Annotated in this window: 47 protein-coding genes and 4 pseudogenes (1 of these 51 running past the window's edge); 25 read left to right on the plus strand and 26 right to left on the minus strand. The window is 57.9% G+C overall.

Annotated elements, in window-relative coordinates; genetic code table 11:
- Positions 1-76: helix-turn-helix domain-containing protein (locus A9513_RS36355; protein WP_141678553.1), on the minus strand; the 76-nt coding region annotated here is incomplete at its 3' end.
- 74 nt (positions 77-150) lie between these two features.
- On the opposite strand from A9513_RS36355, the gene A9513_RS29570 reads away from it, so the two are divergent.
- From A9513_RS29570 to A9513_RS29605, 9 genes and pseudogenes are all read left to right on the plus strand, one after another.
- The gene (locus A9513_RS29570; protein ID WP_049874851.1) at positions 151-1,143 is read left to right on the plus strand and encodes an ABC transporter substrate-binding protein; all 993 of its coding nucleotides are present in this window, start codon (positions 151-153) and stop codon (positions 1,141-1,143) included.
- Between the two features lies 1 nt (position 1,144).
- Positions 1,145-1,936, plus strand: a complete 792-nt coding sequence (locus A9513_RS29575) for an ABC transporter permease (RefSeq protein WP_031637295.1) — start codon at positions 1,145-1,147, stop codon at positions 1,934-1,936.
- Positions 1,933-2,700: an ABC transporter ATP-binding protein gene (locus A9513_RS29580; protein ID WP_023113851.1), complete on the plus strand. Its 768-nt coding sequence runs from the start codon at positions 1,933-1,935 to the stop codon at positions 2,698-2,700. The genes A9513_RS29575 and A9513_RS29580 overlap by 4 nt, the downstream gene beginning before the upstream one ends.
- A gap of 9 nt (positions 2,701-2,709) precedes the next feature.
- Entirely contained in the window at positions 2,710-3,414 is a 705-nt protein-coding gene (gene nthB / locus A9513_RS35270; protein WP_023113850.1) for a nitrile hydratase subunit beta, read from the plus strand.
- Complete coding sequence (gene nthA / locus A9513_RS29590) at positions 3,404-4,015, plus strand: nitrile hydratase subunit alpha (protein WP_065086279.1); 612 nt, start codon at positions 3,404-3,406, stop codon at positions 4,013-4,015. The genes nthB and nthA overlap by 11 nt, the downstream gene beginning before the upstream one ends.
- 2 nt (positions 4,016-4,017) lie before the next feature.
- Positions 4,018-4,419, plus strand: coding sequence for a nitrile hydratase accessory protein (locus tag A9513_RS35275; RefSeq protein WP_073647888.1), 402 nt, complete (start codon positions 4,018-4,020; stop codon positions 4,417-4,419).
- Complete coding sequence (locus A9513_RS29600) at positions 4,416-5,135, plus strand: cysteine hydrolase family protein (RefSeq protein ID WP_023113848.1); 720 nt, start codon at positions 4,416-4,418, stop codon at positions 5,133-5,135. Before A9513_RS35275 ends, A9513_RS29600 begins: the two co-directional genes overlap by 4 nt.
- Positions 5,132-5,740, plus strand: coding sequence for a HupE/UreJ family protein (locus A9513_RS35280; RefSeq protein WP_083196252.1), 609 nt, complete (start codon positions 5,132-5,134; stop codon positions 5,738-5,740). The genes A9513_RS29600 and A9513_RS35280 overlap by 4 nt, the downstream gene beginning before the upstream one ends.
- Positions 5,741-5,847: 107 nt before the next feature.
- Positions 5,848-7,126 (plus strand): annotated as a pseudogene (locus A9513_RS29605) (IS4-like element ISPa45 family transposase).
- A 345-nt stretch (positions 7,127-7,471) separates the two neighbouring features.
- Here the strand turns inward: A9513_RS29605 and A9513_RS35285 are convergent.
- From A9513_RS35285 to A9513_RS29640, 7 genes are all read right to left on the minus strand, one after another.
- Positions 7,472-8,677 carry a restriction endonuclease subunit S gene (locus tag A9513_RS35285; RefSeq protein WP_218060709.1) on the minus strand — a complete coding sequence of 402 codons (1,206 nt, stop codon included), beginning with the start codon at positions 8,675-8,677 and terminating at the stop codon, positions 7,472-7,474.
- Positions 8,674-10,257, minus strand: coding sequence for a class I SAM-dependent DNA methyltransferase (locus A9513_RS29615; RefSeq protein ID WP_065086281.1), 1,584 nt, complete (start codon positions 10,255-10,257; stop codon positions 8,674-8,676). Before A9513_RS29615 ends, A9513_RS35285 begins: the two co-directional genes overlap by 4 nt.
- Before the next feature lie 32 nt (positions 10,258-10,289).
- A complete protein-coding gene (locus A9513_RS29620; protein ID WP_065086282.1) occupies positions 10,290-13,673 on the minus strand; it encodes a DEAD/DEAH box helicase family protein in 3,384 nt (1,127 codons plus the stop codon).
- A 48-nt stretch (positions 13,674-13,721) separates the two neighbouring features.
- A complete protein-coding gene (locus A9513_RS29625) occupies positions 13,722-15,203 on the minus strand; it encodes a sigma-54-dependent Fis family transcriptional regulator (RefSeq protein ID WP_083196254.1) in 1,482 nt (493 codons plus the stop codon).
- A gap of 226 nt (positions 15,204-15,429) precedes the next feature.
- Positions 15,430-15,714: a hypothetical protein gene (locus A9513_RS29630; RefSeq protein ID WP_003160962.1), complete on the minus strand. Its 285-nt coding sequence runs from the start codon at positions 15,712-15,714 to the stop codon at positions 15,430-15,432.
- Positions 15,715-15,725: 11 nt separating this feature from the next.
- Positions 15,726-16,886: a site-specific integrase gene (locus A9513_RS29635; RefSeq protein WP_003160963.1), complete on the minus strand. Its 1,161-nt coding sequence runs from the start codon at positions 16,884-16,886 to the stop codon at positions 15,726-15,728.
- On the minus strand, positions 16,879-17,112 hold the full coding sequence (locus tag A9513_RS29640; protein ID WP_019341962.1) for a hypothetical protein: 234 nt from the start codon (positions 17,110-17,112) through the stop codon (positions 16,879-16,881). The genes A9513_RS29635 and A9513_RS29640 overlap by 8 nt, the downstream gene beginning before the upstream one ends.
- Positions 17,113-17,259: 147 nt before the next feature.
- Here A9513_RS29640 and A9513_RS29645 point away from each other — a divergent pair, with 147 nt between their 5' ends.
- On the plus strand, positions 17,260-17,472 hold the full coding sequence (locus A9513_RS29645; RefSeq protein ID WP_003292745.1) for a helix-turn-helix transcriptional regulator: 213 nt from the start codon (positions 17,260-17,262) through the stop codon (positions 17,470-17,472).
- 18 nt (positions 17,473-17,490) lie between these two features.
- Here the strand turns inward: A9513_RS29645 and A9513_RS29650 are convergent, their stop codons facing one another.
- Together A9513_RS29650 and A9513_RS35885 are read right to left on the minus strand one after the other, a co-directional pair.
- Positions 17,491-20,604, minus strand: coding sequence for a hypothetical protein (locus tag A9513_RS29650; RefSeq protein ID WP_141678548.1), 3,114 nt, complete (start codon positions 20,602-20,604; stop codon positions 17,491-17,493).
- Positions 20,601-23,114: a site-specific integrase gene (locus tag A9513_RS35885; RefSeq protein WP_141678549.1), complete on the minus strand. Its 2,514-nt coding sequence runs from the start codon at positions 23,112-23,114 to the stop codon at positions 20,601-20,603. Before A9513_RS35885 ends, A9513_RS29650 begins: the two co-directional genes overlap by 4 nt.
- A 369-nt stretch (positions 23,115-23,483) precedes the next feature.
- On the opposite strand from A9513_RS35885, the pseudogene istA reads away from it, so the two are divergent.
- A pseudogene (istA, locus tag A9513_RS29670) lies at positions 23,484-24,572 on the plus strand (IS21 family transposase); the annotation flags it as partial.
- On the opposite strand, the pseudogene A9513_RS29675 reads toward istA, so the two are convergent.
- Positions 24,569-25,381, minus strand: a pseudogene (locus tag A9513_RS29675) (IS5 family transposase); the annotation flags it as partial. The pseudogenes istA and A9513_RS29675 overlap by 4 nt on opposite strands.
- An 80-nt stretch (positions 25,382-25,461) precedes the next feature.
- Between A9513_RS29675 and A9513_RS29680 the strand changes: the two are divergent.
- Positions 25,462-26,295 (plus strand): annotated as a pseudogene (locus A9513_RS29680) (IS66 family transposase); the annotation flags it as partial.
- Between the two features lie 34 nt (positions 26,296-26,329).
- Here A9513_RS29680 and A9513_RS29685 read toward each other — a convergent pair.
- Both A9513_RS29685 and A9513_RS29690 read right to left on the minus strand, forming a co-directional pair.
- Positions 26,330-27,772 carry an NAD-dependent succinate-semialdehyde dehydrogenase gene (locus tag A9513_RS29685; RefSeq protein WP_033982769.1) on the minus strand — a complete coding sequence of 481 codons (1,443 nt, stop codon included), beginning with the start codon at positions 27,770-27,772 and terminating at the stop codon, positions 26,330-26,332.
- Positions 27,773-27,777: 5 nt separating this feature from the next.
- Complete coding sequence (locus A9513_RS29690; protein WP_033982767.1) at positions 27,778-28,545, minus strand: FadR/GntR family transcriptional regulator; 768 nt, start codon at positions 28,543-28,545, stop codon at positions 27,778-27,780.
- Positions 28,546-28,729: 184 nt separating this feature from the next.
- On the opposite strand from A9513_RS29690, the gene A9513_RS29695 reads away from it, so the two are divergent.
- The 7 genes from A9513_RS29695 to ggt all read left to right on the plus strand — a co-directional run bounded on the left by A9513_RS29695 (position 28,730) and on the right by ggt (position 37,126).
- Positions 28,730-29,839, plus strand: a complete 1,110-nt coding sequence (locus A9513_RS29695) for an ABC transporter substrate-binding protein (protein ID WP_033982765.1) — start codon at positions 28,730-28,732, stop codon at positions 29,837-29,839.
- A 75-nt stretch (positions 29,840-29,914) separates the two neighbouring features.
- A complete protein-coding gene (locus tag A9513_RS29700; protein WP_033982764.1) occupies positions 29,915-31,900 on the plus strand; it encodes an ABC transporter permease in 1,986 nt (661 codons plus the stop codon).
- Positions 31,897-32,682, plus strand: coding sequence for an ABC transporter ATP-binding protein (locus A9513_RS29705; protein ID WP_033982762.1), 786 nt, complete (start codon positions 31,897-31,899; stop codon positions 32,680-32,682). The genes A9513_RS29700 and A9513_RS29705 overlap by 4 nt, the downstream gene beginning before the upstream one ends.
- On the plus strand, positions 32,679-33,422 hold the full coding sequence (locus A9513_RS29710) for an ABC transporter ATP-binding protein (protein ID WP_033982761.1): 744 nt from the start codon (positions 32,679-32,681) through the stop codon (positions 33,420-33,422). Before A9513_RS29705 ends, A9513_RS29710 begins: the two co-directional genes overlap by 4 nt.
- Positions 33,419-34,549 carry an aromatic ring-hydroxylating dioxygenase subunit alpha gene (locus tag A9513_RS29715; RefSeq protein ID WP_049878502.1) on the plus strand — a complete coding sequence of 377 codons (1,131 nt, stop codon included), beginning with the start codon at positions 33,419-33,421 and terminating at the stop codon, positions 34,547-34,549. Before A9513_RS29710 ends, A9513_RS29715 begins: the two co-directional genes overlap by 4 nt.
- Before the next feature lie 2 nt (positions 34,550-34,551).
- A complete protein-coding gene (locus tag A9513_RS29720; RefSeq protein ID WP_023083522.1) occupies positions 34,552-35,547 on the plus strand; it encodes a D-isomer specific 2-hydroxyacid dehydrogenase family protein in 996 nt (331 codons plus the stop codon).
- Positions 35,540-37,126 carry a gamma-glutamyltransferase gene (gene ggt / locus A9513_RS29725; RefSeq protein WP_023083523.1) on the plus strand — a complete coding sequence of 529 codons (1,587 nt, stop codon included), beginning with the start codon at positions 35,540-35,542 and terminating at the stop codon, positions 37,124-37,126. The genes A9513_RS29720 and ggt overlap by 8 nt, the downstream gene beginning before the upstream one ends.
- A 59-nt stretch (positions 37,127-37,185) precedes the next feature.
- On the opposite strand, the gene A9513_RS29730 is transcribed toward ggt, so the two are convergent.
- From A9513_RS29730 to A9513_RS29775, 10 genes are all read right to left on the minus strand, one after another.
- Positions 37,186-38,223 carry an IS630-like element ISPa47 family transposase gene (locus A9513_RS29730; RefSeq protein ID WP_023083524.1) on the minus strand — a complete coding sequence of 346 codons (1,038 nt, stop codon included), beginning with the start codon at positions 38,221-38,223 and terminating at the stop codon, positions 37,186-37,188.
- A gap of 373 nt (positions 38,224-38,596) precedes the next feature.
- Complete coding sequence (locus A9513_RS29735) at positions 38,597-39,202, minus strand: DUF6088 family protein (protein ID WP_023083525.1); 606 nt, start codon at positions 39,200-39,202, stop codon at positions 38,597-38,599.
- Positions 39,203-39,204: 2 nt separating this feature from the next.
- Entirely contained in the window at positions 39,205-39,468 is a 264-nt protein-coding gene (locus tag A9513_RS29740; RefSeq protein ID WP_023083526.1) for a BPSL0761 family protein, read from the minus strand.
- A 118-nt stretch (positions 39,469-39,586) separates the two neighbouring features.
- Positions 39,587-39,769 (minus strand): hypothetical protein, encoded by a 183-nt coding sequence (locus A9513_RS29745; protein WP_023083527.1) that lies wholly within the window; start codon positions 39,767-39,769, stop codon positions 39,587-39,589.
- Between the two features lie 940 nt (positions 39,770-40,709).
- Positions 40,710-41,900 (minus strand): Wadjet anti-phage system protein JetD domain-containing protein, encoded by a 1,191-nt coding sequence (locus tag A9513_RS29750; RefSeq protein WP_255302905.1) that lies wholly within the window; start codon positions 41,898-41,900, stop codon positions 40,710-40,712.
- Entirely contained in the window at positions 41,851-45,156 is a 3,306-nt protein-coding gene (locus A9513_RS29755) for an ATP-binding protein (protein ID WP_083196256.1), read from the minus strand. Before A9513_RS29755 ends, A9513_RS29750 begins: the two co-directional genes overlap by 50 nt.
- Positions 45,153-45,902, minus strand: a complete 750-nt coding sequence (locus tag A9513_RS29760) for a DUF4194 domain-containing protein (RefSeq protein WP_169917819.1) — start codon at positions 45,900-45,902, stop codon at positions 45,153-45,155. The genes A9513_RS29755 and A9513_RS29760 overlap by 4 nt, the downstream gene beginning before the upstream one ends.
- A gap of 2 nt (positions 45,903-45,904) precedes the next feature.
- Positions 45,905-47,404, minus strand: a complete 1,500-nt coding sequence (locus A9513_RS29765; RefSeq protein WP_083196257.1) for a DUF3375 domain-containing protein — start codon at positions 47,402-47,404, stop codon at positions 45,905-45,907.
- A gap of 650 nt (positions 47,405-48,054) precedes the next feature.
- Entirely contained in the window at positions 48,055-48,546 is a 492-nt protein-coding gene (locus A9513_RS29770) for an RES family NAD+ phosphorylase (protein WP_003294183.1), read from the minus strand.
- The gene (locus tag A9513_RS29775; RefSeq protein WP_003294185.1) at positions 48,543-49,019 is read right to left on the minus strand and encodes an antitoxin Xre/MbcA/ParS toxin-binding domain-containing protein; all 477 of its coding nucleotides are present in this window, start codon (positions 49,017-49,019) and stop codon (positions 48,543-48,545) included. Before A9513_RS29775 ends, A9513_RS29770 begins: the two co-directional genes overlap by 4 nt.
- Before the next feature lie 342 nt (positions 49,020-49,361).
- On the opposite strand from A9513_RS29775, the gene A9513_RS29780 reads away from it, so the two are divergent.
- Positions 49,362-49,607 carry an AbrB/MazE/SpoVT family DNA-binding domain-containing protein gene (locus A9513_RS29780; protein ID WP_003294186.1) on the plus strand — a complete coding sequence of 82 codons (246 nt, stop codon included), beginning with the start codon at positions 49,362-49,364 and terminating at the stop codon, positions 49,605-49,607.
- A gap of 772 nt (positions 49,608-50,379) precedes the next feature.
- Positions 50,380-50,973 carry a hypothetical protein gene (locus A9513_RS29785; protein ID WP_065086289.1) on the plus strand — a complete coding sequence of 198 codons (594 nt, stop codon included), beginning with the start codon at positions 50,380-50,382 and terminating at the stop codon, positions 50,971-50,973.
- Between the two features lie 35 nt (positions 50,974-51,008).
- Here A9513_RS29785 and A9513_RS29790 read toward each other — a convergent pair whose 3' ends face one another.
- On the minus strand, positions 51,009-51,722 hold the full coding sequence (locus A9513_RS29790; RefSeq protein ID WP_037014652.1) for a hypothetical protein: 714 nt from the start codon (positions 51,720-51,722) through the stop codon (positions 51,009-51,011).
- Positions 51,723-51,799: 77 nt separating this feature from the next.
- Positions 51,800-51,982 carry a hypothetical protein gene (locus tag A9513_RS29795; protein WP_024766386.1) on the minus strand — a complete coding sequence of 61 codons (183 nt, stop codon included), beginning with the start codon at positions 51,980-51,982 and terminating at the stop codon, positions 51,800-51,802.
- 175 nt (positions 51,983-52,157) lie between these two features.
- Between A9513_RS29795 and A9513_RS29800 the strand changes: the two genes are divergently transcribed.
- A complete protein-coding gene (locus A9513_RS29800; RefSeq protein ID WP_024766385.1) occupies positions 52,158-52,592 on the plus strand; it encodes a CBS domain-containing protein in 435 nt (144 codons plus the stop codon).
- A gap of 15 nt (positions 52,593-52,607) precedes the next feature.
- Here the strand turns inward: A9513_RS29800 and A9513_RS29805 are convergent, their stop codons facing one another.
- Complete coding sequence (locus tag A9513_RS29805) at positions 52,608-53,345, minus strand: metallophosphoesterase (RefSeq protein WP_065086290.1); 738 nt, start codon at positions 53,343-53,345, stop codon at positions 52,608-52,610.
- A 354-nt stretch (positions 53,346-53,699) separates the two neighbouring features.
- Here A9513_RS29805 and A9513_RS29810 point away from each other — a divergent pair, with 354 nt between their 5' ends.
- From A9513_RS29810 to A9513_RS29820, 3 genes are all read left to right on the plus strand, one after another.
- Positions 53,700-55,916 carry a TonB-dependent receptor gene (locus tag A9513_RS29810; RefSeq protein WP_024766383.1) on the plus strand — a complete coding sequence of 739 codons (2,217 nt, stop codon included), beginning with the start codon at positions 53,700-53,702 and terminating at the stop codon, positions 55,914-55,916.
- A 14-nt stretch (positions 55,917-55,930) separates the two neighbouring features.
- The gene (locus A9513_RS29815) at positions 55,931-57,004 is read left to right on the plus strand and encodes an ABC transporter substrate-binding protein (RefSeq protein ID WP_065086291.1); all 1,074 of its coding nucleotides are present in this window, start codon (positions 55,931-55,933) and stop codon (positions 57,002-57,004) included.
- A gap of 360 nt (positions 57,005-57,364) precedes the next feature.
- Positions 57,365-57,671: the 5' portion of a TonB-dependent receptor gene (locus A9513_RS29820; RefSeq protein ID WP_255302906.1), read on the plus strand. Its footprint extends 1,856 nt past the window's final position; only the first 307 of its 2,163 coding nucleotides appear in the window; its start codon is at positions 57,365-57,367; its stop codon lies off the right edge, out of view.

Below are 57,671 nucleotides of genomic sequence, written 5' to 3' on the forward strand. Positions count from 1 at the left end.
TGCGCTGGCTGAAGCCATTGCACAGGCCGATCTGGATCGTGACGCGCTCTGTGGCGCTGAGTTCGTGATAGGACATGGGGCAACACCTTACCGAAATGGTCGGGTGTTGCACTCAGTTTTTGCGGCCGCCACTGTTAAGGGAATCTGATCATGAAAAAATCGACGTTGAGTGTTCTGGCGCCCTGTGCGCTTTTGATTGCAATTGCGCAGCCGCTTGTGGCTGCGGAAAAACTGGTCAAGGTGACTGCTGGTCACCTTATTGCACTTGATATGGCACCGCTGTTTGTCGGTGTAGAAAGTGGCTGCTTCAAACAGCAGGGTCTCGAAGTAGATACCCGCTTTTTTGCTAATCCTGGAGACAATAACGCGGCCCTGGCAGGCGGCGCGATTGATTTCAGCACCAACCCGTTTACGTTGCCTTTTTTTGCAGCCAACAGTGGCGTGCCGATCAAAGTGATCAGCGCAGCAGGCGGCTGGGGTGTCATGGAGGTGATTGCAGATGGCAAGCTGGGGTTGGATTCGATGGAGGCGTTGGCTGATCACATCAATGCGGGCAAACCGAAACTGACGGCTGCAGTTTTGCAGGGAGACACCCTGGAACTGATATTGGTTACCGAGTTGGCGAACCGCGGTCTGGCGCCTGATGCCATCGAGTTTGTTTACTTCGACGACCTGTTGGCCATGGTTGAAGCTTTCCGTAGCGGCAATGTGGACATTCTCAGCCACATCAAACCCTATACCTCTGAGATGGTCAGCTCGCGTGGTGCTACTCAACTGACCAATAACGCCAGTACCTGGTCGCTCAATACGCCAAATACGGTTGTGAGTGTGCTGGAGAAAACCTTGAACGAGCGGCCTGAGGTGGTTGAAGGCTATCTGAAAGGGCTGATCTGTGCGGCAGAGATCATCAACAGTGATCCTGACAAGGCGATAGATTTGCTCGCACAAGGCAATTATTTCCGCGTTTCCAACGATGTTTTGAAAGACGCCTTTACTTCAGCACCACAGCCCATCTCCTTCACGCCAGATGTGGCGGCAGTGCAACAGGTTGTCGATGACCTGGTGAAGATGCAGTACGTTCGTCCGGGAGTAAGCGCAGAAAGCATCTTCGCGATTGACCTGATTCAGTCACTGGAGCAATAGGGTGCGGTTGCCTGAATGGGAAAGCTTGGCGCCCTGGGTGGTGGGGTTGTCCTCAATGGCTCTACTTGTCCTGATATGGGAGCTAGCGGGGACGCGTGATGTAGCCCTTACAACTGTCATGCCGCCGCCAAGTCAGTTTTTGTCGATGGTGATTGAGAGTGACTTTCGTATCGGCTTGGGCTCCCAATCCGCCACGCTGGATGAAGCCATATTTGCCACCTTCAGTCGTGTTTTCACCGGCATGTTTCTGGCTTTTGTAGCGGCTATTGCCACGGGTGCACTGATCAGTCTGTCACGCTTTGCCACCTGGTCGTTGAGTCCTTTGCTGTATGTGCTGGCCCCCATTGCCCCCATTGCCTGGATTCCTACTGCCATTGTGGTGTTTGGTATCAGCAATGTGACGGCCGTATTCATCGTGTTTATGGGCGTGTACTTCATTCTGACCATCGGCACCCTGGCGGAAATTCGCCGGGTACCGCAGGAATATCTGACCATTTCGGGCAATCTGGGAGCCAATCGTTGGCAGCAGTGGGTGTATGTCGTACTGCCAAGTATTTTCCCCGGGGTGTTCACATTGCTGCGGACCAATTTCATCGCAGCCTGGATGGCGGTGCTGGTGGCGGAAATGGTCGGTCTGCGTGATGGCTTGGGGGCAATCATCATGATGGGGCGCAACCTGTTCAATAACGAGCTGATTATGTTTGGCATGCTGGTCATTGGGCTGTCTGGTTTTGTTGTGGACAGGACCCTCGCTTTCATCGGTAACAAGGTCTTGTGGTGGAGGGTCAAATGAGCACCGTTGAAACCGACCAGGCCGTATTCAGGATTGAGAATCTGAGCATCAACTTTCCAGGGAAACGGCAGCCAGTACCGAGCCCGTTGCAGGGTTTGAACCTGAGTATCTATGAAAACCAGATCACTACCATTCTGGGTCAGTCTGGTTGCGGAAAGAGCACGCTGCTGAATGCCCTGGGTGGCTTTGTCATTGGAGAGGATAGTGGTGGCGTGTTGTATCGCCAGCGTTATATGAACGGGCCGCTGGAAGAGATCGTGATGATTTTCCAGGAAAACAATCTCTACCCATGGCTCAGTGTTGCCGGCAACGTCAAGTTTGGTCTCAGGTTTCGCAAGCATGACGCGGTGGATATCAAGACAACAGTCAGCAACATGCTCGAAAGTGTCGGGCTGAATGATGCTGCTGGGGCTTACCCCCACCAGCTGTCAGGGGGCATGCGGCAGCGGACGGCAATAGCGAGGGCATTGATTACCAAGCCTAAGGTATTGCTGTTGGATGAGCCTTTCAGCGCACTGGACATAAGTCTGAAACGCCGAATGCATGGATTGCTGCGCAGTCTGCAGGAAGAGACGGGCACATCCATGGTTATGGTGACTCACGATGTGGAAGAAGCCATTACTGTGGGCGACCGGGTGCTGGTGTTGGGTGGTAATCCGGCCAAAGTGCTGGTGGATGCTGATACCAGCGCTGGCGATATGCGAGACCGCTATTCCAACGCCTATTTGCAACTGCAGAAGCAGATAGAAGACGTTATCTATTGAGGAGGCCTGATGAACGGCATTCACGATATGGGTGGCTTACACGGCTTTGGGCCGGTCAAGGTAGACCCAGATGAGCCTGTGTTCGTTACGCGCTGGGGCAGCCGAATTTTTTGCATGACCCAAGTGATTGATCGTCTGGGTGTATGGAATCTCGACGAACACCGACACGAAATTGAGCTGATGCGCCCTCAGGATTACCTGGAGTGGAGTTACTACGGTCGTTGGATGTTTGCGATGGAGCGCATCCTCGATCGTCGCAATATTTTGTCGACAGCTGAAATAAATCGACGCGTTGATGAACTGAGCGCCGGGCTCAAGCACCTTACACCGCCAGAGCACCCGCAGCGTAACTGGCCGCTTAAAGACCAAGACAAAGTGCCCTGGGGCGCCTGGCGCAAGGACGTCGAAGTTACGCCCGTATTCCATGTCGGACAGCAGGTGCGTGTGCGCAATATTCATCCGCCGGGCCACACCCGGGTAACAAGCTACACCCGAGGGAAAGTGGGAACGGTCGAGCGGGTTAACGCTCAGGCGTGGGTATTCCCTGATACGCGTGCGCATTATCGCGGGGAAAATCTTCAACCGGTTTATACCGTGCGTTTCAGCGCTCAGACACTGTGGGGCGATGAACATGCGGAAGCCAACCTGTTTATTTATATCGACCTGAGTGAGAACCACATTGAGGCCGCAGGAGATCAGCAAAATGAGTCATGACCACAAGATTGAAAAAGCCTGGCAGGCTCTGCGCACCGAAGCCATAGAAAGCCTGCTTAACGACATAGGCGTACTGGATTCGGCAGAAGTAGACGCAGTGGTTCACCACTATGAAGAAAATGTTGGGCCTCGCACAGGCGCGAGAGTCGTGGCCAAAGCCTGGGTCGATCCAGACTTCAAGGCACGGTTAATGGCTGATGGGCTGGCAGCTTGCGCGGAGCTAGGGATCGGCGGGCCTGAGACAGAGTTGTTACATGTACTGGAAAACACGGCACAAGTACACAACGTAGTCGTGTGCACATTGTGCTCATGCTATCCGTGGCCAATTCTGGGCTTGCCGCCAGTCTGGTACAAGTCCAGTGCTTATCGTTCCCGGTTGGTGCGCGAGCCACGCAAGGTACTTCACGAAATGGGTTTGAGTCTGGAGGATGAGGTAGAGATTCGGGTTTGGGATAGCGTGTCGGAAATACGCTATCTGGTGCTACCGCAACGACCGGAGGGAACGGAGGGTCTTGATGAGGCTCAGCTCGCCGAGCTGGTATCACGTGACTCGATGATCGGTGTTGCCCATCTGCAGCCATATACCGGTAAAGGAGCTTGAACATGCAGCCACATGAACTCTTGGATCAGGTGCATGGTGCTGGTCTGGCTCATTTGAGCTTTACATCACCATGGGCTGCACGGCTCTTTGGTATGACGCTGACGGCTGCCCAAAAAGAGATTTTCTCACTGCAGGACTTCCAGCAGGCTTTGATTGCATCTATACAGCGTCATGAACAGGGCAGTTGTATTGAAAGTGATGAGCAATACTACAGTTGCTGGTTGGTGGCTTTGCAGGGTTTGCTTGAGCAGCATGAACTCATCCAGTCCGAGCGCATTGCAGTGGTTGAGGCAGAAATTATGGCCAAGGCGCAGCAGCGCCACGACCATCAGCGCACTGGTCACCATCACCACGATCATCACGTCAGTCACGTCCACCATGCAGAACCGGAGCAACAAGCATGATTGTTAGTGGAGATCCTTATGACTTCCCCATCACGGGTTTGCTGGATCCGCAGCGAACAGCATTGGTGGTTATTGATATGCAGCGGGATTTTTGTGATCCGCTGGGCTACATGCATTCACGAGGCGACGATGTAGGGGCTGCACGCGCCATAGTGCCCCGAATTCTGGCGGTGCTGGAAATGGCGCGCCGCACCGGGATGCTAGTGATCTATACCCGGGAAGGGCATCGCGCCAACCTATCTGATCTACCTCACAGTAAGCGGCTTAAAACTGCGCGAGCTGGAGCTCAAATTGGCGCTCAGGGCCCTCTGGGCCGCTTGTTGATTCGCGGCGAGGCGGGCTGGGACTTTATCGATGAAATGCAGCCGCTGGCAGGTGAAGTGATTGTCGATAAGGTTGGAACCGGTGCTTTTCATGCGACCGAGTTGCACGATGTGTTGCGCAATCGTCAGATTGACAATGTTGTTTTAACCGGTGTGACGACAGGGGTATGCGTGACCTCAACGGCAAGGGAGGCAACCGACCGCGGTTACAGCGTTCTGGTGTTGGAGGATTGTTGTGCCGAGCCAGATCCGCGTAACCACGATATGGCTATTGAGCTGTTGAAAATCGAGGATGGATATCTAGCCACGGTATCCTCAGCCCAGCACTTCATCAGCGCTTTACAAGGCCAGGCCGCTGATACTGTGACAGATACCCGGGGAGTAAACCCATGATCACCAGATGTCTTATGTTGGCGTTTGTTTCTATCGCGAGTCTTACCGCACTTCCAGCTTACGCTCACCATCCTCTCGGCGGAGATACCCCTGAGACAATGCTGCATGGTCTTTTGTCGGGTATTGGACATCCATTACTAGGCCTGACACATGTGCTGTTCATGGCCGCGATAGGCCTGCTCTTTGCTTTACAGCCAGGCGCTACAACTGGTCGAGTCGTGTTATTTCTTGGAGCCACTTGCGTCGGCGCATTAGTCCATGTGTTGGGCCTTGATATACCTGCAGTCGAACAGATGATGGCTCTTGGAGTAGCCATAGCAGGGCTGATGCTGGCGTGGCGCAAGTTAGCAATTCTGCCTGGTGTTTTAGCGCTGGCGTGTATTGCTGGTTTACTCCATGGTTTTGCCTATGCTGAAGACATCATTGGTGCCCGTACAGGGCCACTAGTCAGCTATTTCGTGGGTTTTGTCCTGATCCAGGGCGTTATTTTGTCGGGTATCGTATGGGCTGCGCGCAAACAATTGACCGTTCGGACTGCTCGTCTGATACGTCGCTGGGAGCTTGGTGTTGGCGGACTGGTGGCAGGGTCAATGTCATCAACTTAAGGAATTTTCCTATAAATATCATATAATTAGCGCTAAATTCAGCGCATAGGAGAAACCCTTTTGGCCCCTCATTCCACACCGTTTGACACCGCCCAGCAAACCCTGGCTTGAAAATTGTACAAAAAATAACCAGCCAGCTCGATTGTCCCGACTTCATCGATACCCACCGCCAGCGCCCTCACGACTTTACCCGCCGACGCCAACTGACCTTCAAGAACCTCGTCCTGTTTTTGCTCAATCAGCCACGCACTGCCCTGCAAACCGAGCTCGATCAGTTCTATCGCGTGCTCAACCAGGCCTCGGCCGAGACCCAGGTGGTCACCACGCAGGCCTTCAGCAAGGCGCGCGGCAAGCTCAAGCCCGAGGTCTTCGAGAGCCTCAACCAAACCCTTCAGCAACAGCTCGACAGCCTCGGGCTGCGCCAGACGTGGCGCGGGTTACGGGTACTCGCCGTGGACGGCTCGACCGTCCATTTACCGCTGGAGTCGGTCATGACGCGCTTTTTCGGCTGCCATAGCGAGTTTCCCGTTGCCCGTCTGTCCATGCTCTACGACGTCGCCGACGGCCAGACGCTACACAGCCTGATCGTGCCATCCACCATCCGCAGTCGGCGAGCGCGATTGCGCCCATCTGCACCTCGCGCATCTGCCCGCTGACAGCCTGACGTTGTTTGATCGCGGCTACCCCGGACACTGGCTGTTTGCGCTGCTCGAGCAGCACCGGCGACATTTCCTGATGCGCCTGCCGTGTGGCTACAACGCGCAGGTCAAACAGTTTCTCCGCTCGGGGCAGACAGAAGACACGCAGTTCTTCTCTGCCAGTCATCCCGAGGCGCGCCTGTTCTGTACCGAGGCCGGCGTCGATCCCGCGGGCCGGGTCGAATTGCGCCTGATCCGGGTCGAGCTAGCCAGCGGTGAAAGCGAAGTGCTGCTGACCTCCCTGCTGGATCGACAGGCCTTCCCGGCCGAGGTGTTCGCRGATCTTTACCACCGCCGCTGGGGCATCGAAACGGACTACCGCCGCCTCAAGCAGACCCTCTGCCTCGACAACTTTAGCGGCCGTAGCGTGACGGCCGTGAAGCAGGACTTTCATGCCGGGCAACTGCTGAAAAACCTAGCGCTGCTGATACAACATCTGCTGCAACCGGTCATCGAGCAGCGCCACAAAGGCCGCAAGCTGCGCTGGAAGGTCAACTTCACCCAAGGGGTGTCACGCCTCAAGAACACCCTGGTCGACCTGCTGGTACGCCCCGGTGTGCAGGGGCTGGCCAACGTGATGGAGTTGATGGCCAACAGCCTCAGCGCTGTGCGCCCGGGCCGCAGCTTCCCGCGCCAGCGTAAGCGCCTGGCCAGTCGCGGCTGCGAGGGCTACAAACCGACGCGCTAAGAACAAGCAGCAGCCGAACTACACCGCAAAAAAGCTGGCCAGACAGCGGCCGGCACGCGCTCGCCCGGAAAACGAGAAATCCCGCCCGCCGAGGCGAACCGGCATCCATTAAGCTGGCGTCTGGGTCGCACATGCGCTGAACTGGGGAGCAAAACCAGTGAACACACTGCTGCAACCGCGCGTCCAAGCCCCGGGATTTCTTGCCCCGGCCAGGGCTGGGGGCTTAAGTTGATGACATTGGGAGGCAGCCCAGGACAACTTTCGGCTGGGCCATAACCGTTGTAGTACGGTAGCCGCGAAATTGGGTGAGCTTGACGGACTTAAGGCGCATGGTGATTTCCTTATCTACAGCTGGCCAGAGAAGGCTTTTTGGCTAATAGCTTCAAAAATCAGCTCATCGCAAAATTTGGAGTGCATAGCCTTAGCGCCCAAAGCTTTTTCTTTAATTTTTGCAAATTGCTCCAGTACAAGCTCACTTGGCACAGGAACTTTAATACTTCCAACAATTGCCTTGTTCAGGTTCGGCATGGTCGCACCCAGCGACTCTGACTCCAAATGACTTTTTATCGCGTCACTTGAAAGGAATTTATTCAAATACTCAGAAAATATGCCAGCCTTGTTCGGCCTAACAAACAGACTCCCCGTACCACACAACCAACCGCTTTCCTTTTCGGTTACAACTGCACAGCGCCCCATTTCACCTCTTCGCCCCATAATAATATCCCCTACCTTAAGGTGATACTCGGGCAACTCTGCATGCTTCTGCGCCGAAATAGTCAGATCATTTTTTGGAGCAATCTGCCCTTTGACAATATGAGTAGGATTAACAAGAGGAATCCCACCTTCAATGTAATCTTCTTTATGCAATTGAGTACCAAATGGGCCAATTTGGATTCTAGATATATCCTTCAGCGCCTTAGTCCCCCATCCCTTCGGGTTAGTCACCGGGTCGCCGAACATGTCCAGAAACACGGCGCGGAGGAAGTCGTCGGCGAGCTGGATGGCTTGCTGGCGTTTGCGGCGGATGGCGTCGGCCTTGTCGAGGATGGTGGCGATGCGCTTTTGTTCGGGCAGGGGTGGGAGAGGAATCTCTAACTCCCGAATATTACCGAGCGAAACAAATTTTTGCGTCCCACCACGAGACTTACTTTCAAATTGCCGAACAGCAAGATCACTATTCAGAAAATGATATATGTATCGATTAAAAGCATCGCCGCCATTAAATTTAAACAAGGCAACGTTTTTAATAGAAAACTCACGCGCCACGTTGACTATGACGGGATTACCAATTGTTCCAATCATAGCGTAAAGAATATCACCATGATCAACGCGAGACCGTCTTGAAATTTCCAAGTGGTCTTCTGCACTTATAAATGTACACGTAGAGAAATCGATCTCCCCTGCAACCAAATTTTTTGACGTAACTAGGGGGATGCCTGCAGTCACCGGTTTGGGTGAATCATGGGTGCCATCTCTTACATCCATACACTCCTGAGCTTTTACCCAGCGCCAGCCATTTGGCAATGATTGATCATTTCCCAAGCAGATCACAGCATCCCCTCCAGCTCATCCAGATCCGCCAGAATCTCCTGCTCCAACCCTTTTAGCCGTTGCAGAATCATCTTCGGGTCTTCGTACTGCTCCTGCTGGTACTCAACTTCCTTGTAGCGGTTGATGGAGAGGTCGTACTTGTTAGCGGTGATATCCTCGGCGGGCACGACAAAGGCCTTTTTGCGCTTGTCGCCGAACAGGGTGTTGATGGTGCTGGCGCTGATATTGCCCTCGACCATCTGCCGGTATTTGTGCCATTGGGCGATGGCATCGGGCAGGTCGTTGCTGCCCTCACCTTTCAGCTCGGTGCGCTTGTCGTCCAGCGAGTAGCCGTCGGCCTGCAGGTCGTAGAACCACACACGTTCGGTGGTGCCGCCCTTGGTGAAAATCAGGATAGCGGTGCTGACGCCGGCGTAGGGTTTGAATACGCCGCTGGGCAGGCTGACGACGCCTTCCAACTGGTTGTTGTCAAGCAGCTCCTGGCGCAGTTGCTGGTGGGCCTTGGACGAGCCGAACAGCACGCCATCCGGCACGATCACGGCGGCGCGGCCACCGAGCTTGAGCGAACGCAGGATATGGGCGACGAACAGCAGCTCGGTCTTTTTGGTTTTCACCAGGCCAAGCACGTCGGGGTTGGTGTTGGTTTCGTCCAGGCTGCCTTTGAACGGCGGGTTGGCCAGCACCACGTCGAAGAAGTTCTGTTCCTGACGCGGGTAGTGCTCCTTGATGGATTTGCTCAGGGAGTCCTGGTAGCGGATGTTCGCGCCGTTCACCCCGTGCAGCATCATGTTCATGCTGGAGACGCGCAGCATGGTGGTGTCGAAGTCGAAGCCCCAGAACATCTGGCTGTTGATGTGCTGGCGGTAGGGTTCGAGCAGGTCGCCGGAGTAATGCAGGTTGCCGTCTTCGTCGGTGAAGGTGCCTTCGGGGCTTGAGTGCACGCGGTTAAGGTATTCCATGGTGCGAGCGAGGAAGCCGGCGGTACCGCAGGCCGGGTCGCAGATCACCTCGGTGGGCTGCGGTGCAATCAGCTCGATCATGGCGTCGATGATGTGGCGCGGGGTGCGGAACTGGCCGTTGATACCGGCGGTGGTGAGCTTGCTCAGCAGGTATTCGTAGATATCGCCCTTCACGTCGCTCTGGGTCAGCGGCAGGTCGTTAACCATTTCCACGGCGGAGGTGAGCACGGACTCGTTCTTGATCTCCAGATCGGCGTCCTGCATGTACTCGCTGATATGGCCAAGGCCTTCGCGCTCACCGCCCTCGCCTTCAGCACCGCCGAGTTGGGCGAAGAAGGGGTAGACCTTCTGCTTGAGATGGCTGTGCAGCTCCTTGCCGCTCATGTTGCGGAAGTTCTTCCAGCGCAGCAGCTGGCCGTCCGGGGTATTGGGAAAGAGGCGGTCGAAGGGCTTGCCGGTGCGATTGGCTTTGCGCTCGGCGACGTCTTCTTGCATGTCGAGCATGCGGGCGAACATCAGGTAGCTGATCTGCTCGATCACGGTCAGCGGGTTGGTGATGCCGCCAGTCCAGAATTTTTCCCAGAGCTTGTCGATATCGTTGCGGATTTTGCCGGTGAGCATTCAGTGGTCTCGATCTGTAGGTTGTGCGGCCATCAGGCGGGGGGGCCGGGCTGGCCGGGGTTCTTCAAAAAGGGTTTGAGCACGGCCACCAGCTCGGTGACATCGGCGGGGGCGAACACGCCGTCGATGCCCTCGTGGGAGATGCTGGAAAACGGCGCGTCGTAGAGCGTTTCAATCACGATGCTGCCGTGCTGGGCGATGTAGTTTTTCAGCAGGTTCATAAAGCGCACCTGCTGGGCGGTGAGACTGGGATGGGCATGGAGGAACTGTTTGAAGTGTTCCTCAATGGCGTGTGCATCCAGGCCAATAATCTCGCGTACGGTGAGGTGCAGTTGATCGGCTGTGCGACCGTAGAACTCGTTGAGCACCTCCAGGCTGACGCCGGGGTGGCTGGTGAGGATGGTCGAGGTCAGGGTTTTCAGCTCGCTCTCGGCAATGGGTTCGCCCTTGTGGATTTTCTGCAGGGTCGGGTTGGCGGCGAGCATGCCGGCAAGGATGTCCTTGAGGCGGCGGCGGTAGATCATCGCTTCGCTGGCACCGGCAATCACCACCTTGCGCTCACTCTCTTGAACGCCATCGTCGCCGGTACGGGTACTGGGCATGGCATAGCCGCCTGTGCTGCCGGTTTGCCGGTATTTCATGATGCCGCGCAGCTCCTTGCGGGCGTTCTCCAGCTTGTCGATGCCCGGCTGCAGCCAGAAGTCGGCGCTGCGTACTTCGGCGATCAGGGCATCCTTCTGGCGTACGGCCTGGATATTCACGGCGAGCTTGTCCAACTCGGCCAGCAGGGCAATTTTGCCGTCCTCGAAGCAGGTGGCCTGCTCGACCAGGCAGCACTGAATACCGGCGATCAGCTTATCCAGCGCGGTGGCGTGTTTGTCGCGCAGCACGCGGGCGGACATCAGCGGGGCAATGGTGTTGGCCAGCAGGTGCTGGGTTTTGCCATCGAACTGTTGCAGCTGCTGGGTTTGTTGCAACTGGTGCACGGCGCGCAGTTCACGCTTTACCGCCACGCTGGTGTCGGGCAAGTCGTTAATGTCAGCACGCAACAGGGCAATGGCGGCATCAAAGGCGGCGGCATGGTTATGACGCAGGGCGGCCTGGGCCAGCGCCAGGCGGGCTTCGAAGGTGGTTTGCAGCAGGGATTTGCTGCCGGTGTCTTCCGGCTCCTGATACTCCTGCTCGAAGAAATCGAAGTTGCCGTAGTGGTCGAAAATCAGAAACTCGCTTTTGTGTTTACCGGGGCCAAACAGATTGGGGCGCAGGCGCGTACCGCGGCCAATCATCTGCCAGAACTTGACCCAGGATTTGACCGGCTTGGCGAACACCAGATTGACCACTTCGGGTACGTCGATGCCGGTGTCGAGCATGTCCACCGAGATGGCGATGCGGAAGTCGTTATCCGGCTTTTTGAATTCCTTGATCAGGGTGTCCACGTGCGGGATGGCGTTGTGGATGACCTTGCAGACCTTGGTGCCGTATTGCGGGTAGAGCTTGCAGAAGAGCTTTTCCAGGTGCTCGGCGTGGTCCTGACGCTGGGCGAAGACGATGGTTTTGCCGACCAGTGAGCCGGTCTCATCCTTGATGCCGTTGTTGATCAGGTTTTCCAGGATGATGCGGTCGGTGTCTTCGCTGAAGATTTTGCGACCGATGTCCTTGCCGGCGATGGTGGTGCGCTTGGCTTCTTCTTCGCCGAGGTCCTCTTCGAGCTGACGCTTCTGCTCGTCGCTGAGGTCGTTGTAGTGGATGCCGTCGCGTAGGAAGTCCGTGGTGAGGTCCTTCACGCGGAATGGCACCAGATACGGCGGCTCATTATTGATGGCAGCATCGAGGCCGAACTCGAAAGTCGGGTCTGTGGTTTCGCAGTCGAAAATATCGAAGGTGTTGCGGCTGATGAACTTCACCGGCGTGGCGGTGAGGCCGACCTGCAGCGCGTCGAAGTAGTCGAACAGGTCGCGGTACTTGTTGTAGATGCTGCGGTGGCTTTCGTCGGCGATGATCAGGTCGAAGAAGCCCACATCAAGCTGGGCGAAGCGGTTCATCATGCCCGGGTAGGTGGCGATGTAGATGCGCGCGGTCTGGTCGACCTTGCCGGTTTCGCCGATCACACAGCGCGGCTCGCTGGGCAGGTTTTGCTTGAAGGCGTCATCGGCCTGCACGCGCAGCTCTTTGCGGTCGCAGAGGAACAGCACGCGTTTGGCCCAGCCGGTACGCAGCAGCAACTCAGCCAAGGCGATGGCCACGCGGGTTTTGCCGGTGCCGGTGGCCTGGATGATCAGGGCTTTGCGGCGCTGCTGCTGGAAGTGCGCGGCGACAGTTTTGATCGCTTCGATCTGGTAAGGCCGGTCGGCAATGCTCAGCTCTGGGTTGTGTTTCTCCAGGGTGGGGACGCGGTACTGGCGCTGATAGGCGAGGTATTCCAGGCTGTCCTTGCTGTAGATGCCGTACACCGGGCGATAGGTGTTGTACTGCTTGTCGTCCCAGATAAAGGTTTCGTAGCCGTTGCTGTAGAAAATCACCGGGCGCTGCATGCCCATGCGCTCGAAACCGTCGGCGTACATGCGCGCCTGTTCGCGCCCGGCTTGCAGGCTGACATTGCCGGATTTCTTGGCCTCGATCACGGCCAGGGGCTGGCCGTTATCGCCCCATAGCACGTAGTCCGCACGGCCCTTGCCGGAGACGTTGCCGGGGAAGTCGACGTCCACTTCCTGGCCGACCTGCGCGGGGTTGCTGACATCCCAACCGGCTTGCAGGAGCATGGCGTCGATCAGCAATGCGCGGGTTTTGGCTTCGTTCCACTGCAGGCTGTCGGCCACCTGCTGGCTCTGCTGCTGACGCTTTTGCTGGTCAGGCTTGGCAGGCGGGTCGACCTTGTCGAGGTGGCGGGTGCGCTCCTGCTCCAGCTTGTCCATCACGCTCTGCAGCGCTTCCTGCTGCTGGTTGAGTTCCTTCTCATAGCTGGAGACGGTTTTCTGCAGACTGGCCAGCATCGCCGCTGGGTCTTTGACCTCGGTAAATGCGGGGATCGAAGCTTGCGCGGTGCCGTAGTACTTGATGGCCATGTACATGGCCAGTTGGTAGGCCGTTTTCAGAGCCAGCTGGGCATTGCGCAAATCACCTTCGGCACCGTGGGCGGTGTCGTTGCCCTGGATGCGCAGGAAGTTGATCTGGTGCACCAGGGGCTTGCTGACGCAATCAACAAACACCGGGTTTTTCACCAGGTCGTAGAAGCTCGACTGCGGCATGCGCGGCAGCAGTTCTTCCTTGTAGATGGCTTTGGTCAGTTCTTCGGCAAAGCTGCGCAGACGGGTGAGCGCGCTGCCCGGATCGATGTGCAGCACAGCCTCGGCAAGACCGGCGAGGTTGGCCAGCAGCTCGTTGCCGGGGCGGAGGAACTCGAAGTTGACTGATTTCATAAAGGCGATTCTGTCCATGTCGGTCCTATAGCGAGGACCGTGCCAGTTTTATTCGATGCCGTATTTGTCCATCCAATTGCTCAGCGTTTGCTGGCTTTTAAGGCCTAGCAGGCTGGCTGCCCGGGTCTTGTTATTGCCGGTAAGCGTCAGCGCCTTGCGCAGATAATGCCCTGCCACCTCGGCAATTACCTGTTGTAGATCAATACCTTGGGTAACATCCATGGCCAATACATCGGCCTGCGCTTGCGGCAGCTTGAACAGCGCCTGCTCGATATCGTGGGCAGTAATCAAATCACCCTGACACCAGAGCGCTGCGCGCAACAAGGTGGATTGCAGCTCACGAACGTTGCCACGCCAGGGATGCTGAAGGATAAGATTTTTTGCTTCTGCGGAAATTTTCTTATCACCGAGACTGGTGTCCTGGCTGGCAATGCCTGCCAGCAGCGCTTCGGACAGCAACAGCAGGTCACCTTCGCGCTCTCTGAGCGGCGGCAAGTGCAGTACACCCACAGCGATGCGATAGAACAGGTCTTCACGGAAGCGCCCCTGGGCGACTTCCTGCATCAGATTCCGGTGGGTGGCGGTGATCAGCCGCACATCGACCTTGAGTTCCTGGTTTGAACCTACCGGGGTGAAGGTGCCTTCCTGCAGTACACGCAGCAGCCGCACCTGTACATCTGGCGTCAGCTCACCGAACTCATCGAGAAACAGCGTGCCGCCGTGAGCCTGCTGGAACACTCCTGGGCGATCCGCAATCGCGCCGGTGAATGCGCCCTTCTTGTGGCCAAACAGGGTGGAGTCGATCAGCTCCGGCACAATGGCACCGCAGTTCACCGCCACAAAGGGCGCAGCAGAACGTGGGCCGGCATTGTGAATGGCGCGGGCAAACAACTCTTTGCCGGTACCGGTTTCGCCGTAAATCAGTACCGGCACCTGCTTGGCCGCCAGTATTTGTGCCTGCGCCTTGAGTGTCAGCATGCGCTCGCTCTGCGTCACGATGCTGTCGAAGGCTGCATCCACAGGCGCATCCAGCCCGGCGAGCTGAACCAGCTTGCCGGTGCTGATGGCAGTGGCGGCTGGCACATACTCGGCGGCGATTTCAAACGGCACCTCAACCTGCTGAACGCCTTGCTCAAGTGAGGACTGGTAGAAGGTCGCCGGGTATCGGGTTTTGCCCAGCAGAATCCACACCGCTTGCATGGCCGGCGTGCCGGGGCTGAGCAGAATGGAGAGCTGGTTTGCGGGAGTATTGAGGCGCTTTAAATGCTGACTGGCGGCCTGGTAGATCTCGCCGAAATGAACGGGCGAGGACAGGGAAACGTAATGTGCGGTGATGGGTAAATCGACCTGCTGGCGTAGCCAGGCCAGGTAGGGCTCAACGCGCTCGGCAGGGTATGAGCACAGAAGCTCGACGCTATCAACGGAAACCGTGTTAAGGGTCGCCAGAATCGGGCCTGCCTCAGTGCCTGCGACTGCCTTGAGATCATTCCCGCCAACCCAACTGGCCAATACGCGTTGCTTGTTTACCACTGTCCCTGTTCTCCCGGCCTCCCTCTTGCCCATCTGCGGGCAAGAGAAAAATGTGCTCTGGTTCGCGCCTTGGATAGTAAACCAATACGCTGAACCGGGTCTTTAACTGCCTGACTGGATGTTCAAGTTGAGCTGTAGCAACAGCGCGGCTTTTGCTCCCAGCAAATATTGTTATGAGCTGCAGCCGGGGTAGAACGATGAAGGGGCCTTACGGCCCCTTGTGAACTTAGTTAGCCAACAGGCTTTCAAGCTTCTCGATCAGGTAATCCAGCGGGCTACGCCCCTCCAGGCGTTTTTCGAAAACTTCGTTGCGGTGGTAGGCGACCCAGGTTTCGAGGGCATGCCGGTTATCCTTCTCGTAGCCAGAGCCCAGGATGCAAACAAGCTCAGTGCCATGGGGGTTCTCGAGGTAGTGACTCATGGCTGAAGCCAGATGCTTGAGGTACTTATGCTCGCGAGCCTCCATCGATGGATACAGAGGGGTTACGTTGTCACGTTTGATCAGTTTCATTTGGAAGCTCCTCAGGCCTTGAGATTGGCTTTGATCAGGTTGTCGAAGGCACTGCCATCACGCCGCGTCAGGTTGGGGACATAGCGCGAATAGACACGGAACAGCATCTCGGTGGTGGTGTGTCCCATCTGCCGGGCGATCCACTCTGGGTTTTCACCAGCCGCCAGCCAGAGGGTCGCGGCTGTATGGCGGGTTTGGTAGGGGCGCCGCCTGCGCAAACCCAGGTGGCGCAGCAGCGGGTACCAAACCCGGTCGTTAATGTTGCGGTATGCGTGCGGCGTACCTTCGCGGGTGCAGAAGACGAACTGGCCGCTGCCGGTTTTCTCCCGCTGGCCGATGAGGGCCTGGTAAACCGGCTCGGACATGTCGATTTCACGCTGTGAGCCGTCGTTCTTGGTGTAGTCGAGCTTGCCGCCCACCCAGGTTTCACGGATCAGAATCTGCCGCCGCTGAAAGTCGACGTACTTCCACTGCAAACCATCAACTTCGGCTGTGCGCATGCCGGTGAAGAAACGCACCGTGTAGTAATTGCGGAAATCTTCACGCACTGTGCTGAGGATCTGCAGCACTTCATCCAGGGTGAAGGGCTCCACGTCTGTCTTCGGGACTTTCAGTGATTTGATGTTGAGGTATGGCGAGGTAAACTCGAAGCGGTCAGCTGCCTCACTAAGGATCATGCGCAATGGCGTCATGATGTGGTTGATTCGCGTCGCTGTCAGACTCTGACCTTTCTGCCCGGGGACTTTGCCGAGTGCCGAGCGGAAGGACAAAAGTTCTGCTTTGGTGATGGCGCTGACCTCTTTTTTGCCGAACTCAGGCAGCAAATGCTTATCGAGAGTAAGCCGTACGGTTTTGGCGTGCGTTTCACGCCACTCGACCCTCATCTCCTCAAACCACAGTTCGGCAAAATCCCTGAACAGCGGTGTTTTCAGCGATGCACAGCCAGCCTGCAGCCTACTGATCTCCAGTACTTTGCTGCTTTGAGGAAAGTAGGTGGCATAGTCGAAGCTCCCAAGGGTGATTTCTGCTTCGATGCGCTCCAGGATCTTCTGCAGTTTTTTCCGGTTTGCGGGCGTATCAGGCAGCGTGGTCTGCTCGCGGCAGCGCTGATCCAGGTAGGTGAAGTCAAAGAACAACTTTTCGTTGTCTGCACGCGCTCGAATCTTACCCATGGCAGATACCCCCGCCGGCCATCGGCACCAGCCCGGAAGTTCGCGAGAATTTCTGCATGTCTTCTTCAACTGCTTCCCAGATGAAAAGAATCTTGCGGCCGCCAAAGGGGCGGAAGTAGTGAATCCCTTCCAGGAGGACTGAATCTTTCAAGCGATTACGGATGGTGCGCGCGTCGTACTTCATGCGCGTGGCCAGTTCCTCGGTAGTCAGGTATGTGTGAGACATGGTTATGCCCTCTCTGCTAAATTGAACGACAGCGGATTCTTATGAGCTTGTGAGTGCTCATAATGATCTCCTACAGATCAATATAACGCTCATTTTGAGCTTTGCAAGGACAAAATGATCTTCTGCGGATCATTTTTGGAGATTGGGATGGTCAAGTGCCATTTATCTCGCTTACTCGGCGAGCGGAAACTGAAGATCAGCGACGTGGTCAGGGACACGGGGATCAACCGCGGAACCCTCACGCGGCTCTATCACGAGACCGCGCAGAGGGTGGAGCTCAAGGACCTGGAAACGATCTGCCAGTACCTGAACTGCCAGGTGGGGGATTTGCTGGAATTGCAGGATGATCCGGAGGGCTGAATGCCCTCCGGGACTTGGTCAGGCACGGAAATGCCAGTCGATGGAGGCCATCAGCATCAGGTAGCGCAAGGCGGCGCCGGAGTGATGGTTCTGCTCCTGAGCAGTGGGCTTGGCACCTGGCAAACGCAGCATCACTCGAATGCCTATGTGACTGTTCTGGCTGCTTCGATTCTCCGGGACTTGTTCAATGATCCTCAAACGAGGTTTTCCCAGAACCGTGCGCCAACGACTTTTGGTTTGCCTGGGCGTGCGTTCATCGTAAATGATGAACTCAATATCAGCCCAAGGGACGCCCAGCTCAGATAACAGCCACAGGTACTCACGAGCACTCTGATCATCCCTACCGGGGTAGAAGCGCAGTGTCGTCTCGCTCGCCCAGCAGCGTTCCACGAAATCGTCCAGCACTCGACCAGCTTTGGCTTTATGCCGGCTGCTTAGCAGGCGATAGAGCTGATCCGCATAGGCCACCACCCCGGCCAGACCTCCGTGTTTAGGCGGTCTTGGGACAAGCTCAATTCTATGATCTGAGTCAGAAATTGCTGGACTCTGCAGGCGATGCTTGCCGAGGTGGCTAATGTACCTCGCCCGTTCCAGCATGGCCGACCGATCAGCTTCGGTAAACTCAACCCAGTCCATGTTGACCGACTGCCCCGATGCCTCCGCGTATGCCTCATAGGAGAGCATGGATGAGATTTCATTCATTCTCGTCAGTGCCCATCCACCCTCACTCGTCTGATGGGAAATCAGCGGACGCTTAATTTTTCCTTGGTTGCTGCGCCTATAGACCCGCATACGGCCGATGATTCTCCGCATGTGCCGAATCTCTGCAGGCAGGCCAGGTGCAGGTAGGTCGTCCGGCTTGTTTGGCAAACTGACCTGGGCAATTTTCGCAATGACGTGGCCAGGCGGCCAAAATTCAGGATTCCACTGCCAGCACAGCGCTGATAACCATGGCATGCAATGGATGTAGTAGAGCAAGGATGTTTTGGGACTCGCATGCCCGAGCACAGCGCTGGTGATATGGATCACACGTCGAGTTGCGGACTCCGGGGAGTGAAGAAAGGCTCGATTGAACCGTTCTGTGTCCAGCAGCCATTTCATGGTTTGCGGATGCTCACCGAACAGCAACCCAGCCTCCTGACTAATACCGAATGCTGACGCGGCTAACTTAAACGTCAGCCAAGTCGCGGCCGAATGCCTCAGGTGGTGATAGTGCATATCGCTGCACCCAGTCACCCGGCGTAGTGCGTCATGAATAGCTGGCATCAGTGTTGACTCAGATACCCATCGAGTCTGGAATTCCGGGATACAGAACAAGAATTCCGAATATGGACTCTTCAGCTCTTCGTCATCGCGTAGCTGGGCCAGGCGCTCAATGAGCTGCAACTCATCTGGCTCAAGCAACACGTGAAGTTGCAGCATCCGTGTCGAGTTGCGTGTTTTTAACGCGCGCTGAGCATGTGGTCGAATAAGCAAGTTGATCGGTCGCTCAAGAACAGTAAATCGCTCAGGCGATAGCCGCTTGAGGTTCTGATGTCGACGCCTTACTGCAGCGGCTCGCGCATCAGGCAGCGAAGGCAATTGCAGGTCTCGACGCAGCAATTTCAGCGCCTCATTGCGGCGCAATCCCAGACGAAATCCGAAGATCATCATGGCTTGAGCAACGATGGCGAGACGTGGTGAGCGCTGGCTCAAAGGGCCTGTGGCTAAGTCCCGGAGGACCAGACGATATTGGTCCTCATTGAGGATCTGAGCATCGACGAACTGAGGTGTTTTCCCAATGCCCAGCGTGCTATAGGGGCTGATTGGCGGATACGCAAAAGTTTTCTGCAGGTGACCATGGAACTCCAACAATCCCTTAGCGAGATTCCTCCTCATAGACGAGGTGGGCTGAGCCTCTAGCATCAGCTCATAGAGCTCCTCAAGCGCATCCGGTGAAACTTCCAAGATCGAGTCGGCACATAGCAGATTGTCCAAACCTACACCGACATCCCGAACATAGTTGGCAACTGTTTTGGGCTGTAACATGTTGCCGTAAAACGAGCGGCCGTGAAGCAGGAGTGCCGCCCAGCCATTGATCAAAGCTTCAAGCGTCTGAGGTGGAGGTATATTCTCGACTGGTGAAATTTGCCGCTTGCGGACTTTTCGGCACAATACAGTCAACCATTCGGGAACATTTTGTCGGGGTCTGCGAAACCGGTGCTTTTTCCGTTTCTGCTTCTCTTCGCTACTTGGTACCGGTGCATTCCTGTTCAAATGCTGCCAAGAGTCCGACAAAACAGAATGCGACACAAAGTTTGACCTTGCAGCATAATTTATTGACAACTGTGACAACTGTGTTTGACGCTCAATACGCAGTAACTCAAACACTCGCTCTAGAGAGGCTGGCTGGTTATCAGGGCAAATTTCTCCTTTGGCCAGCGCCGCTTGAATACACCTTAACTTCCCGCCCTTTCGATCCAAGTAAGACCGGCTCTCGGCTAGATCTGCAGCGCAGCGCGACAGAAGCGAGAGCGTTATTGGGTCTGGAAACCACTGCCGGTTCTCAGCCTCAGGTTGACCTCGGATTGAGAGTTGCAACCGGAACTCTGGTATTCCGGATATCCAAATGACCTGCCCAGGATCAAGCTGAGTCAGCGCGTTCAGTTGGGGAATGTCCATCACAGCGCCATAATAGGCAGCACTCAGTAGAAGCAGCCCAATCCGCGCATGGGGTGTGAGCTCATCTAGATCACGCCTGATGGCGCGCCTCATCGAATCAACCAAGTCTTGACTGGCCGACAGATTCTCTGGGTTGTACAGGTCTGGGTTAATCGGATTAGGGCGGCGCGGCGTTTCGATCGCTATCCGAGCCAGCGGCAAGCTCGGATTAAAACGCTGTGCCCGACGCGTCACATCTAGCAGTGTGTTGCGCAATGTCGAGCTTTCGAGCTGGTTCTCGAGATTTTGCATTTCCTTGATGGGAAAGGTACGCAGCGAACGCTGTCCGCAGAGCCATTCACCGATGCTGTTGCCGGAGTTTTGGCAACGCTCCCGGAGTGTTATCAGATATCCGCTCTTCCACTCTGGATCATGTTTATCCGGGCTCCAGACAACAGACAGCATTTCATCCGAAAGTCGTGAGCTATTCATGCATCAGCCTCCCCAACCAGGTGGCTGTTGCGAACCGTCCAACCGAGCTCCCGCATGAGTGACAACAAGTAGGTATGAAGGCCCTGGACATAGGTACGCGGACAAAAGCTCGAGTAAATATCTTGTGGTTCTTCGCCGCTCAGCCAATGGCCCATCAGAGCCGACAGTGTCTCAGGCGGACATCCGCGCTCGGCGAGCTCAGTTCTCAAGAACTTACGGAAGCCATTTACTGCATGAGGTGTGAAACCCTCAATCTGGCGCATTACAGCTTTGATATGGAGCGGTCGAATTTCCTCGTAGCAAAGACAACCATCATCGGTTAAGCGCAGGAAAAATCCGTTGGTAGGAGCCGGTGCATGTAACTCGAGTTGTGCGGTAATTGCTCTGCAGTGAGCCTTATAGGCTTTTAACTGTCGTTTTAGCAGGTCAGTCAACACTACTAGGCGACTCATATGCCCATCATCTGAGCCTTTGTCCCCCAGCGCGCCGTGTCCCCCAGGCGATATAAATTCGTCTTCCTGCTTCAACGGGTCGCGAATAGCTCGACATCCGGTCGTCATAAAGAACATTTGAACCGTCCACAGCGAAAAGCAGTTATGCCAATGGACAAGCTGCTGAAGATTTTTTCGAGGGCGTTTACGCAGCACTACCAGCAACGCCTCGAGATTAGCTTTTACCGTATCCAGTCTAAGGCAATTTCGGGCACCAACAGCCGCCTCCGGAACGGAGGGCATTGGGGCACTCGGCGCCTCCAGCCCCACGGTGGCATAAACCCCATTTAAAACCTTCTGAACTGACTGGTGATAAAGGCCTCGTAAATAGTTAATGCTGTACTGGCTGTAATACAGTGGTGTGTTGGCCGATAGACAAGGCATCCCCGATAGCATGGTGGCTGCAACCACATCGTGAGAGTCTATGATGATTTGGCGATGTAGGTAGGAGCGCACTTTGTGCATCGTGTAGCGAGGATCTTCGCCCCCAAGCTCGCTCAACAAAGTGCGGATTTCACGTTCTAGGTCTTTGACCTTGCAGGTGATAACGGCAGAACCATTCACCGGCGACAGGTCCCTGATTGCCATAACTAGCGCAGCTGCCCCAACCATGTCCGGTACCGATATTGTTGGCTGAGATGCTCGAACGGCCTTTCGAGGCAAGTGCTCTTCCGCTGCATAGTCCGGTGTAGGTGCAAAAAATCTGAACTCCGCCGGCCCTGCCTCATCAGCCAGAACCAACTCCAGCACCGAGCTCGGGCGCGCATTGCGCTCAGCTATCCGTAGTTTTTTGCAGTCCTCAAGTGAACGACCGAACCAGAGCATGAGATGAAGTACCAGCAGTGCCTCCAAGCGCCTCCGATTCTTTATCTGCTCTTGGGCAGGAGCATTACGAATTCGCTCCCGACAGAGCAAAAATTCATCAGTGACACCAAATAGTAGGTTTGCTAGTTCATACTGCGTGAGCAGGTTGTAGCCAAACGGTAAAAACTGCCGACTGCGAGCAATATGAGCGAGCATACCCTCATGGCTGAGCAATTCAGCTACATATGGCCTGACTTCACCTCTTGTATCGATCAAACATATTTCACTTGCAGCAGTTCTTTCGCCCAGCGGCAGTGCTTCATCTAAATTATCGTCTAGCGGTTGAGACGCCACAAAACTTATATATCCAGGGAGCAAATCTGGGTCGTCTGGATCCTCGAGCGGGAACTCGGTGGCACCCTGGCTAATTAGTACGCCTAGGCCTGCGCTATTTGAACCGCCATGCTGACGATGGCCACCACCACCGTGACGTTCTGGCGGTTCCTCACCACCGAGGTAGCGGACGAGACGAACGATAGGCGGGTAGTACTCTGCTAGGTAATCGATTGAACTGCCGGCGTCGAATTGGCGGCAACCCTGCGCAAATACAGCAGAGCTGGACCATATATTAAGATCATCTGGTATAGACAGTATCTGCAGTGCGCAGAGTGCTCGGAGTTCAAGGTAAGCGCTGTATCTCTGCCCGCGCAGTCCCAGATCATCTGCCCGTTGCTGATAGGCTACAAGAAGTTGACCAATGAGACGGTAGTAATCCAGCTGGCTTTCTGAATCCGCAGGCTCATGCCACAGCGTCGCGTAGGGGAAGGCGTGATCCTGTACACCCTTACCGATGACAGGATTGCGCGTACGCCGCTCATCTCCCTGGTAAAACATGGGGCCCAAAGCCGCAATAAAATCAGGATTGTTTCGGATTGAAATAATCCAGCAGCACTCGTCCCGCCAGGCTCTGAGATCGTGCGCACCTAGGCTGAGCTCTGGCGCTACGTCCATGGCATCAAGCGCATTAACAACCCCCTGCATGACCCGAGGGAAATCAATTAGCTGCGAATGAACATCTAGAAACCTCAGCATCTCCACTATCACACCAACATCACGCCCAGCATCTGCAGCCAACGCTAGCAGCTGTGCATGCCGTGAGTCAGGGCTGATGTGTGGCTGGTCCATACTCTTCGAATGATTGGATGTATCTGGCATTTATGGGCTCTCACTTTTTGGATTACTAACTGATAGTGAAACTCCCAAGGCCACTGGTTTTGGGGGTAGAGCTACGCGCCAGGTAATTTTATTTTTGAGTTGTTCGAAATTCCGCGCATGCGCGGAAAAATCGTCATATCGATGCGGATTCCACGCTGACTCGGACACTTGCGGATTTCGGAGCACCGTGACCGGTCATTTCGCTAACGCGTGACCGCTCATTTCGGTAGCAACGTGACCGATTTTCCGCCTGTTCCGAAACAGGCGGTCACGGCTTAGCGAAAGCCTTCCCCTTCGTTGCGTATGACCTGATGCGCCGCCACCCTCGACCGATTTCGGGAGGGGAAGATGGCGGCGCCGCGAGTAGCCATGCGAAACATCAAAGAATGTCTGCGCCTCAAGCTTGAGGCCGGTTTATCCCACGAGAAGATCGCCCGCGCCTTGCAGCTGTCCAAGGGCGTCGTCAGCAAGTACATCGCGGCGGCGCGTGTGGCCGGGCTGGATTGGCCGGCGCTGGTGGCCATGGACGAGGCCGCGCTGGCGGCCGCCTTGTTTGCGCCAGCGTCGACGGGCAAGCCGCGCAGTGAGCGGGTGCTGCCGGACGTGCTGAGCATCCACCGCGAGCTGCGCCGCAAGGGTGTCACCTTGCAGCTGCTGTGGGAGGAATATCTCGCCGCGCATCCGCAGCAGCCGACCTACCGCTACACCCAGTTCGTCGAGCACTACCGGCGTTACGCCCAGACGCTCAAGCGTTCGATGCGTCAGCTGCACCGCGCGGGCGAGAAACTGTTCATCGACTATGCCGGGCCGACGCTGCCGGTGGTCGATCCGGCCACCGGCGAAGTCCGCCGGGCGCATATCTTCGTCGCGGCCCTGGGCGCCTCGAATTACACCTATGCCTGCGCGACACCAGGTGAAACCCAGGTGGACTGGCTGACCTCACTGGGCCAGGCGCTGACCTACTTCGGCGGCGTGCCGGAGATGGTCGTGCCGGACAACCTGCGCAGCGCGGTGAGTAAGAGCCACCGCTACGAGCCGGACATCAACCCGAGCTACCGCGATCTGGCCGAGCACTATGGCGTGGCGGTGGTGCCGGCGCGGGCGCGTAAGCCGCGCGACAAGGCTAAGGCCGAGGTCGGCGTGCAGGTGGTCGAGCGCTGGATCCTCGCGGCCCTGCGCAACCGCCAGTTCTTCTCCCTGAACGAGCTCAACACAGCCATCGCGGCGCTGCTGGCCAGACTCAACCAACGCCCTTTCAAGAAGCTGCCCGGCTCGCGCCAGACGGCCTTCGACAGCCTGGATCGTCCGGCCTTGCGCGCGCTGCCGGAGCAACCCTACGTGTATGCCGAGTGGAAGAAGGCGCGCGTGCCCATCGACTACCACGTCGAGGTCGATGGTCATTACTACTCGGTGCCCTACAAACTGGTGAAGAAGCAGCTGGAGGTGCGGCTGACGGCCACGAAGTCTGCCGTGTCGTAAGCCTTGTCCGCAGCCAAGGTGCGTCGACGGCGACCACCCAGCTTGCTCAGCATCGCCAGCGCGGCTTCGCGTTCGCCACAGCCACCGGCCAGAGTCACATGAGCACTGCGCACCAGGCCACTGCGGTGTTCCATCAGCACATGCCCCATGTAACTCAGCTGCGCGCCGGTGTTGTGGCTCTTGCGGTACAGCCGGGCATCCGGATCGCTGGTCGAGGCGTGGGTGTCGTTGCTGCGCTTGTGCCCCTTGAAGTCCGGCGGGGCATTGCGCGGGCCGGGGCCCGGGTCGTCTGGCGTATCGTCCTTGGGACGGAAACTCTTCTGAGAGGCCCAGGCTTGCAGCAATGTGCCGTCGACCGAGAAGTGCTCATCCGAGATCAGCCCCTGCTTCTCCGCCAGGCGTACCACCTCGCTCAGAAACTCGGCGGCCACTGCCTGGGCATTGAGGCGGTCACGATTCTTCGAGAAGACCGAGTGATCCCACACCGGATCATCAATGGCCAGGCCGACGAACCAGCGGAACCGCAGGTTGTAGCCCAGCTGTTCCATCAGCATCCGCTCGCTGCGCAGCGAGTAGAACAACTGCAGCAACTGCGCCCGCATCAGCTTCTCGGGGGCGATCGAGGCGCGGCCGGTGTCGGCATACAAGGTGTCGAACAGGGCGCTCATCCGCTGCAGAGCGGTGTCTGCCAGCTTGCGGATGGCGCGCAGGGGGTGAGTCGCTGGCACGAAGTCATCGAGCTTGGCGACAGTGAACAAGGATTCCTGAGTGATATCGGCGCCACGCATGGAAATCGGGGTTCCCGGCAGATTGGAGCCGATATCGTAAACCTTACACGGCAAAGTCAGACAGACCGTAGGCGAATTTCAATGCGCTGCGCGAAGCGGTGCTTGCCCAGCGCGTGATCCATGCCGACGAAACCCCGGTTTCGATGCTCGCGCCCGGCGAGAAGAAGACCCACCGTGCCTACGTCTGGGCCTACAGCACCACGCCCTTCGCCGATCTGAAGGCCGTGGTCTACGACTTCAGCCCCAGCCGTGCCGGCGAGCATGCGCGCAATTTTCTTGGCCAGTGGAATGGCAAGCTGGTCTGCGACGACTTCGCTGGCTACAAGGCCAGCTTCGAGCAAGGCATCACCGAAATCGGCTGCATGGCTCACGCCCGCCGCAAGTTCTTCGATCTGCACGCGGCGAACAAAAGCCAACTGGCCGAACAGGCGCTGCACTCTATCGCTGGGCTGTACGAAGTCGAACGCCAAGTGCGCGACATGAGCAATGAAGAACGCGGGCGAATACGGCAGGAAAAGGCTTCACCGCTCCTCGACGCACTACATGACTGGATGCTGGCCCAGCGTGATCTTGTGCCCAACGGCTCAGCCACGGCGAAAGCTTTGGATTACAGCCTCAAACGCTGGGTAGCGCTGACGCGCTATCTGGACGACGGCGCCGTGCCCATCGACAACAACCAAGTCGAGAACCAGATCCGCCCGTGGGCTCTAGGTCGCTCCAATTGGCTGTTTGCCGGGTCGCTACGCAGCGGCAAACGGGCGGCGGCAATCATGAGCCTGATCCAGTCGGCGCGGATGAATGGGCATGATCCGTATGCCTATCTCAAGGATGTGCTAACGCGACTGCCGACACAGAAGGCCAGCGCTCTGGCCGAGCTGCTGCCGCACAACTGGGTATCCGTCGGCAAGGTGTAATGCCCGTTCGCTTACAAAGCGCAAAAGCCGAAATCTAAGCCACTGCCTGAGTAATCAGGCGATTAACCAAATACACATCCAAGCCTTCACTGCCGCCTTCACGCCCGTAACCGCTTTCACCCACACCGCCAAAAGGTGTTTCAGCAAAGGCCAACGCAAAGTGATTAATGGCAAGCATGCCGGTGATGAGCTCGTCGCTTAGCCGATGACAGACTGCGAGGTTGTGGCTAAAGGCGTAGGCAGCAAGACCAAAGGTTGTGTTGTTGGCCAGCTCAATTGCCTCATCCACCGAGTTAAACGGCGCCAGCAGCGCTAGTGGACCAAAAGGTTCTTCCATCCACGCGCGGGCGTTTTCTGGAACGTTGGTTAACACGGTTGGCGCAAAAAAATAGCCGGAGTCTCTTAGCGGCCCTCCACCGGTTAGGACGGTAGCGCCTTTGACCTTGGCATCGGCGACTAAGTCGGCGATTTGCGCGCAGCGCCGTTGGTTGATTAGTGGGCCCATTTGTGTGGTTGGCTCTTGGGCTGCGCCAATGGTTATACGTTGTACGGCCTCGACAAATGCCTGGGTGAATTCGGCAAAAACACTTTGCTGGATATAAAAGCGGGTAGGCGAGACGCATACCTGCCCTGCGTTACGGAACTTGGCCTGTGCCAGCTTTTGTGCGCAGTCGAGGATATCCACATCCTCGAATACCAGAACCGGAGCATGTCCGCCGAGTTCTAGAGTGCAGGGTTTGACGTTCTGTGCCGCTTGGGTGGCGATCAGCTTGCCAACCGGCACGGAGCCTGTGAACGAGACTTTGCGAATAATCGGTGAGGCAATCAAATGCGCAGAAATCTCAGCCGGCCGGCCAAACACCAACGCCAGCACTCCGTCAGGCAGGCCGGCGTCTACCAGTGCCTGCACCACCCCAATCAGCGCGCCCGGCGCTTCTTCTGGCCCTTTCAAGATAATCGAACAGCCAGCCGCGAGGGCCGGCGCGAGTTTGCGTACAGCTTGCGAGGCTGGAAAGTTCCACGGCGAAAATGCGGCCACCGGCCCTACCGGATCACGCCGAACCATGTTGATCACTTTGCTGTCGCGTGCCGGCACCAGACGACCACAAGCGCGTCGCCCTTCTTCGGCGTACCACTGTAAAAGCTCGGCGCAGGAATTTATTTCCATGCGTGCCTCAGGCAGGGGTTTTCCTTGCTCAAGGCTTAAGGTCTGCGCTAGCGACTCAAGGCGCTCACGGATCAGTCGCGCCGCCTCAAGCAGTACATCCGCGCGCTTTATTGCGGGAGTTTTGCGCCAAACGGAAAAGCCCCTGGCGCAGGCGTTTAGGGCTATATCCAAGTCTTCGATTTCGGCAACAGCCACTTCATTTACCGTTTGGCTGGTTGCGGGGTTATCCACTGCCAGCCATGCATCTTTTTGGCCTGAGCACCAATGGCCGTCAATAAACAAAAGATGCTTGTGCGAAGACTCAGGCATAGCAGCTACTCCTTGGGTACGTTTATCGCGTTAGAGCGGTTCAGGGCGTAATCCATACGCACCCCAGAGATATGGTGGCGCAGTAGGTCGGCTACGGTTTGCGCATCGCGCATGGCGAGAGCATCCAGAATGGCTTCGTGTTCGCGCTGGAACACCAGCCAGCGCTCGCGGTTAAAACGATGAGCTTTAAGACGCAGCCAGGCCGGGTTGTTGCGCATGCGCGCAACCTTGCGTCCGGACTCGATGAACATGGCGTTTTGTGTGGCGCTGTAGAGCATTAGGTGGAAGTCGCGGTCGATCCTTTCCACTTCATCCCAGCTGGTGGCATGTCGGCCTGCTAACAGCTCACCGCGAATCCTGTCAATTTCAGCATCGCTCAATTTGAGCACCAGCAAATCAGCCAGGGCCGGTTCCACTGTCAGCCGAAACTCAATCAGCTCAGCGGGCGTAACCAGGGATTCGTTCCCCGGCTCTCCAAGCGGCTCATGCCCGGGAAGGGCGATCAGAAAAGTACCGCGTCCGACGCGCCGCTCTAGCAGCCCTTGCTTCTCAAGGGTGTTAAGGACATCGCGCACGGTGGACCGCGAAAGGGTTGAAAATTCAGCCAGGTCACGCTCATTTAAAAGCCTGTCTCCGACTTTTAATCTGCCGGTGCGCATCGCCCCCAAAAGCTGGCTCAGCAGCTGCTCTTTGGAGTTGACTGCGGTGATGCCTAAGACATTGTTTCCACCTGAACCATTTGCACCAATTAAGATTTCAGGCAAACCATTCATACCAATGTGCTCTTGTGAATTTTTTCAGTGGAGCCAGCATATAAGTGGTTGCCAGCAAGAGCAAGGCAAGGCAAGATCAAATCCAGGTCTAAATGCTGAATAAAAAAACAAACCAATAAGACCAATTGATTGCCTTAACGCTGCCCAATCGTCTTCATGCTTATCCTGACTTTGGAGAATGCTTATGTTGAAACGACTGGCTCTGAGTTCTTTGGCCGCTCTTCCCTTGATCAGTACGCAGGTGGCTGCTGAGGAAGTTAAAATTGGCTTTACCGCAGCCCTGTCAGGGGATTTTGCGGCATTTGGTTTGAACATCCGCAAGGGGCTAGAGATTGCCCTGACTGAACTCAATCAGACTTCGGACACCACCTTCAGTCTGACTTCGGCTGATGACCGTGGTGAGGCTCGCGAAGGTGTTTTGATTGCACAACGCTTTTGCTCGGATGAGTCCATTGATGTAGTGATGGGCTACTCGTTCAGCTCTATTGCACTGGCTGCAGTTCCGGTGTTTGACCGCTGCAAATTGCCGGTGCTGGCCTCTGCTGTCACCAGTCCTGATTTAACTGGTGCCAGTGCGTACTTCCGCCGCAACGTGATGACCGATGCAACCCAAGGGCAAACCATGGGGCGTTACGCCACGGAAAAGCTGGGCTTTAAGCGCGTTTATATCCTCAACCAGCAAGATGACTATGGTATCGGCCTATCAAGCGCCTTCAGTGATGCTGCGGCGAAAAACGCTGAGATTGTTGGTCAGGAAAGCTACCTGCTGGGCACCAAAGACTTTAAAACCCTGCTGATCAAGGCGCGTGCTGCCAAGCCGGACGCGATCTTTATCGGTGGTTTTTATTCTGAAGCAGCAAAAATTGCCGAACAGGCACGCGCCTTGGGAATCAAGGTTCAGCTCCTAGGCAGTGACGGATCGCTCAACCCTGATTTGATCAGTCTGGGCCGCAGCGCGGTGGAGGGTATGATCGCCTACGGAATGTTTGATCCGTCGGTTTCCACCGAGACCACGGCCCCCTTTATCGACGCCTACCAAAGCGCCTATGGCGAGCAGCCCAATGCTTGGGCGGCCCTTGGCTATGACGCCGGTAAAACTCTGGCCGCAGCGGTGACTCAAGCCAAGAGCCAGGGCGCACTCACCCGTGAGTCGCTTAATGAGGCCTTCTCCACCATCAAAGATATTCCGGGCGTTACTGGTCCAACGACCTTTGAGGCTAGCGGCGATCGCGTGGGGTCTTTGTACTTCTTGCAAGTCAAAGACGGCGCGTTTCGCTTAGCCGACACCCAGTAAACCTCAGGGCGGCCTAGCCGCCCCATTTGCCGTGCGGCTGCGCCGCTGCTTTCGTGCAACACAGATGGGTTTGCCATGGAATACTTTGCTCAGCTTTTGCTTAACGGCCTGACCATTGGTGCGATATACGCACTGGCGGCCGTAGCCTTCAGTCTCGTCTACGGGGTGGTGCGCATGGTGAACTTCGCCTTTGGCGAGTTCTTCATGTTGGGCGCCTTTATTACCGTGAGCTTGATGCTCGACCAGATCAGCCTGTTTGGAGTTTCGGTGGCGATGCCGCACTTCGCGCTACCGTTGGCAGCTGCTTTCGGAATTGTTCTGGCTGGAATATTAGGCGTTGTGGTGGATCGTTTGGCCTACCGGCCACTGCGCAACGCCCCGCGGTTGGCGCCTTTAATTACCTCTATCGCAATCTCTGTGCTGCTGCAAAGCGGGGCGCAAAGTATCTGGGGTGCTGAAGAGCTGCGCTTCCCGGAAAACCCGCTTTCAGAGATGGAAGTGATCGTCTTGTTCAACTCGCTCTATCTCACTGTGCCAGAAGCACTAACCATTATCGTGGCGGTTGTGGCGATGCTGGGGTTGCACCAGTTCGTGGCGCGCAGCCGCCTTGGTCGGGCGATGCGGGCTACGGCTGACAACAGCACGGCTTCAACCTTAATTGGCATCCCGGTAAACCGCATTATCGCCATCGCCTTTTTACTTGGCTCAGGTTTTGCCGCTCTGGCGGGGATTCTTTACGCGCAAACCTACGGCTTTGCCCACGCCACTATGGGCTTTATACCTGCGCTTAAAGCGCTGACCGCAGCGGTTTTGGGCGGCATTGGCAGCATTCCGGGTGCTGCGTTGGGCGGGTTGTTGCTGGGGATGATGGAAACCTTGGGTGGTGGTTACTTGCCGAACGGCAACGCCTGGAAAGACGCCATCAGTTTCAGTGTGCTGATTTTGCTCCTGTACTTCCGCCCGCAAGGCCTGCTCGGCCGGCCGGAAACCGTTGCTGGTGAGCGTGGAAGTTTGTTGGGCAACAGCCCGCAAAGCGGCTGGTTGATGGCTCGCGTTGAGCACCTGCTAGGTAAATTCGCCAGCCCAAGTCCTTGGCTGATGATCGCTCTGGTGGCTGTTGCAGCTAGTCTTGCCTTCGTCGTGACCAGCGACTACTGGCTGCGGATTTTAATCTTCGTGCTGATCTACGGGATGCTCGCCAGCGGTCTGAACGTGGTGGTGGGCTTTGCCGGTTTGCTGGATCTGGGCTATGTCGCCTTCTGGGCGGTGGGCTCCTATTTCACCTCAATCATCTTCATTCTGGTGATGCGCCAGGGCTTCGGCATTGAATCTGCTGAGGTTTGGTGGCTGATGTACGCCAACTTCATCGTCGGCGGTGTACTCGCAGCGCTGGCTGCAATGTGTATCGGCTACCCGACGCTAAAGCTGCGCGGCGATTACCTGGCCATCATGACCCTGGGCTTTGGCGAGATTATTCGCATCGTGGCTATCAACTGGGTGGATCTGACCCGGGGGCCGATGGGCATTCGCGATATCCCGTTGCCAAACCTGTTTGGTTACGAGTTGGCCAGCGCTCAGGCCCAATACCTTTATGCGTTGGCGCTGGCGGCCTTGGTGGTGTTCGTGATTGCTCGCATTGTGCGCTCCCATGTTGGTCGGGCATGGGTGGCCATACGTGAAGATGAAGACGCTGCCGAAGCCATGGGCATCCCGACCTCGCGCTACAAGCTATATGCCTACGCCTTCGGTGGCTTTATTGGTGGACTGGTTGGCACCTTTTATGCCCACAGCCAGCAGTACATCAGCCCTTTCAACTTCAGTCTGTTTGAAAACATTCTGCTGCTGATGCTGGTTGTTCTGGGCGGGTTGGGTACTTTGATTGGTCCCTTTATCGGCGCGTTGATTTGGGTGGTGTTCCTGCAGCTGGCGCTGGATTTGCCCTTTGTTGAAGCCTTCCCTGAAGCGCGTTTTGCCCTTCTGGGCCTGTTGTTGATCCTTTTGATGCTGTACCGACCTCAAGGACTTGCCGCCAAAGCGCGGGTCAAGCTGGTGGCGCAATGAACGCCCTGCTAAATGCTCAAGGTTTAAGCGTGACATTTGGTGGCTTGAAGGCGGTGGACGGGCTGGATATCAGTATCCGGGAGGGCCATATACATGCGCTTATCGGTCCCAATGGTGCGGGTAAAAGCACTGTGGTCAATGCCCTGTCTGGTTTCGTTAAACCGACAGCGGGGTCATTGACCATCAGCGGGAGTGAAGTCTGTGGGCGTGAAGCCCATGTGATCGCCCAGGCAGGGCTGGCCCGCACCTTTCAAAACATCCGTTTGTTTGGTGCGATGAGTGTCTTGGAAACCGTGTTGGTCGGTGCCCACCGGCACTTTGACGCAAACCTCTGGCACCTGCTGTTTTTACGTCGGGCGCTGCGCGTGCATGAGGCACAGATGGTTGAGCAAGCCAAAGCACTTCTGCGCTTTGTCGGTCTGGATGAAAGCTTTGATGAGCGTGCCCCCACCACCCTTGCCTACGGCCATCAGCGCCGGGTAGAGATTGCCCGCGCGCTGATCTCACGCCCCCGTCTTCTGCTGCTGGATGAGCCCTTGGCGGGTATGAACCTGGCCGAAAAGGAAGAGCTGTCGGCCCTGATTAAACGCATCCGTGACGACGGCACCAGTGTTCTTTTGGTCGAACACGATATGAGCATCATCCATGGTCTAGCCGACCGGATCACGGTGCTCTACCACGGGCAAAAACTGGCTGAAGGCAGCGTGACCGAAGTCTTCGCCAATGAAGCCGTGCAAAGCGCCTACTTCGGCAAACAAAAGGTGAAAGGAGGCAAAGCATGACTGCGCCATTAATTCAGGTCGATAACCTGTGCGTGCGTTATGGCGCCGTTGAAGCGTTGACCGATATCAGTCTGGCGGTGATGCCCGGTACGATCACCAGTCTGGTCGGCAGTAATGGTGCAGGTAAAAGCACCACTCTGAAAGCCATTTCAGGGCTGGTGAAACCGGTCAGCGGCAGCATCCGCTATATCACTCACGACCTTTTGAAATTACGCGCTGAAAGCCGCTCCGAACTGGGCATTGCCCATGTACCGGAAGGCCGGCTGGTGTTTGCCAGCATGACGGTCACCGAGAACTTACTGCTGGGCGCCTACATTCAGCGCGACAAGCGCGCCATCGACCGTGATATCGACGAGCTGCACGAGCTGTTTCCGATCCTGAAAACCCGCGCCAAACAACTCGCCGGCACCCTCTCCGGAGGAGAGCAGCAAATGCTTGCGATTGGCCGGGCGCTAATGTCGCGCCCGCAATGCCTGATCCTGGACGAGCCAACCATGGGGCTGGCGCCGCAGATGATTGACCGGGTGCTGGAAGCGGTAGCCAGTATTCGCGACAAGGGCATCACGGTGCTGATGGTTGAGCAGAACGCCCTTGAAGCAATTGCCATTGCTGACAGCGCGTACGTGCTGCGGCAGGGCCGTCTTGTCTACCAAGGCTCCGGTGCAAGTCTGGATGCCGACCTTTTAAAACAACTGTATCTGGGCGGCGGTGCCGCTACACCTGTGACTGGAGTTGCATGATGACGATCCACTCTGCGAAGTACCTCTGGAGCGGCACTGAACTGGGCGAGGCCCGTGCTCTTGCACCGCACTACTACACCAGTGAAGAAATCTTCAAACAGGAAGTGGAGCATATCCATTTAAAGAACTGGTTCTTTGCCGCGCGTACCGATGAGCTTGCCAGCTCGGGCGACTACCGCTCCATTGATACCGTGGGCGGGCCGGTGCTGCTGACCCGTGATGAGCAAGGCGAGCTGCACGCCTTTGCCAACTTTTGCCGTCACCGTGGCTCGATTCTGCTGGAAGGCTGCGGTAACCGTCGCAACATCCTCTGCCCCTATCACGCCTGGAGCTACAAGTTGGATGGCAGCATGATGCGGGCGCCCGGGATGGCTGATGTTCCGGGCTTTGATCCGGAACATAACGCGCTGGTGCCGATTCGCATGAGCGTGTGGCGCGGCAATATCTTTTTAAATTTCGACGACAACGCGCCGGATTTAATGACCCATCTAGGTGACTTTGATGAGCTGGTCGGGACCAACAAATTAGAGGATATGGTCTGCGTTTGGCGCAAAGACATCATCGCCGAATGCAACTGGAAGCTGCTTTTGGAAAACGCAATGGAGACCTATCACACCGGGATCGTCCATGCCAAAACCGTAGGCGCGCAAAATAGCCTGACCTTTGCAGCCAAAGGCGAATGGCACGCCATTCAAGTGCAGTCGTTGATGACGAGCGCAGTCCTCGACAAAACCCAGGACGCGCCTTTTCCGCAAATTGAAGGCCTGAGCGAACAGGCTAAACAAGGCACTTTCTTCACTCTGGTCGAGCCCACTACCCAATTCTGCTGCGCTCAAGATTGCATGTGGTGGCTGGTAGTAAGGCCGATTGCGGTGGATCGTACGCACTTGTCGGTGGGCGGCTGCTTCCCCAAACACTTGCTGGAGCTGCCCGACTTTGAAGAGCGCGCTCAGCCTTACTACCACCGCTGGGGCACAGTAGCTCTGGAAGATGTTGGCATCCTGGAAAAACAGCAAAAAGGCCTGAGTTCGGTTCGTTATACCCCGGGGCACTTGTCGTGGCGTGATGATGTGGTGCATGACATGAACAACTGGCTGTTGCGTCATCTGCCAATTGCCAAGGGATAAAGATGAATATCCTGATTACCCATAACCGCGACTTATTGAAAAACTTCTTCAGTGCCCGCGCGGTAACTACCCTGCAGGGGCTTGGCAATGTACGGCTAAACGATAGTGACGAGCCCTTGCGGGGCGATGCGCTAGTAGCAGCAGCCAAAGATTGTCAGGTGATTATTTCTGATCGCCTGGCGCCGGGCGAGGCCTTGGTGTTTGCGGGTCTGCCGAACCTGCTGGCTTTTTTGCGCTGCGCGGTGGATGCGCGCAATGTCGATGTGTCAGCAGCCAGTGCTGCAGGCATCTTGGCGGTGCGTTGCAGCGCAGGTTACGCCGAGGCCTGTAGTGAGCTGGCCTTGGGTTTGATGATTGATCTGGGCCGCGGTATTACCCAGGCTGCCACACTTTATCATCAGGGCGTGCATCAGCAGCCGATGGTCTTTGGTCGCCAGCTTTATGGAGCCAGTGTAGGCATTGTCGGCTATGGCGCGATTGGTAAGCGCATCGCGGCCCTTTGTCTGTGTGCGGGCATGCAGGTGTCAGTCTATGACCCTTACGCAGAGATCACCGAACAGGGCATTGAAAAGGTGCGTTTTGAGGAGCTGCTGGCCTCCTCTGATTATGTGGTTGCCGCAGCCTACGCCACGCCCGAAACCATAGAGATGTTTAACGCTAGGGCGTTTGGCCAAATGCGCAAAGACAGCTTTTTTATCAATATCGCCCGAGGCATTCTGGTTGATGAGGAAGCGCTTTATCACGCACTCACCCGCGGTCAGATTCAAGGCGCAGGCCTTGATGTGGGGCGCGGCCTTGATGAGCAGCCGAATCCAAAAATTGCCGTGCTCGCCAATGTTATTGCTACCCCTCATGTTGCCGGGCTGACACCCGAGGCCAGTGATTACCAAGCCATGGAATGTGTGGCACAAGTCCAGGACTTGTTAGCCGGGCGTGTCCCTGCCTTGGCCTTAAATCCAGAACATGCCAGCCGTTTGCGGAGTTTTCACCATGCGTAACTTACATCTACCTGGCCGTTCCCCGGTACGTGCCCAGCGCGGCATGATTTCCACTTCTCACCCGCTGGCCAGCCAAGCCGGCCTGGATATTTTGCGCCGTGGGGGCAGTGCGATGGATGCTGCCGTAGCCGCTGCTGCGGTATTGGCGGTGGTTGAGCCGCAAGCCACCGGTATTGGCGGTGACTGCTTTGTGCTGTTGGCAGGTAAAGATCAAAAGGTGCGCGCCTTTAACGGCTCGGGCCGCTCGCCAAAGGCCGCCACCCTTGATTGGTATCTGCAGCAGGGCCTTGATGCCATTCCCGGTCGCGGTGCGCATAGCGTGACGGTGCCGGGTGCGATTGATGCCTGGTGTCAGCTTTTGGATGAGCACGGCGTTCTGGCACGTGAAGAAGTCTTTAAAGACGCGATCTTCTTCGCCCGCGAAGGTTATGTGGTGGCCGACAGAGTGGCGGGAGACTGGGCGCAAAACGAGCCGTGGCTGAAAGAAATCGACAATGCGCGTCGGGTGTTTTTACCTGAAGGCCGCGCCCCCAAGGCTGGCGAAATTCATCGTCAGCCCGAACTAGCCAATACCTTGGAGGCGATTGCCAAATTTGGTCGCGATGCCTTCTACACCGGCGCTATCGCCGAGGATATGGTGGAGGCGCTGCAAGCTGGTGGCGGGCTGCACACGCTGGCAGATTTTGCCGAGTGCCGGGGCAATTATGTCGACCCTATTAAAGGTAGTTACCGTGGCTTTGATTTGTATCAGGTGCCACCCAATAACCAAGGCTTAACAGCCCTACTGATGCTGAATACCCTGAGCCACTTCGATTTGAAAGAGTTGCATCCTGAGAGTGCCGCACGCCTTCATTTGGAAGTTGAAGCCTCGCGTCTGGCCTACCGTGAGCGTGATCTGCGCCTTGCCGATCAGGCGTCTATGAACACATCGGTGGAGCAACTGCTGGCGCCTGAAGTGGGCGAAAAAATGGCCCGGGGTATTAACCTTAAAGCGACAGGCGAGCTGCCTGACTCGGTGCTGGATCACTCGGATACGGTGTATCTGTGTGTGGTGGATGAAAACCGCAACGTGGTGAGTTTTATCAATTCAATCTACAACGAGTTTGGAAGTGGTGTGGTTGCTCCAAAATCCGGTGTGCTGTTGCAAAACCGTGGCAAAAGTTTTCGCCTGAGTCCTGAACATCCGAACGTTATCGCCCCGACTAAACGGCCCATGCATACCATTATGCCGGGTATGCTCTGTAAGGACGGTCAGGTGATTGCACCACTTGGCGTGATGGGTGGAGACTACCAGCCGGTGGGGCAGGTACATGTTCTGACCAACATCATCGACTACGGCATGGATGCGCAAGAGGCAATCGATGCGCCACGAGTGTTCTTCGAGAACGGTGTGGTACAGGTGGAGGCGGGAGTCAGTGCTGATACCCGTCTGGGCCTTGAGGCGCTTGGGCATAAGCTGGTCGATTCACCCAGCTATAAGCCGCTGGGCGGCGGTCAAATTATTCTCATCGATCCTCAAACCGGCACCCTGACTGCCGGTTCTGATCCGCGTAAAGATGGTTCTGCCATCGGCTACTAGCAGTAGTGACTCACGGTGGGCTACCCCGCACTATTAACCCGGCAATCAAATACACCAAATCATGCCGCGTAGGCGATACGTGGATGCCGGAAATAAGAACGGATTCTTTGGGGGTGTAATTGCAATCGTCTCATGACCGAGCGAACACGCCCTTCCAGTTCGTCCTGATTACGCGCCGGCAAGCCCGTACGAACCTGATGTTTCAAATCACAATTCAGATACTCGTCAGGGTTCAACTCCGGGGCGTAGGCCGGCAAGAAGAACAGTTCGATTTGCTCTTTGCGGTCGCCAACCCAGGCGCTCACCTTTTTGCTGTGGTGTACGCGCAGGTTGTCGAGAATCAGGAACACCTTGCGGCCCTGAGCATCGCGAATCAGGCGACTCAGGAAGCGAATCAGCACTGGGGCTGTCAGCGTTTCCCGATACAACATGAAGCGCAGTTTGCCCCGATTGGTCACGGTGGAAATCATGTTGGTGGAAAAACGACTGCCGCTGACCAGGCGCACCGGCGTTTCGCCAATAGGGGCGTAGCTGCGGCCAGCATGGCTGTCACTGCGCATACCGGTTTCGTCGCCCCACTGAATCTCACCATTCTCAGCCTTGGCCCGCTGTGCGATGCGTGGATATTCATTATCCAGCCAGTACTGAACCACTTCAGGTTTCTGCTGATAAGCCCGATGCAGTGGTCGCAGCGGGGTGTAGCCCCAACGCTTGAGGTATTCACCAACCGTTCGAACCGGCATGAGAAAACCACAGCGCTGGCGGATCAGTTCTCGCACCGCATCACGCGTCCAGAGCGCAAAGCCGAGCTTGAGTTGGTCGGGCATCTTATCGGTCATCAAGGTGCGAATCAGCACTTCCTGGCTGGAGCTCAAACTGCGGCGATCACCCTGGCGCACACCACGCTGGCCGCCGGCTATGGCAGCCTTTTCGCCTTTATGTTCTGCGACCTGCGCCCAGTGAGCAATAGTGCGGGGGTGAACACCAACCGCTTCGCCAATAGCCTTGTAGGTGTAACCCTGCTCACGCATGCGTAGGGCCGTAGAGCGCTTTTCACGTTGTTCTTGGGGGCTGAGTTTGCGGGCATCTATTTTCATGGAGATAGATTATCCAATATGCCCTATTTATTTGCCATGTTAATAGATCGGAATGACTGGCATCTGTGTACTCAGCCCGAATCGCCTCACGGCATCAGCGCCGTGGATCTCCAGTAATTTTCCGGTCAAAAAAAATGCGTAGGGAGCTTGGAATACAAGCGTACAAGCGACCGTTGCCCGAAATGACACCCGAAATTATCTCGGAGCTCGGGGGCCTTTCCGACGCAGAGATCGCCCGACGGCTGGGCGTGTCGGTGAGCTATATCCGCAGCGCGCGGATAAATATGGAGAAGGGCAGCCAGCAATAGATGCAGGTCCGACACTGATAGAGGGATAGGCAGCCAAACGGAGTGTCTGGCTGCTTCTTACCGGCTCATGTTGTCTCCAGCGCTGCGCGCATCCATTTCGGCATTCTGCAGGCCACTATTTTGCTCAGGTCTTCGGGGCTGAGAGCTTTTTTGATTACAGCAACACACTCCGGCGTAGTACCACCTTTGCCGAGATAAAACAGAGCGCTGATGGTCATCCCCACTTTAGTTCCTGCGCACTGCATCACCATCGGAGCAGCATGCACGAGCCTGATCTCGGCCTTCCCCACAAATAGCGATCGGCTGGGGCCGCTCGTGTAATAGATCGGAATGACTGGCATCTGAGTACTCAGCCCGAATCGCCTCACGGCATCAGCGCCGTGGATCTGCAGCTTCCAACGGTTCTGCCTGGCAATCAGATTCACCAAGTCCGAAGGCCCAGGACGATGAACCCGACCGGTGTACTGGCTGTATTTCGGCCGCATGTAGATGCCACGATACACATGCTCAAGCTCGCCACGGCGAACAAGTTGGGCGACTGCCTTGGAGATGGCCGAGCTCGAACCAAGCTCTGCAAGACACCTGATGCTGAAAGGCCTCCCCTTGCGCAGATGCTTCAGCCGCTGCGCGACGAGGTGAGACACCGGCGGTTCAAAGTCTGGGCGGGACATCGCTATCGAGTCGACTCCAGCGACGAGCAGAGCAGCTGCTGGTGGAAGGCGATCACCCGCCGTCGGTATTCATCTTCAAGCGCTTCGTTTACCAGACATTCCTCAAGGCGCCCCAGCGAGAAAATCTGGTCGGCAGATGGATAGTGCCTGAGCAGGCTTTTCGCATAGCTGCGGATATCCTGCGGTAACCCCGAATGACGGGAGAGTTCACGCAGGAACTCCTCTGTTTTGACGATGGCGCGTGTTCTTTCGTAAGGGAGGGTCAATCTCGTTATCTCCTGGTCATGAACTCAAAGCCCCGGATAGCTCGCTCACCATCGTCCACCACACAGCGCGTAGTTCAGCGCTGCGGCCATTGGGAGATCCCATACGGCCCAATCCTGATCAGCACCTGCGATCCTGATCGTGCTCCGTCTCGGCCTCCTGCTGTTCCATCCACTTGGCCAGGCCCCATACCGTGGTTCCCAGCGCCAGCAGCAGCCAAAGCAACCATTGAGGAACTTGATATTGGGCGCTTAGCCAGAGACCTGCCCCACCGCAAAGCATCACCACGAAAAACCATCTCATCAGCGTGCGCTCCCGATTACTTACGAGACACACGGTAACTCGATGTTCCGCTGCGCTAACGCAGATGCCGCAAATTTCGTCAGTTCCCAGATTAGGAAATGAGGGTTCATTTGACTATTTTGGCGAAGGTGTTCCTGTGATCCAAGGCGCTCGGCAAATTCCGGTGGATGCAAAACTGGGGCGAGCGCTGGATTCCCGTCGCCCTGTAAACCGCGCAGTAAGTGGTGAATCTCCCTGTGTCGCTGTCTGACCGGAATGCTGTGCGCAGGCAGTCAACCAGCCCCGACCATACGTTCCGACGCAACCGGAAATAGCCGAGCGCTCCTGGTCGCGTCATCAGACCGGAATCTGGCGAGCGCGAGATCGCGGCTCGGCCGTGGTGCAACTCAATTGACCGGAATTTCGTGAGCGCCCCGACCTGCAGGGCTTTCAGCTGARCGGCATCCTGAGTGCSGGCAGTCACCCAGYCCCGACCATACGYTCCAGCGCAACCGGAACAGCCGAGCGCTCYTGGTCGCGTCATCAGACCGGAATCTCGTGAGCGCCCCCGACCTGCAGGGCTTTCAGCTGAGCGGCATCCTGAGTGCGGGCAGTCACCCAGCCCCGACCATACGCTCCAGCGCAACCGGAAACAGCCGAGCGCTCTTGGTCGCGTCATCAGACCGGAGTCCGGCGAGCGCGAGATCGGCTCGGCCATGGTGCAACTCAATTGACCGGAAATCCGTGAGCGCCCCGGCCTCCGGCGCTTTAAGTCGACCGGAATCGTGAATCGCCCTTAGTCTCGTCGACGAGATGAAAAGACTCGTTGCAGACCATCGCTGAAAACCGGCCGCCTAAAGTGATCAACGTTGGAATTTTCAGAGAAGGAATATCTGAAGACTGTGGTTTAAGGGTAGGCGGTCTCTGGATTACAGGGCTATTGAGCCCACCGCCAGCCGCTCTATACAGGGATCTTTCGAGCCCACTGCTCGATAGCGCGCTCAACTTGTTCCTTTGGCAGGTACTCCTGCTCAAGACGTCCTCGTTCTTGCACCAGCAGATACCGATAGAAGTCCGCTTCGTCAGCCAGCAAACCAGGCGGTGCCGAATCCAGAGCTTTGGTCGGCTCGACGACTGCGCTCACCGGTGAGTGCTGCTCAAACAGCTCTTGCTCCATCAATAGTGCTTCGACTGCTGGTTGATGGAGTCTCGCTCGCGCCAGCATCAGCAAGCCCCAGGTATCCATATCGCCCCAGTATGCGATCTGTTTCCCGGCCAGGTGCGCGGACGCTAGCCACTGCAAATCGAGTCCTGAGCCCAGCACAGCCAGGGTTTCCGGTAAGTTCTCAGGCAGCAAGTGAATGCATTGCTCATTTTCCACCACGAGCAAGCGCGAACCGGGAAGTGCGGTCTCGGCCAGTTCCGCAGTGGTGAGCCTGAGCCGCTTGAAGGGCAGCAGCCCAGGCTGAAGAGGAACGACCAGAACCCAGTGAGCGCTTTCTTCATAGGCATCCAGAAACGTCGTCAGGCCTTGTTCGGACGCCGCGCCTGCGAAGCGCTCGTCGAGGAGCCTGGTCAGCAAGCTGGCGTTGCGCTCGAAAAACTTGGTGTCCACGCCATGCTCGGCAAGCAGGCGCAGCGGACGGCCTCGGGCACAGCCTGGCGACAAGCGGGTGGCGAGTTGCGCCGTGGCGACGACTTCCTCAGGCATCTTCGTCAACCACAGGCTGCGCTGGGCCACCAGCAGCGCATGAAAGGCACTGTCGACCTGCTCGACCAGATACTCGAGTTGAGCGTATTCCTGGCTGACCGCTGGATCGCCGGTCGCGGCAATCCATTCGGTGGGGCTGCGCAAGTGCCAGCGCATCGGCAAGGAAATGGCGTCCAGCCCTGCCCGGTAGCTGACGGGCTCCCAGTCGACCGTCCCCACCTTCACGCTCCGCCAGCTCTCCACATGGCGGAGCACCGCCTGGATGTTGTCAGCGAACAGGCGTGCCGAAGGCTTGCCGATGTTGAGGCTTTGCGGCCAGCTGGCGGGATTGAGCAAGCGTTCCAGGCGCACGCTGGAACGCTGCCATTGCCTGGCCAGGTTGTGGCCGATGTCAGTGGGCGACTTCATGCATGGCCTTGATGCGCTGTTGATGATGCTCATCCAACGCTTCCCAGCTCAGGGAAACCAGACTGGATTCCACGCCGCGCCGATGAACGACGACGGCCGAACGCGTATGGTGGCGCAACAGGCGCATTTCCTTGTTGGGGGTAATGAAGACAGCGTGCAGGCCGAACTCCCTCAGCGCCGCGATGATCCGACCGGCCACCGCATGGGAGCTGCGCGAGAACGCCTCGTCGAGCACGATGGTGCCGAACAACGGCCGGCTGCTGCCGTCGGGACAGAGCGCATAGCTGAGGGAGGCGGTCAGCACATAGGAGGCGATGATCTCCTTCTCGCCACCACTGCCGCCCTGAGAACCTGTGCGGGTCTCGATGACATTCCTGCTTTCGCGATCGACCACCGATACCGCGAACTCCAGGCGGAAGCGCGGATCCAGCAGTGCCTTGGCGCCCTGATTCCTGCTGTGTTCGCAGGCGTCCTTGAGCAGCCCGACGAGCGCCTGCAATGCCTTGTAATGGCTCTCGCCTTCATCATCGATGAAACGCGCCGAGTTCAGTTGGCGCTGAGCCTGTTGCAAGGTGCGCAGGCTTTCGTGGATGACCTTTTTCGCCACCAGGCGCAGATAGCGTCCGGGCTGAAAATCGACACGCTGCATCGTACTGTTGAGGTCATCCAGGCGCTCCTCGATCATCGCGACTTCATGGTCGATATAGCTGAGCAGCTGGGTGACGCCGTCATCCGAGGAACGATTGAGGTATTCCAGGAAGCGCTTGAGTTTCTCGGGCAGGGCTTCCTCGGTCAGCACGCGCAGACGCTCCAGATACTTGGGTACGTCCACCAGCTCTCGCCCGACTTCTGACAGTGCACCGGTGTCCACCTTCAGGGCGTCGGACATGCGTTTGGCTAGCTCCGATTTCTGGTCGCCCAGTTTATCGCCGAGCGCTTTGAGCTGCCCTTGCAGCTCACGCGTATGCTGGCGCTCCAGTTCGACAATATCGCCGAGGTCATCTGCCGCCAGGGTCGGGAAGTGCGCTTGCGCCAACTCACGCTGCGTATCGCTCAGCCCCTTCTCGGCGCCGCGATAGGCCTTACGGGTAGCGGATGCGGCCTGCTCGAACTGCATTTTCAACTGACCGCACTGCTCGATAAGTCGTTGCCTCTGTCGGTCCAGAGAGTCCAGCAGCACCTCGGCTTGATCCAGCTCGGCCTTGAGCAAGGCGAGGTCGGAATCGGGGCGCGTCAGAGTCTCGAGCTGCGCACGCAGCGACTCCAGCTGACGCTCGGCGCCCGGCAGATCAATCTCCTCGAACTGCAGTTCTTCGACGCGTTGCAGCAGCGAAGCCTGACTCTCCAACTGGCGGACAGCGCCCTGGGCGGTATCCAGGGCCAGCTTGGCAGGGGCGAGCTGTTCATCGACCTCGCCAATCTGCTCAGCCAGGAAGGCCAGACGGTCGCGGTTGTCGAAGCCGGTCAGCCAGCCTTCATCCAGGCGCTTCTGGTCCTGCTTGTCGAAGAAGCGTTCCTTACCCGACATCAGCCCCTGGGCCGTCATGGCGTAAGGGGTATGACGCAATTGCTCCGGGCTTTCCACACAATGTCGGTCGTTGTCCGCCAGCAGTGCCTTCACGGCTTCTCGGTACGGATGCTCCTTGAAGGTCAGCTTGCGGGTAAAGCCATCGTCGAAGAACACGGGGCGCGACGACGGCTCCTTGACCTCCAGCAAGCGCACATGCAGGCGGTTATGCCGTTGGTTCACCCAACGCAGTGCAGCCTCGGACGCGCCCTGCGGCACCAGGATACGCAGCCGGTGGCTGCCGATTGCCCGCTCGATGGCACCCCGCCAGGCCAGTTCCTCGGGCTTGACCTGCACCAGCTCGGCGACGAAAGGCAGGGCCGCTTCATCGACGCCAAGCGCCTGCGCCAGATCTCCTCGAAAAGCATGGAAATGCCCGGGCAGGTTCGAACCTGGCCGTCTCTCCACCTCGGCACGCTCCTGCTGTAAGGCCTGCAGGCGGCCATTGAGCTCCTGCTGGACGAGACCCGCATCGAACGCCGTTTGCCGCGCGTCAGTAATCTGCTGGGTCAGTATTTCCAGGCGCGCCGCGATCTGCTGCTGATTCTCCTCGAGGGCTGCGGCCGATAATGCCTCCGCCAGTCCAAGCCCCTTGGCCAGGCGCTGGTACTGCTCGGCCTTCAGGCGCCGCTTATCGCACTCCCTGAGCCAATCCGCGATGCGCCCGCGTAATTGATCCAGCCCTGCGCCACCTACGCGCAGGTAGCGCTGACGATGTTGATCGACCACGCTCTTCTGAACCTCAAGCTGCTCCCTGCATTGCTCCTGATCCAGTTCGGCCTGCTTGTGCTCCTGCTCGAGCCTGTTGGTTTCGGCCAGCCACAGGCGATGACCCTGTTCGGCGAACCAGACCGGAAGAATGCCTTCGAGCGCCTGTTTATCCTGCAACTGTGCTTGCAAGGCCCGGTAACGCTCCCAGCCATCGGCGACCGGTTGCAAGGAGCGCTGCTGCTTTCTGGCGGTTTCCAGTTCCCGGTGGATGTCGGTCAGATCGTCGAAGCTGCTGGCGACCTCGGCGGCCCGCGCGAAGGCAGAGCGGTCATCGAGCACCAACTCGCGAAAGATCTCGTCGATGCTATTGAGTTGTTTCAGGCCGGCAGCGCGGTTGAGCAAGGTGAAGGCGTTTTCACCGACCTCGAAGTAATCCCTGAGCCTGGCCAGGAAGGTTTTCTTGCTCGGATAAGACCAGATACCCGTCCCATCCTTTTCCATCTGGCGCAGCGCCCGCATGCCGCCCGCGTGATGCTGGCCGAGCCAATGCTCCAGCGTCTGTTCGGTGGACTCGCTCAACAGCCACAGTTTTTTCAGATCGGACGCCGAAGAGCTGGTGCCCTCGAACCAGAGCACAGCGCCCAATCGAACCTGCGCACCGTCACGCTCGAGCGTGGCGGCAATGGCGGTGACCGTCTTACCCTGGCGCGCGATATGAGATTGCTCTACACCTCCGTCTCCAGGTCCGGTAACCCCGCGCACATAGGACACCAGATCACGGTCGCTTTCATGCCCACCTGTGGAAGCCAGGTTGTAGCGCGGGTTGGCGCACAGCAAGGTCATCAGCGCATCCACCAGCGTCGTTTTACCGCTACCCGTTGGGCCGATCACGGCGGTGCCTGAGGGATCGATCTCGGCACGGTGATAGCCCTGAAAGCCGCCCCAGTTATAGAGTTCGATGCTGCTGAGAATGAAGGTCTCGCTGTCACGCCAGAGCAGTGCTTGCTTCACGCCTCGTCCTCCTCAGCCGCGGCAGCCGGGGTAGTCGCGCCCTCCACCTGCTCGCGCAGCCAAACCACCAGTGCCTGCAGGTTCTCCGGGTTGGCCAAGTGGGTAATGATGGGGCGGATGATGACGCGGTCATGGGCGTCCAGAGCCGACACCAAACCATGCCCCTTGAGCTGATCCAGCAGCGTGATGACGCGATTGCGCTCCTTCGCCTCACTGCCCAGCTCGCCCAGGTAAACCTGCAATTGCGGAATCAGCTCATCAACAGCTACCAGTGCCTGAGTGGCACCCGTACCGCTTTCCTGTTCGTAGGCGATGAAATGCTGGCGCAGAATGGCGATCAGCAGGGACTGCTCCAGGTTCAGCCTTTGCCTGCGCACAAGGGGGTGCGACCAGTCATCCTGCTCGGCTACCTCGCCCTGGCGAACGGTAACAAACACCAGCCCGCGAACCTCGTCGACCCCCATGGCCAGGTCGAGGGGTTCCAGGATTGTGTCGACCGCCTCGATATTGGCAAGCGCCGAGCGATACAGATTGGGCTTGTGACTTTCTTCCAGCAGCCCGTACTTGAGCATTTCCTGTACGGCCTCACGTACCCGTTGCGGCGTCCGGCGCTCATCGACCTGAACAGCGGCGCTCATAAGAGGCTGTTCATCATCCATGCCGTCATCCAACGCTATGGCCTCCACCGTCAGCTCCGTTTCGTCGGCGCCAGAGGCGCCTGCAATTCGATCGAAGATCCCTGCCATGCTCACAACTCCCAATCGATGTCCTTGAGTGCCTCGTGGTCGAGTCCGACATAAGGCAGATTGAAGCGCCAGCGTTGCTCATCCTCGTCCACCAGCTCCACGAGCTGACGTTCCTCTGTCAGCACCTCGATACCTGCCTCGCGCGCCATCGCCAGCCAGAGCGCAAAGGTTTCCAGGTCGTGAACAGGTGGAAGCAAAGACGCAAGCTCCACGAGACTCACGGGGCGACCCTGCTCCACCAGCACAGCCAGGGTGTCATGAATCAGCGCTTCACGATCCAGCCCGTCGAAGGCATCCCAGAAGTCATCATCAATCTGCTCCAACCCCGCAGGCTTCAAACTCAGATCCAGCTCGCCCGTATCATCGTCATCCAGAGTCTTGAAGCGGAGACGCTCGATTGCTGGGACACCGGTAATGGCTACACCAACTGGTGGTAAACATGCAGGCTTACGGCGTTCTGACTGGCGTTGCCAGTCGACGCTGAGCGCTAGATTGAAGAAGTCGTTGAGTAACTGTCCGACGCGATGATGCTCGGCGGCCAGCCCCGTCTTCATGAAGCCACGAACATCGCGCTCGCTTCGGGCGCGCGCTTGGAGCACAGCCTGCGACTCCCGAACCAGGCGTAACGCCAGCCAGCGCAGCTCACGTTGCTGGGGACGATTCAGCGCCTTTGGAACCGCTGGATGACGAAGGATGGTGCGCAAGCGCTCACGCATGGTTTCCAGCTCAGCGGACTGCCTCAGTTGCTGCTGGAAACTTTCGAAGACACGCCCCTCCGGAGTGTTGAGTAGAGCATCTTGCCCGTCCAACAACCGATCGACGACTTCTCCACGGTGAGACTGCTCGCTGATGATGGAGTGTCGAAGGGCGCGATCCGCCTCGCGCCAAGAGTCTTCAACTCGTCGAAAGTCTGCGCGCAGGCTGGTGGCCAGGTTATATACCTCGCGTATGCCCTCTATCGCCTGCGCTTCATCCAGCACGACGACGTGGCCAGCTTCTACCTGCGCTAGCTCGTGCTCCAAATCCTGGATTCGGCGGCGCAGGCTGGCAATACGGCCAGTTGGGCTGGGGTTCAGACCCGTTTCCAAGTTTTCGATCTCGCGCTGAACCACCGAAAGGCGAGATGCTGTGGAAGTCATGATCCGACTATCCAGCGAATCTACGAACTGGATGGCTGACTCCAGCGCGTCGGTTGCGTAGATACGGCCCTCTCGCTCTACGACGAGGCGCCGCTTGATCCATTCACGAAGTTCACGACCTGCTTGGAGATGCGTTGCATCCGGGTCGATTTCGTAAAGCTCCTGGCTGGCATAAGCAGCCAGCATTTCGGACAGCGCTTGCAGCGCATCCTCCATGGGAATCCCATCGTGCGCCCGCTCGAACAGCGTGCGCAGGCAGCCCAATACGAGCGGAGCACGCCGTGAGGCGAGCAAAAGCCACGCAGGGTGCTGGCTGCGGGCGGATACATAGCGTTCTGAACGCTGTTGCGCGCTTTCTTCCATGACGGCCACATTGACAAAAGTTGTCTGAGAGCGAGCTTACCAAGCTAACCCGCTGCCTCATGATACGTATTTGTCCTGGCGGGTGGGCTCCGTTTAATGGTCCGCAGGGGCGGTGTCATTTGAATAGAGCGAGTGAAAGGCCAGGCCAGTCGAGGTTTAACGATTTATTCCGGGGGCGCACGCTGGGTATTGGCGATTTGGTGGAGGGTTCTGTCGTCACGAGGGTGTATTTGGCTAGTTCGGCGAAGGTGTCCCAGTGAGCACTTGTGGCGGCTCAGTGGTTTTTGCAGGACTGCCACCGACATTCTGCGGTAATCGAGTGCAGCCACGGTGGCTACAGAGCGAAGTCTCGATGACCTATCAGTGAGCTGCTGGTGGATTAGCTGAGTGCGGCATGGGGATAGTGAATTTCCCCGGTGGTATTCCGTCGTTTCCTACTCAAAAAGAGCGGCGTCAGTTTAAAGGCCCAAGTGAGCTTTCACTGGCTTGGTTGCTGTGCCGTAGGCTGGGGCGTTGTAAATCAGGGGGGACAGGTAGGGCCTGTTGTTCTGGCCGGTACACGTCCTGGTGCTACGGCTACGTGAAGAGCTGTCAAGCAATCTAAAGGCATTCACCTGAAAGACACTGCTGGCTCAGCCAGCGCAAGCCACTCAGACCTTAACGAGACGCGTATCCAGGCCGAAGCGCTCTTGGCTGATCATTCGATACCTGCCCTCGGCCAGCTCGCGACTGACAAGCAAGTTCCAAGAGTGGCGAGTGACGGCGGATGGGATGAGTACGAACGGATGCTCGGCCAGCAGGGCGTCTGCAAACTTCTGCTGGTTAGGTGAAGCGGATGCACTCGTCAGCCAGATAGGATTGGGAACATCTTCAGGCTGTACGACCTTGATAAGGCTTTGATCGAGCACTTCGAAGCATGTGAGCACATGCGCAACCGTATCCAACGCATCGAAGCCGACATGCACCGCCACCTCCAGGATGGCGGTTGAGGGATCTGCCGATGCGTACACAACGTTTCGCCCCGGAGCGTTCCAGCGGCCACCCAGCTTGTGGGCACCAATGCCACTGTCCCAGGTGTCCTTGTAGAGCTCACGGTCGAGGCGCCATGCGTACCATGAGCCAGACCAGGGAAATGGGTTCACTGATAGACCCCGTACTCGATGCGCTCCAGATAGTCCTCGACTGCCTGAAAACCCACTGGGTTGTCGATAACGTCCAGCGGCACGTCACCGTCCAGATACTTGCAAGGGCGCCCTAGCCATTCTTCGGCCAGCTTTTGAGTGCCGAATACATTGATCGCGTGCTCCAGCACCTTCGCGTACTGAAATGCCACGGCGCTCTGTTGGGAGTTGAGGTGTGCTGGTTGCTTGCTGCCCTGGCGCTGAATCGTCCTGATGGACTTGCCCACAATGCGACTCATGATCTTCTTCGTCGAATACAGATCAGAAATCGCAAGCATGTCTTGCACGTCTTTCAGGTCGAAGCCTTTGACCGTGAGCCTGTAGACCATGACCGGACTGAGCTGGTCAGAGTCACTTTGGAAAAGGTATTCCGTTGGCCTACGGGCGGCGGGTGCTGCCTTGCGGGTGCGAGTGCGAGTGTCGGCGGAAACCATAGAGCATTCCTCCAGATGCGACATATGGCATTATTGTAGCGTCATTTGGCGCATCATGCAGCGGGTAAGTGCCTGGCATCTGGTATCGCTCTGTTCGTGGTCTGAATCGATTGAGCGCATTCCTGACGCCCCATTCCGGGTGCTCGTTCCCGACTTGCGCAGTTGAGCTGCTCGGGTGAGTTTTCGTCCACCGGCAGCAATGGCTGGGTAGACGCGTTCGTTACCTCTCCCTGAGCCTGCCCGCTCTTTGCTATGCTGCCGGCCTGCGCCGCGGGACTTAGTTGGCAGCGTGCCACTGCCTCCCCCTGCGGACATCTCATCCAACCGTCTTCTGGAGCCGCGATGAAACATCACGTTGTGATCGAAGACTGGGACGGCGATGGCGCCATTCGCCTGCCTGACGACGTTCTACAGGAAATGGGCGTCGACGTTGGGGACACGCTCTACCTCCTTGAGGAATACGTGGGTACGACCCGCTGTCTGGTGCTCAGTAAGTCACCGCGCATTCCTGATCGCGTTGATGAACTGGTTGGCCACTGGGAGTCGTTTGGCGAAATCTCTGCCGAGATAAACGCCAAGGACGAGTGAGCTAACTGCTGCACTAACCCCGACGCATCTTGCACGGCTTTGGCCCCTGCGAGAGTAGAGTCTTCCACCAGAAAAGCATCGCTAACTTTAGGGCTTGCGCACTCCTGAGTTGCCTATATGTAAAGCAACAGCCGAGGGCAACAGAACAGGTTTGTGTGGACGCGGGAAAGCCCAAAGCGGCAGGTGTTACTTGATCGTGTTAATGCCCACTGCGACCTTGACCATGCTGGGCTAAGTCGCTTCCCGTAGGCCACCAGCCGCTTGTAGAAACTCAGGTTCGGTGAGAAGACGGCAGGACGAGCTAGGGGCTGGCTAGGTGTCAAAAAGCGCTGGGCCACATTTCTTTTTTTGTGCCCTAGATAACCACCCTTAGATATCGCTAAGAGCTATAAACTGCAGGCAGTTAGATAAGGCCAAAGCTTTGCGGGACGGCACTTAGAGGCATTTTTGAACGCTTGCCACCAACCAAGATTCCTGTACCGCATTACCCTCCGAAGGAGGGGTCGTGGGTTCGAATCCCGCCTGGTGCGCCATCTGCCTTGTTTCGAGTTGCCTCCGGCAATCTGCGAAACCGCCTGAAAGGCCCGCTCTTAGCGGGCTTTTTCGTTTCTGCCTGTAAAGCCTTGCGCCGCTTGCCGGCGCCCCACTGTGCGAACCGGGCATCCCGGCAGGCCCGGAGGCGAGGGTTATCCTCGGCGCCCGACGATTCCTCTTCACCACCCAAGGTTGTATAAGCCTTGCGCCATCGCGCGCGAAAAGGACAAACCGCCCCATGCTCCGGCTTCTGCTGCCAGCCCTCCTCCTGGCCCTTTCCGGGTGCGCCACCCAACCTCCGGCGCACCCCGAGAACCTCTGCGAGATCTTTCGCGAAAAGCCGAAATGGCACGAAGCGGCGCTGAAGGTGCAGAAGCGCTGGGGCGGGACGATCCAGGTGCCGATGGCGATGATGTACCAGGAGTCTTCCTTCAGGCACGACGCCCTGCCACCGCGCTATTACTTCCTCGGCTTCATTCCCTGGGGCCGGGTCAGTTCCGCCTACGGCTACGCCCAGGCCAAGGACGAGACCTGGGCGGACTACAAGAAGGAAGCGGGAGGCTGGGGCGCCGACCGCGACGACTTCGCCGATGCGCTGGACTTCATGGGCTGGTACATGAACAAGACCTACAGCGTGAACCGGGTCTCCAAGTGGGACGCCTATGCCCAGTACCTGAACTACCACGAGGGTTGGGGCGGCTATCGGCAACGCAGCTACGATGCCAAGCCATGGCTGAAGGCGACGTCACAGAAGGTCCAGGCTCGCGCCTCGCTATACGGCGTCCAGTACAAGAGCTGTGAACAGGAACTGTCGAACAGCGGCTGGTTCTAGCAACCCCGAATGTTCGCGCGACGGTGCAGGGGCGCTCAGCGCCCCATGATCCGCTGATATTCGTCGCGGTATTCCTCGTATGGCAGGTTGCGCCGCTGCAGCTCCATCAGGCGCTGCTCCTTGGTCAATGGCTGGGAGACATGGGCGACCGTTTCCGCCGCGGTGGGCGAAACCGGCTGCGGCACGGCCTCCGGCGGCTGCGCCGGCGTGCGGGCAGGCAGGCTGCGCGACGGGCGGGCGACCAGCAGGGCTCCGGTGATCTCTTCGACTATCTGCTCGGACACGGCGCCGACTTCGGACGAACTCATGGAACGGAACAGATCACCATCGGCTTCGCTTTCGTAGCGCCGCGAGGCGAGCAACTGGCCGGTCAGGCCATCGTGATAACGCACGGTGGAGGTGATCCACTCCTCACCGTCGCTGCTCGTGCGGTTGTTGGCGCTATGACCGGCGCCCACTTCGATCACCACCAGGGTGGACAGGGTATCGGTGGCGCGCGGTTCGCCATCCTGCTCGGTGAGCTGGTAGTCCGCCGAATCCGCCTCGTCACGCAGCGCCTCGCGCCAACTGGCTTTCAGCGCTCCCCAGCGCGGGTTGGCCGCTACCGTGGCGTCGGGCTGGAAATTCACCACCATCACATGGCGGGTGTCTCGATAGAGGGAGATGGGCGCGGTGCGGTCATCCCGGCGGACGTCCGAGGAACATCCGCAAAGCAGGGAGACGGCCAGGGCGAGCGTGACGTAGCGCATGGTGCTTTCTCTTTATTGTCTGGCCGGCATTCTGCCAGCCAATCATGACGCCCGGATATCGTCCGGAGGTCGGTCCTCTACCAGTCCTCGTCATCCAGGCCCGACTGATACTCGTCCGCTTCCTCGTCGCCGTCCTCATGATCGTCGGGCTGATCCTCGAAGAACGCCGCGTCCTCCTCCAGCAGGCCGTCGAGGTCGTCGTCGAGGTCCAGAAGATGGTCGTGTTCGGGCTCGTGGAGGTCGAGATCGTCGTCAGTCATGGCCGGTCTTTCGTGGGGGGAAACGGGGAAGGGAATCACAGTATAAGTCGCGTCGCGGGCGGATGACGCTGTCGTGACGGCGGACGCCGCTTTGCGGCCTTGCCGGATCGCGATTCGTCCACGATTCTCTATGAACCACGGGCATCGCGCCGTGAACGACGAACAGGGGGTAGGAATGAAGACTGTGGCTCAGCTGTTGAACGCCAAGGCGGACCAGCAGGTTTACACCATCGCCCCGGACGCGATGGTGGTCGACGCGTTGCGCCTGATGGCGGAGAAGAACCTCGGCGGCCTGCCGGTGGTGGAGGCCAACCAGCTGGTCGGCTTCTTCAGCGAGCGCGACTACGCCCGCCGCCTGGCACTCAAGGGGCGCAACTCGGAAGACACGCCGATCAGCGCAGTAATGACCGCGCCGGTGATCACCGTGGACACCCACCTGAACGTCGACAAGTGCATGGGCATCATGACCGAGCGCCACCTGCGCCACCTGCCGGTGGTCGAGAACGGCGAACTGCTCGGGCTGCTGTCCATCGGCGACCTGGTGAAGGCCGCCATCGCGGAACAGGCCGAGCTGATCCAGCAACTGGAACAGTACATCCGCGGCGAGTGATCGCCCGGCGGTCGCTCAGCGTGCGGCCGCCGTTTCCACGTCACCACTGCGCATGTCGACGATGCTCAGGCACCCGTCGGTATAGCCGCTGCCCGTGTCGATGTAGTGGGTGTTGCCCAGCGAGCGCACGGCACTTTGCGCGGTATGGCCGACGTACAGGCGCTCCAGCCCGGCGATGGCAGTCGCGTCCTCTTTCTCGATCCGCGTACGCGCCCACATTGCCAGGCCAACGGCGTTGCGCCGGGCGCTGTCGCCCAGTTCGCCGGCCAGCGCGGCAACGCCGCTGCTCCAATCCGGGAAGGCCGGCGAAACCGGCGCCTCCGCGTGGACGATGCCGATACGCTGGCCTTCGTCCAGCTCGACCTCGATCACCAGTGGCAATTGCAACAGACGCCGGGCGATGCGCTCACGGGTCACCGGCGTGAGCTTGTACAGCCAGGCGCCACCGTTACGGAAATGCAGGTCGAGGTCCTCGCCAGCCAGCACCACGTCGATCACCAGTTGTTCGTGGTTGCCGCGTACCGAGGCGAACCAGGGCTTGGCCAGCCAGTCGAGCACCTGCGGCGAATAGGGACCGCGGTCCACCAGGTCGCCGGCGGCAAACAGGCGGTCGGCGGATGGATCGAATCCGACCCGGTCGAGCAAACGCTGCAGCAGTTCGAAATGGCCGTGCACATCCCCCACCACGAAATCGCGCCCCAGCTGGTTACGCGGGAAGCGTTGCAGAGGCTGCTCCGGCAAATGCGTGTTCATTGCCAACTCCAGGGCTTTCGAGAGACCAGCTTATCAGCTGCAAATGGCGTTCCCGATATCGTTCGACGAAAGCCTCAAGCGCCAGCTGACTCGCTGTTGCCCAGGCAGCGGCGGCCCAGCATGCACTGCTGCCACAGCAGCACAGCCGCCGCAACGATCTATAAAAATACTTATATATCAGTACTTTAATATTCAATCAGAAAGCGGTACGGATGTTGCGATGTCCCCAGCAGCCTTCCGGCCTTCATCACGCGTGAGCCAGCACAAGAGCAACGCAATAACAGCTTCATGCCTTGCGGCGACGACCGAGCACCACAGAGCCAGCCGTCCTTTCGCCGCCCTCCTGGGGACACCATGTTCAAACGCAATACCCTTTCCCTCGCCATCCTGGCGAGCCTCGCCAGCATCACCGTGCAGGCTGCCGACGGCGATACGCAGAACAAAGAAGACAGCGGCGCCGCAACGACCCTCGGCAAGGTGGTGGTGACTGCACAGAAACGCGAGGAGTCGGTACAGGAAGTGCCGGCGCCGATCACCGTGCTGAGCGGCGAGAAGATCCGCGATTCGTCCCTGCAATCGGCCAACGAAGTCACCCGCTATACCCCCAACGCCTCCGCCGGCACCACCGACGGCCACGGCCGCCCGCGCTGGTGGATTCGCGGCCTGGGCACCGGCGACCAGGGCGCTAACACGGTGAGTCCGATCGGCATCTACGTCGACGACGTCTACATCGCCAACATCAGCGCCACCGGTTTCCCGCTGTTCGACCAGGAACGCGTGGAAGTGCTGCGCGGCCCGCAGGGCACGCTGTGGGGCAAGAACACCACCGGCGGCGCGATCAACTTCATCTCGCGCAAGCCGACCTTCAGCCCAGAGGGCTACTTCAAGGTCGACATGGGCAATTACGCCAACCGCATCGTCGAAGGTGCGGTGAGCGATGCGCTGGTGGACGACAAGCTGGCCGGCCGTGTGTCCTTCCATCACCAGGGCCGCGACGGCTACACCGAGAACAAGAACGACGGCAACGACCAGGGTGCGCTGGAAGACGACGCCGTGCGCCTGCAACTGGCCGCGCGGGTGAATGACAACCTGGACGCCAACCTCAACGTCCACGCCCGCCACTACCACGACACCGCCAGCTACAACACCGTGAGCTACGGCACCCGTCCGGACGGCACCAACCAGTTCGGCTACTCCATCGACCCGAAACTGGGCAAGGCCAACTTCAACGCCAAGTACCAGGCCGAAATCGACCAGGCCGGCAGCAACCTCAATCTCGTCTGGCAGCTGGGCGAGCTGGAGCTGACCTCCATCACCGCCTTCGAACACTTCACCCGCGACGGCTGGACCGACAGCGACAACACCCCGCTGGAACTGCAGCGCAGCTACAGCTATGCCGACAGCCAGCAATGGTCGCAGGAACTGCGCCTGGCCTCGCCGCGCAGCGACCGGCTGAACTGGGTGCTGGGCTTCCACTACTTCAACGAGGACCTGGAGTCGAAGAACGCCAACGCGGCGCTGCCCAACGTCTACGTGCCCAGTTACTACAACAACGTCAGCTACGACCAGAAGACCGAGAGCTACGCCATCTTCGGCAGCACCACCTACAACTTCACCGACGACTTCAGCCTCACCGCCGGCCTGCGCTGGACCCGTGAAACCAAGGACATCGACCTCGAGCGCCTGGTCAACCGCGGCGCGGCGAGCTTCGGCGATGGCCACTGGTGGCAGCCGGGCAACGTCGACTCGCCGCTGATCGTCAACGCCACCCAGGACGAGAGCAACACCTGGAGCGACTACAGCTGGGACCTGACGCCGGAATACCGGATCTCCGACAACGCCCGCGCCTACTTCCGCTATGCCCGTGGCTTCCGTTCCGGCGGCTACAACGCTGGCGTCACCAGCCAGGCCACCGTGGCCAAGGTCGATCCGGAATACCTCACCTCCTACGAGCTGGGCTTGAAGTCGGAATGGTTCGACGGCCGCCTGAACGCCAACGCCAGCGTCTTCTACTACGACTACAAGGACATCCAGCTCAACATCGTCACCGCGGTGAACAACCAGACCGTCTCGCGCCTGGCCAACGGCGCCCAGGGCGAGGCCTACGGCGCCGAGTTCGAGCTCGAAGCCATCCCGGTGCAGAACCTGCACGTCAACTTCGGCCTGGGCCTGCTGCACACCGAGTTCACCGACTACACCTCCGGCCCGAACGATTACTCCGGCAACCACTTCGTCCGCGCACCGAACGTTTCTGCAGTCATCGGCGCCGACTACCGCATCCCGCTCAACGTCGGCGGCGCGGTGGTACTGGGCACCGACTGGAACACCCGCAGCCGCCAGTACTTCTTCACCAACGACCAGAGCCAGAACATGCGCACCGGTGGCTACACCCTGGGCAACGCGCGGGTGACCTACGAACTGCCAGGCGAGACCACCCGCGTCACCGCCTACGTGAACAACCTCACCGACAAGGAGTACCGCAACCACACCCTGCCCACCGGCTACCAGACCGCCGCAGTCATGTTCGGTGATCCGCGCACCTTTGGCGTCTCGGTCACCACCGACTTCTGAGTGAGGACAAGACCATGAACCTTCTGCATCGCGCGCTGCGCCGGCTGCTGCCGGCCGCCACCGTGCTGCTCGCAGGCTACGCCCTGGCCGTCGAGCAGCCCACTACCCTGCGCATCGCCACCGTGGCCTACGCCAACGCAGGGCAAATCACCTTCAACGGCCCGGCCGCCGTCATCGACCGCGACAAGTGGCTGGAACAGCAACTGGCCCAGCGCAACATCAAGCTCGAGTGGGTGCCCGCGACCACCGGCTCGGTGGGTACCTTCGTCAACGAAGAGTTTGCCAACAAGCGCATCGACTTCGCCTTCTATGGCGACCTGCCGTCGATCATCGCCAACGCCTCGGGCGTACGGACCCAACTGATCGTCCCCGGCGGCATCGGCAACAACGTCTACCTCGTGGTGCCGCCGGGCTCCACCGCGAAATCCATCGCCGACCTCAAAGGCAAGCGCATCGCCCTGCACCGGGGCCGGCCGTGGGAGCTGTCGTTCGCCAAGCTGCTGGAGGCCAACCACCTGGGCTTCGAGGACTTCCGCATCTTCAACCTCAACCCGCAGGCCGGCGCCGCCGCGCTGAGCGCCGGGCGGGTGGATGCCTTCTTCACCCTCAGCGATGCCTTCCTGCTGGAAGACAAGCAGGTCGGCCACATCATCTGGTCGAGCAAGGAGGCCCCGGCCGACTGGAAGATGCGCGCCGAAGTCTGGGGCGCACGGGACTTCGTCAAGGATCATCCCGACCTCACCCAACTGGTGGTGGACGCCTACCTGAAAGCTGCCTGGTGGGTCTCCCAGGACGCCAACCAGGCGGCCTACCAGGAAGCGCAGTCGCGCTCCGGCGTGCCGCTGAGCGTGCTGCAGCGCGAGGTCTCCGGCGAACCCTGGCCCGCGCATTTCTCGCCACTGTACGACGACGCCTTGCGCCAGCATTACACCGACGGCATCGCCTATAGCCTCAAGGCAAAACTGATCCGCAACGAGGTGAAGGTGGATGACCTGCTGGAACCGAAGTTCGTCGAGCATGGTTTGAAGAATCAGCAGCTCGAGGGATTCTGGAAAGAGCAGGCAAAAACCGTCGCCAGCCAGCCCTGATATTCCTGAAGCCACTCCAAACAATAAGGCCCCGTTATCGGGGCCTTATTGTTTTGTCGAAAACTTCCAGGAACAACTGTTCATAACAAGTAGTTGCTCCAGCACCACGTTATACGCAGTTGCTGCAGCAACAGCAGAAAAACACCCAGAAACTGGCTTAAACCCCTCTAAAACGCATGGCACAGAGCTTGCTCAAGATTGCTCACAACGTATTTAAATCCCCGAGCGACCGCCATGAAGCATGCAAGAGAGTTCCGTTTCAAACCGCTGGCCATAACATTATCCAGCGCTCTTTTATTAAACGCGGAAGTTGCACTTTCCGATAATTCGAAATCCCCGGAAGGCGTCACATTGAGTACCGTGACCGTCCAGGGACAAAGCCAGGAAACCCAGGTCGGCGATGCCCGCAAGGAAGTCGCCCCAGTCTCCAAGGGCACCCTCACCAAATCCCAGCTGGAAAAGTTCGTCGGCCTCGACAGCGCCGTCACCGGCGCCCTCAAATACCTGCCCGGCGTGCACGTCAGCGGCGGTGACAACAGCGGCATCACCGAAGGTGGATTGAACATCCGCGGCTTCTCCCAGGACCAGATCGGTTTCGTCCGCGACGGCATCCCGCTCAACGACCCGCAGTTCCTCACGCCCCACGCCGATTTCATGGGCGACCCGG

Origin of the sequence: Pseudomonas sp. AU12215, from assembly GCF_001675465.2 — a bacterium.
GTDB classification, from domain to species: Bacteria; Pseudomonadota; Gammaproteobacteria; order Pseudomonadales; family Pseudomonadaceae; genus Pseudomonas; species Pseudomonas nitroreducens.

Excerpts from the sequence above, each read along its gene's own strand:
- A9513_RS29785 (WP_065086289.1), top strand. The coding sequence starts at position 50,380 with ATGCTCCGGCTTCTGCTGCCAGCCCTCCTCCTGGCCCTTTCCGGGTGC.
- A9513_RS35275 (WP_073647888.1), top strand. The coding sequence starts at position 4,018 with ATGCAGCCACATGAACTCTTGGATCAGGTGCATGGTGCTGGTCTGGCT.
- A9513_RS29685 (WP_033982769.1), bottom strand. The coding sequence starts at position 27,772 with ATGCCTGAGTCTTCGCACAAGCATCTTTTGTTTATTGACGGCCATTGG.
- A9513_RS29745 (WP_023083527.1), bottom strand. The coding sequence starts at position 39,769 with ATGAGATGGTTTTTCGTGGTGATGCTTTGCGGTGGGGCAGGTCTCTGG.
- A9513_RS29700 (WP_033982764.1), top strand. The coding sequence starts at position 29,915 with ATGGAATACTTTGCTCAGCTTTTGCTTAACGGCCTGACCATTGGTGCG.
- nthA (WP_065086279.1), top strand. The coding sequence starts at position 3,404 with ATGAGTCATGACCACAAGATTGAAAAAGCCTGGCAGGCTCTGCGCACC.
- nthB (WP_023113850.1), top strand. The coding sequence starts at position 2,710 with ATGAACGGCATTCACGATATGGGTGGCTTACACGGCTTTGGGCCGGTC.
- ggt (WP_023083523.1), top strand. The coding sequence starts at position 35,540 with ATGCGTAACTTACATCTACCTGGCCGTTCCCCGGTACGTGCCCAGCGC.
- A9513_RS29790 (WP_037014652.1), bottom strand. The coding sequence starts at position 51,722 with ATGCGCTACGTCACGCTCGCCCTGGCCGTCTCCCTGCTTTGCGGATGT.
- A9513_RS29620 (WP_065086282.1), bottom strand. The coding sequence starts at position 13,673 with ATGAAATCAGTCAACTTCGAGTTCCTCCGCCCCGGCAACGAGCTGCTG.
- A9513_RS29690 (WP_033982767.1), bottom strand. The coding sequence starts at position 28,545 with ATGAATGGTTTGCCTGAAATCTTAATTGGTGCAAATGGTTCAGGTGGA.
- A9513_RS29815 (WP_065086291.1), top strand. The coding sequence starts at position 55,931 with ATGAACCTTCTGCATCGCGCGCTGCGCCGGCTGCTGCCGGCCGCCACC.
- A9513_RS29810 (WP_024766383.1), top strand. The coding sequence starts at position 53,700 with ATGTTCAAACGCAATACCCTTTCCCTCGCCATCCTGGCGAGCCTCGCC.
- A9513_RS29800 (WP_024766385.1), top strand. The coding sequence starts at position 52,158 with ATGAAGACTGTGGCTCAGCTGTTGAACGCCAAGGCGGACCAGCAGGTT.
- A9513_RS29615 (WP_065086281.1), bottom strand. The coding sequence starts at position 10,257 with ATGCTCACCGGCAAAATCCGCAACGATATCGACAAGCTCTGGGAAAAA.
- A9513_RS29650 (WP_141678548.1), bottom strand. The coding sequence starts at position 20,604 with ATGAATAGCTCACGACTTTCGGATGAAATGCTGTCTGTTGTCTGGAGC.
- A9513_RS29750 (WP_255302905.1), bottom strand. The coding sequence starts at position 41,900 with ATGAGCATCATCAACAGCGCATCAAGGCCATGCATGAAGTCGCCCACT.
- A9513_RS29645 (WP_003292745.1), top strand. The coding sequence starts at position 17,260 with ATGGTCAAGTGCCATTTATCTCGCTTACTCGGCGAGCGGAAACTGAAG.
- A9513_RS35885 (WP_141678549.1), bottom strand. The coding sequence starts at position 23,114 with ATGCCAGATACATCCAATCATTCGAAGAGTATGGACCAGCCACACATC.
- A9513_RS29710 (WP_033982761.1), top strand. The coding sequence starts at position 32,679 with ATGACTGCGCCATTAATTCAGGTCGATAACCTGTGCGTGCGTTATGGC.
- A9513_RS29795 (WP_024766386.1), bottom strand. The coding sequence starts at position 51,982 with ATGACTGACGACGATCTCGACCTCCACGAGCCCGAACACGACCATCTT.
- A9513_RS29765 (WP_083196257.1), bottom strand. The coding sequence starts at position 47,404 with ATGGAAGAAAGCGCGCAACAGCGTTCAGAACGCTATGTATCCGCCCGC.
- A9513_RS29600 (WP_023113848.1), top strand. The coding sequence starts at position 4,416 with ATGATTGTTAGTGGAGATCCTTATGACTTCCCCATCACGGGTTTGCTG.
- A9513_RS29775 (WP_003294185.1), bottom strand. The coding sequence starts at position 49,019 with ATGGTTTCCGCCGACACTCGCACTCGCACCCGCAAGGCAGCACCCGCC.
- A9513_RS29720 (WP_023083522.1), top strand. The coding sequence starts at position 34,552 with ATGAATATCCTGATTACCCATAACCGCGACTTATTGAAAAACTTCTTC.
- A9513_RS29760 (WP_169917819.1), bottom strand. The coding sequence starts at position 45,902 with ATGGCAGGGATCTTCGATCGAATTGCAGGCGCCTCTGGCGCCGACGAA.
- A9513_RS29805 (WP_065086290.1), bottom strand. The coding sequence starts at position 53,345 with ATGAACACGCATTTGCCGGAGCAGCCTCTGCAACGCTTCCCGCGTAAC.
- A9513_RS29705 (WP_033982762.1), top strand. The coding sequence starts at position 31,897 with ATGAACGCCCTGCTAAATGCTCAAGGTTTAAGCGTGACATTTGGTGGC.
- A9513_RS29715 (WP_049878502.1), top strand. The coding sequence starts at position 33,419 with ATGATGACGATCCACTCTGCGAAGTACCTCTGGAGCGGCACTGAACTG.
- A9513_RS29735 (WP_023083525.1), bottom strand. The coding sequence starts at position 39,202 with ATGTCCCGCCCAGACTTTGAACCGCCGGTGTCTCACCTCGTCGCGCAG.
- A9513_RS29780 (WP_003294186.1), top strand. The coding sequence starts at position 49,362 with ATGAAACATCACGTTGTGATCGAAGACTGGGACGGCGATGGCGCCATT.
- A9513_RS29635 (WP_003160963.1), bottom strand. The coding sequence starts at position 16,886 with ATGGGTAAGATTCGAGCGCGTGCAGACAACGAAAAGTTGTTCTTTGAC.
- A9513_RS29630 (WP_003160962.1), bottom strand. The coding sequence starts at position 15,714 with ATGAAACTGATCAAACGTGACAACGTAACCCCTCTGTATCCATCGATG.
- A9513_RS35280 (WP_083196252.1), top strand. The coding sequence starts at position 5,132 with ATGATCACCAGATGTCTTATGTTGGCGTTTGTTTCTATCGCGAGTCTT.
- A9513_RS29580 (WP_023113851.1), top strand. The coding sequence starts at position 1,933 with ATGAGCACCGTTGAAACCGACCAGGCCGTATTCAGGATTGAGAATCTG.
- A9513_RS29570 (WP_049874851.1), top strand. The coding sequence starts at position 151 with ATGAAAAAATCGACGTTGAGTGTTCTGGCGCCCTGTGCGCTTTTGATT.
- A9513_RS29695 (WP_033982765.1), top strand. The coding sequence starts at position 28,730 with ATGTTGAAACGACTGGCTCTGAGTTCTTTGGCCGCTCTTCCCTTGATC.
- A9513_RS29640 (WP_019341962.1), bottom strand. The coding sequence starts at position 17,112 with ATGTCTCACACATACCTGACTACCGAGGAACTGGCCACGCGCATGAAG.
- A9513_RS29730 (WP_023083524.1), bottom strand. The coding sequence starts at position 38,223 with ATGAAAATAGATGCCCGCAAACTCAGCCCCCAAGAACAACGTGAAAAG.